Source organism: Helcococcus sp. KG196 (assembly GCF_046035495.1).
Classification (GTDB): domain Bacteria; phylum Bacillota; class Clostridia; order Tissierellales; family Peptoniphilaceae; genus Helcococcus; species Helcococcus ovis.
This window is the reverse complement of the sequence record NZ_JBFNFI010000002.1, coordinates 1-57,671: the sequence shown is the minus strand read 5'-3', so window position 1 is coordinate 57,671 and position 57,671 is coordinate 1. Positions and strand designations below refer to the sequence as shown.

Annotated in this window: 46 protein-coding genes and 15 tRNA genes (1 of these 61 running past the window's edge); 54 read left to right on the top strand and 7 right to left on the bottom strand. The window is 27.6% G+C overall.

Going from position 1 to position 57,671, the window contains the following annotated elements; all coding sequences use genetic code 11:
• The 20 genes from ABGF45_RS01460 to ABGF45_RS01365 form a co-directional block, all read left to right on the top strand.
• Window positions 1-228 carry the end of a WG repeat-containing protein gene (locus ABGF45_RS01460; RefSeq protein WP_134710507.1) on the top strand. The gene continues 1,029 nt to the left of window position 1, outside the view, so 228 of the gene's 1,257 nt are visible here — the last part of the coding sequence; its start codon lies beyond the left edge, outside the window; its stop codon occupies window positions 226-228.
• Complete coding sequence (locus ABGF45_RS01455; protein WP_134710509.1) at window positions 221-850, top strand: DUF6382 domain-containing protein; 630 nt, start codon at window positions 221-223, stop codon at window positions 848-850. The genes ABGF45_RS01460 and ABGF45_RS01455 overlap by 8 nt, the downstream gene beginning before the upstream one ends.
• 198 nt (window positions 851-1,048) lie before the next feature.
• Window positions 1,049-1,123 (top strand) — tRNA-Glu (locus tag ABGF45_RS01450).
• 7 nt (window positions 1,124-1,130) lie between these two features.
• A tRNA-Val gene (locus tag ABGF45_RS01445) sits at window positions 1,131-1,206 on the top strand.
• A gap of 19 nt (window positions 1,207-1,225) precedes the next feature.
• Window positions 1,226-1,302, top strand: a tRNA-Asp gene (locus tag ABGF45_RS01440).
• A 31-nt stretch (window positions 1,303-1,333) separates the two neighbouring features.
• Window positions 1,334-1,409 (top strand) — tRNA-Thr (locus tag ABGF45_RS01435).
• A 5-nt stretch (window positions 1,410-1,414) separates the two neighbouring features.
• Window positions 1,415-1,500 (top strand) — tRNA-Tyr (locus ABGF45_RS01430).
• A 30-nt stretch (window positions 1,501-1,530) separates the two neighbouring features.
• A tRNA-Gly gene (locus ABGF45_RS01425) sits at window positions 1,531-1,604 on the top strand.
• 4 nt (window positions 1,605-1,608) lie between these two features.
• Window positions 1,609-1,685 (top strand) — tRNA-Arg (locus tag ABGF45_RS01420).
• Between the two features lie 3 nt (window positions 1,686-1,688).
• Window positions 1,689-1,765 (top strand) — tRNA-Gln (locus ABGF45_RS01415).
• Between the two features lie 5 nt (window positions 1,766-1,770).
• Window positions 1,771-1,846 (top strand) — tRNA-Lys (locus ABGF45_RS01410).
• Window positions 1,847-1,875: 29 nt separating this feature from the next.
• Window positions 1,876-1,964: transfer RNA gene (locus tag ABGF45_RS01405), tRNA-Ser, on the top strand.
• A 5-nt stretch (window positions 1,965-1,969) separates the two neighbouring features.
• Window positions 1,970-2,060 (top strand) — tRNA-Ser (locus tag ABGF45_RS01400).
• 30 nt (window positions 2,061-2,090) lie between these two features.
• Window positions 2,091-2,166 (top strand) — tRNA-Phe (locus ABGF45_RS01395).
• 22 nt (window positions 2,167-2,188) lie between these two features.
• Window positions 2,189-2,264 (top strand) — tRNA-Trp (locus ABGF45_RS01390).
• 14 nt (window positions 2,265-2,278) lie between these two features.
• Window positions 2,279-2,355 (top strand) — tRNA-Ile (locus ABGF45_RS01385).
• A 13-nt stretch (window positions 2,356-2,368) separates the two neighbouring features.
• A tRNA-Ile gene (locus ABGF45_RS01380) sits at window positions 2,369-2,445 on the top strand.
• A gap of 840 nt (window positions 2,446-3,285) precedes the next feature.
• Window positions 3,286-3,381, top strand: a complete 96-nt coding sequence (locus ABGF45_RS01375; RefSeq protein ID WP_245151509.1) for a helix-turn-helix domain-containing protein — start codon at window positions 3,286-3,288, stop codon at window positions 3,379-3,381.
• Between the two features lie 394 nt (window positions 3,382-3,775).
• Window positions 3,776-4,039: a hypothetical protein gene (locus ABGF45_RS01370; RefSeq protein WP_134710511.1), complete on the top strand. Its 264-nt coding sequence runs from the start codon at window positions 3,776-3,778 to the stop codon at window positions 4,037-4,039.
• A 46-nt stretch (window positions 4,040-4,085) separates the two neighbouring features.
• Window positions 4,086-5,615: an ABC transporter ATP-binding protein gene (locus tag ABGF45_RS01365; protein ID WP_134743999.1), complete on the top strand. Its 1,530-nt coding sequence runs from the start codon at window positions 4,086-4,088 to the stop codon at window positions 5,613-5,615.
• Between the two features lie 99 nt (window positions 5,616-5,714).
• Here the strand turns inward: ABGF45_RS01365 and ABGF45_RS01360 are convergent, their stop codons facing one another.
• Window positions 5,715-6,629 (bottom strand): ribonuclease H-like domain-containing protein, encoded by a 915-nt coding sequence (locus tag ABGF45_RS01360; RefSeq protein ID WP_134710515.1) that lies wholly within the window; start codon window positions 6,627-6,629, stop codon window positions 5,715-5,717.
• Window positions 6,630-6,691: 62 nt separating this feature from the next.
• On the opposite strand from ABGF45_RS01360, the gene ABGF45_RS01355 reads away from it, so the two are divergent.
• The 19 genes from ABGF45_RS01355 to ABGF45_RS01265 all read left to right on the top strand — a co-directional run bounded on the left by ABGF45_RS01355 (window position 6,692) and on the right by ABGF45_RS01265 (window position 29,139).
• Window positions 6,692-7,789, top strand: a complete 1,098-nt coding sequence (locus ABGF45_RS01355) for a cysteine desulfurase family protein (RefSeq protein ID WP_167603978.1) — start codon at window positions 6,692-6,694, stop codon at window positions 7,787-7,789.
• A complete protein-coding gene (gene thiI, locus ABGF45_RS01350; RefSeq protein ID WP_134710519.1) occupies window positions 7,786-8,958 on the top strand; it encodes a tRNA uracil 4-sulfurtransferase ThiI in 1,173 nt (390 codons plus the stop codon). The genes ABGF45_RS01355 and thiI overlap by 4 nt, the downstream gene beginning before the upstream one ends.
• A gap of 85 nt (window positions 8,959-9,043) precedes the next feature.
• On the top strand, window positions 9,044-10,783 hold the full coding sequence (locus ABGF45_RS01345; protein WP_134743997.1) for an ABC transporter ATP-binding protein: 1,740 nt from the start codon (window positions 9,044-9,046) through the stop codon (window positions 10,781-10,783).
• Window positions 10,776-12,560 carry an ABC transporter ATP-binding protein gene (locus ABGF45_RS01340; RefSeq protein WP_408112572.1) on the top strand — a complete coding sequence of 595 codons (1,785 nt, stop codon included), beginning with the start codon at window positions 10,776-10,778 and terminating at the stop codon, window positions 12,558-12,560. The genes ABGF45_RS01345 and ABGF45_RS01340 overlap by 8 nt, the downstream gene beginning before the upstream one ends.
• 207 nt (window positions 12,561-12,767) lie before the next feature.
• Window positions 12,768-13,460, top strand: coding sequence for a ZinT/AdcA family metal-binding protein (locus ABGF45_RS01335; RefSeq protein WP_167554061.1), 693 nt, complete (start codon window positions 12,768-12,770; stop codon window positions 13,458-13,460).
• Window positions 13,461-13,552: 92 nt separating this feature from the next.
• Window positions 13,553-14,824, top strand: a complete 1,272-nt coding sequence (locus tag ABGF45_RS01330) for a metal ABC transporter substrate-binding protein (protein ID WP_408105993.1) — start codon at window positions 13,553-13,555, stop codon at window positions 14,822-14,824.
• Window positions 14,821-15,492: a metal ABC transporter ATP-binding protein gene (locus ABGF45_RS01325; RefSeq protein ID WP_134710529.1), complete on the top strand. Its 672-nt coding sequence runs from the start codon at window positions 14,821-14,823 to the stop codon at window positions 15,490-15,492. Before ABGF45_RS01330 ends, ABGF45_RS01325 begins: the two co-directional genes overlap by 4 nt.
• A gap of 1 nt (window position 15,493) precedes the next feature.
• A complete protein-coding gene (locus ABGF45_RS01320) occupies window positions 15,494-16,294 on the top strand; it encodes a metal ABC transporter permease (RefSeq protein ID WP_134710588.1) in 801 nt (266 codons plus the stop codon).
• A gap of 553 nt (window positions 16,295-16,847) precedes the next feature.
• Window positions 16,848-17,387 (top strand): helix-turn-helix domain-containing protein, encoded by a 540-nt coding sequence (locus ABGF45_RS01315; RefSeq protein ID WP_134710531.1) that lies wholly within the window; start codon window positions 16,848-16,850, stop codon window positions 17,385-17,387.
• An 8-nt stretch (window positions 17,388-17,395) separates the two neighbouring features.
• Window positions 17,396-18,436 carry a spermidine/putrescine ABC transporter ATP-binding protein gene (gene potA / locus ABGF45_RS01310; RefSeq protein ID WP_134710533.1) on the top strand — a complete coding sequence of 347 codons (1,041 nt, stop codon included), beginning with the start codon at window positions 17,396-17,398 and terminating at the stop codon, window positions 18,434-18,436.
• Window positions 18,433-19,242, top strand: coding sequence for an ABC transporter permease (locus tag ABGF45_RS01305; RefSeq protein WP_134743994.1), 810 nt, complete (start codon window positions 18,433-18,435; stop codon window positions 19,240-19,242). Before potA ends, ABGF45_RS01305 begins: the two co-directional genes overlap by 4 nt.
• Complete coding sequence (locus ABGF45_RS01300) at window positions 19,235-20,035, top strand: ABC transporter permease (protein WP_134710537.1); 801 nt, start codon at window positions 19,235-19,237, stop codon at window positions 20,033-20,035. Before ABGF45_RS01305 ends, ABGF45_RS01300 begins: the two co-directional genes overlap by 8 nt.
• The gene (locus ABGF45_RS01295) at window positions 20,032-21,063 is read left to right on the top strand and encodes a PotD/PotF family extracellular solute-binding protein (RefSeq protein ID WP_134743993.1); all 1,032 of its coding nucleotides are present in this window, start codon (window positions 20,032-20,034) and stop codon (window positions 21,061-21,063) included. The genes ABGF45_RS01300 and ABGF45_RS01295 overlap by 4 nt, the downstream gene beginning before the upstream one ends.
• Window positions 21,064-21,135: 72 nt before the next feature.
• Window positions 21,136-21,966, top strand: coding sequence for a bifunctional 5,10-methylenetetrahydrofolate dehydrogenase/5,10-methenyltetrahydrofolate cyclohydrolase (locus tag ABGF45_RS01290; RefSeq protein WP_134710541.1), 831 nt, complete (start codon window positions 21,136-21,138; stop codon window positions 21,964-21,966).
• Entirely contained in the window at window positions 21,956-22,957 is a 1,002-nt protein-coding gene (trpS, locus tag ABGF45_RS01285) for a tryptophan--tRNA ligase (protein WP_134743992.1), read from the top strand. The genes ABGF45_RS01290 and trpS overlap by 11 nt, the downstream gene beginning before the upstream one ends.
• A 130-nt stretch (window positions 22,958-23,087) precedes the next feature.
• Window positions 23,088-23,441 carry a hypothetical protein gene (locus ABGF45_RS01280; protein WP_134710545.1) on the top strand — a complete coding sequence of 118 codons (354 nt, stop codon included), beginning with the start codon at window positions 23,088-23,090 and terminating at the stop codon, window positions 23,439-23,441.
• Between the two features lie 94 nt (window positions 23,442-23,535).
• Window positions 23,536-24,885 (top strand): glycoside hydrolase family 73 protein, encoded by a 1,350-nt coding sequence (locus ABGF45_RS01275; protein WP_134743991.1) that lies wholly within the window; start codon window positions 23,536-23,538, stop codon window positions 24,883-24,885.
• A 943-nt stretch (window positions 24,886-25,828) separates the two neighbouring features.
• On the top strand, window positions 25,829-28,012 hold the full coding sequence (locus ABGF45_RS01270) for an LPXTG cell wall anchor domain-containing protein (RefSeq protein WP_209021661.1): 2,184 nt from the start codon (window positions 25,829-25,831) through the stop codon (window positions 28,010-28,012).
• 491 nt (window positions 28,013-28,503) lie between these two features.
• A complete protein-coding gene (locus ABGF45_RS01265; protein ID WP_134710548.1) occupies window positions 28,504-29,139 on the top strand; it encodes a DUF3267 domain-containing protein in 636 nt (211 codons plus the stop codon).
• Window positions 29,140-29,198: 59 nt separating this feature from the next.
• Here ABGF45_RS01265 and ppdK read toward each other — a convergent pair whose 3' ends face one another.
• Both ppdK and ABGF45_RS01255 read right to left on the bottom strand, forming a co-directional pair.
• Complete coding sequence (gene ppdK / locus ABGF45_RS01260; protein ID WP_134710550.1) at window positions 29,199-31,847, bottom strand: pyruvate, phosphate dikinase; 2,649 nt, start codon at window positions 31,845-31,847, stop codon at window positions 29,199-29,201.
• Window positions 31,844-32,644, bottom strand: a complete 801-nt coding sequence (locus ABGF45_RS01255; RefSeq protein ID WP_134710552.1) for a kinase/pyrophosphorylase — start codon at window positions 32,642-32,644, stop codon at window positions 31,844-31,846. The genes ppdK and ABGF45_RS01255 overlap by 4 nt, the downstream gene beginning before the upstream one ends.
• A gap of 505 nt (window positions 32,645-33,149) precedes the next feature.
• Between ABGF45_RS01255 and ABGF45_RS01250 the strand changes: the two genes are divergently transcribed.
• From ABGF45_RS01250 to ABGF45_RS01225, 6 genes are all read left to right on the top strand, one after another.
• Window positions 33,150-35,777 carry a valine--tRNA ligase gene (locus tag ABGF45_RS01250; protein ID WP_134743990.1) on the top strand — a complete coding sequence of 876 codons (2,628 nt, stop codon included), beginning with the start codon at window positions 33,150-33,152 and terminating at the stop codon, window positions 35,775-35,777.
• Between the two features lie 29 nt (window positions 35,778-35,806).
• Window positions 35,807-36,337, top strand: coding sequence for a hypoxanthine phosphoribosyltransferase (gene hpt, locus ABGF45_RS01245; RefSeq protein WP_134710556.1), 531 nt, complete (start codon window positions 35,807-35,809; stop codon window positions 36,335-36,337).
• The gene (locus tag ABGF45_RS01240; protein WP_134710558.1) at window positions 36,337-37,071 is read left to right on the top strand and encodes a class I SAM-dependent methyltransferase; all 735 of its coding nucleotides are present in this window, start codon (window positions 36,337-36,339) and stop codon (window positions 37,069-37,071) included. Before hpt ends, ABGF45_RS01240 begins: the two co-directional genes overlap by 1 nt.
• 75 nt (window positions 37,072-37,146) lie before the next feature.
• Complete coding sequence (locus ABGF45_RS01235; RefSeq protein ID WP_134710560.1) at window positions 37,147-37,350, top strand: cold-shock protein; 204 nt, start codon at window positions 37,147-37,149, stop codon at window positions 37,348-37,350.
• A 122-nt stretch (window positions 37,351-37,472) separates the two neighbouring features.
• Complete coding sequence (hslO, locus tag ABGF45_RS01230) at window positions 37,473-38,354, top strand: Hsp33 family molecular chaperone HslO (protein ID WP_134743989.1); 882 nt, start codon at window positions 37,473-37,475, stop codon at window positions 38,352-38,354.
• 8 nt (window positions 38,355-38,362) lie between these two features.
• On the top strand, window positions 38,363-39,016 hold the full coding sequence (locus tag ABGF45_RS01225; RefSeq protein ID WP_134710564.1) for a trimeric intracellular cation channel family protein: 654 nt from the start codon (window positions 38,363-38,365) through the stop codon (window positions 39,014-39,016).
• Between the two features lie 154 nt (window positions 39,017-39,170).
• On the opposite strand, the gene uraA is transcribed toward ABGF45_RS01225, so the two are convergent.
• The 3 genes from uraA to ABGF45_RS01210 all read right to left on the bottom strand — a co-directional run bounded on the left by uraA (window position 39,171) and on the right by ABGF45_RS01210 (window position 42,604).
• On the bottom strand, window positions 39,171-40,436 hold the full coding sequence (uraA, locus tag ABGF45_RS01220; protein WP_134710566.1) for a uracil permease: 1,266 nt from the start codon (window positions 40,434-40,436) through the stop codon (window positions 39,171-39,173).
• Between the two features lie 234 nt (window positions 40,437-40,670).
• Window positions 40,671-41,423, bottom strand: a complete 753-nt coding sequence (locus tag ABGF45_RS01215; RefSeq protein ID WP_134743988.1) for an exodeoxyribonuclease III — start codon at window positions 41,421-41,423, stop codon at window positions 40,671-40,673.
• On the bottom strand, window positions 41,420-42,604 hold the full coding sequence (locus ABGF45_RS01210) for a glycosyltransferase (RefSeq protein WP_134743987.1): 1,185 nt from the start codon (window positions 42,602-42,604) through the stop codon (window positions 41,420-41,422). Before ABGF45_RS01210 ends, ABGF45_RS01215 begins: the two co-directional genes overlap by 4 nt.
• A 113-nt stretch (window positions 42,605-42,717) precedes the next feature.
• On the opposite strand from ABGF45_RS01210, the gene ABGF45_RS01205 reads away from it, so the two are divergent.
• Complete coding sequence (locus ABGF45_RS01205; protein WP_134710572.1) at window positions 42,718-43,422, top strand: hypothetical protein; 705 nt, start codon at window positions 42,718-42,720, stop codon at window positions 43,420-43,422.
• Between the two features lie 321 nt (window positions 43,423-43,743).
• Here ABGF45_RS01205 and murC read toward each other — a convergent pair whose 3' ends face one another.
• Window positions 43,744-45,126, bottom strand: a complete 1,383-nt coding sequence (gene murC, locus ABGF45_RS01200; RefSeq protein ID WP_134710574.1) for a UDP-N-acetylmuramate--L-alanine ligase — start codon at window positions 45,124-45,126, stop codon at window positions 43,744-43,746.
• Window positions 45,127-45,266: 140 nt separating this feature from the next.
• Here murC and glmU point away from each other — a divergent pair, with 140 nt between their 5' ends.
• The 8 genes from glmU (at window position 45,267) to ABGF45_RS01160 (ending at window position 57,622) form a co-directional block, all read left to right on the top strand.
• Window positions 45,267-46,640 (top strand): bifunctional UDP-N-acetylglucosamine diphosphorylase/glucosamine-1-phosphate N-acetyltransferase GlmU, encoded by a 1,374-nt coding sequence (glmU, locus tag ABGF45_RS01195; protein ID WP_245151217.1) that lies wholly within the window; start codon window positions 45,267-45,269, stop codon window positions 46,638-46,640.
• A gap of 39 nt (window positions 46,641-46,679) precedes the next feature.
• Window positions 46,680-47,648 (top strand): ribose-phosphate pyrophosphokinase, encoded by a 969-nt coding sequence (locus tag ABGF45_RS01190; protein ID WP_134712027.1) that lies wholly within the window; start codon window positions 46,680-46,682, stop codon window positions 47,646-47,648.
• Complete coding sequence (pth, locus tag ABGF45_RS01185) at window positions 47,648-48,220, top strand: aminoacyl-tRNA hydrolase (RefSeq protein ID WP_134712028.1); 573 nt, start codon at window positions 47,648-47,650, stop codon at window positions 48,218-48,220. Before ABGF45_RS01190 ends, pth begins: the two co-directional genes overlap by 1 nt.
• A gap of 4 nt (window positions 48,221-48,224) precedes the next feature.
• Window positions 48,225-51,701, top strand: a complete 3,477-nt coding sequence (gene mfd, locus ABGF45_RS01180) for a transcription-repair coupling factor (protein WP_134743986.1) — start codon at window positions 48,225-48,227, stop codon at window positions 51,699-51,701.
• Window positions 51,688-52,674 carry a peptidylprolyl isomerase gene (locus ABGF45_RS01175; protein WP_134743985.1) on the top strand — a complete coding sequence of 329 codons (987 nt, stop codon included), beginning with the start codon at window positions 51,688-51,690 and terminating at the stop codon, window positions 52,672-52,674. Before mfd ends, ABGF45_RS01175 begins: the two co-directional genes overlap by 14 nt.
• Before the next feature lie 106 nt (window positions 52,675-52,780).
• Entirely contained in the window at window positions 52,781-53,059 is a 279-nt protein-coding gene (locus tag ABGF45_RS01170) for an HU family DNA-binding protein (RefSeq protein WP_134712031.1), read from the top strand.
• Between the two features lie 109 nt (window positions 53,060-53,168).
• Complete coding sequence (locus ABGF45_RS01165; RefSeq protein ID WP_134743984.1) at window positions 53,169-55,214, top strand: RND family transporter; 2,046 nt, start codon at window positions 53,169-53,171, stop codon at window positions 55,212-55,214.
• 11 nt (window positions 55,215-55,225) lie between these two features.
• Window positions 55,226-57,622 (top strand): hypothetical protein, encoded by a 2,397-nt coding sequence (locus ABGF45_RS01160; protein ID WP_134743983.1) that lies wholly within the window; start codon window positions 55,226-55,228, stop codon window positions 57,620-57,622.
• Window positions 57,623-57,671 lie beyond the last annotated feature (49 nt).

Here is a 57,671-nt window from a genome sequence, read left to right as displayed (position 1 = left end):
TCAGATTTTAATAAGAAAATAGACTTTATTTATGATGATGCAAAATCATTTAGTAATGATGTTGGTATAGTAAAAATAAAAAACGAATATTATCTTGTAAATAAAAAAAATGAAAATATAAAAAAGTTGGATTTTGAAATATTTACGTTTAATAAAGATGGTATAAGTTTTGCTAAAAAACAGGGAAAATATGTAATGGTAAAATTAATGAGGAGAATTAATGATTAAAGAATTAAAAAATGAAAATATAAAAGATAATATAATCCTTAAAATGATTGAGTTAAACGAAATTGAAAATTTATTAAAATTCAAAATATACAAAAATAATATTGAATTTAATATTGATGGGAAAATTTCATTAGAACAAAAATTTAAGGGGCAAGTAAATGATAAATATTTCTTGGAAATATTTTATAAAATATTAGATGCATTATCAAAACTTGAAAAATATATGATTACATCTAACAATATATACTTAAATAGAAAAGAAATATATCTAGATCAGGATAATAATGTTTTTTTTATGGTAGATCTAGTTGGAAAATCAGAAAGTGATATTAAGGACATATACCAATATTTTATGGTAAATGTTAATTTTGATATTAAAAACAATTTAAATGAGTTATTTAGAATAAACACATATTTAAATTCAGAGTATTATACAGTAAATGGATTTAAAAATATATTAGAAGAAATATTAAAAGAAGAAATATTAAAAATAGATGAAGGCATTAGCCATAATAAAAGTGAAAAAGAAAAAGAAGATAAAATAGATAAAAAATTAATCAAGAAAAATAGAATATTTGAAGGCATAAGTAGTTATATCAAAAAATTTGATAAAAAAATTTGACAAAATAAAAAAACTAATGTAATATAAAAAAGTCGCTTGAAGTGATAAAAATATTTTGGAAATATAAAAAAATAATATTAAAAAAATATTGACAAAGTGATAAAAATAATGTATTATTAAATAGTCGCTTGAGAGAGTTTGAAAATAAAAGACTTGACAGGGGAAAATAAATATAGTATATTAAATAAGTCACATAGTGGCCCTATGGTCAAGCGGTTAAGACATCGCCCTTTCACGGCGGTAACCCGGGTTCGAATCCCGGTAGGGTCACCAAATATATGGGCGTTTAGCTCAGTTGGGAGAGCATCTGCCTTACAAGCAGGGGGTCATAGGTTCAAGTCCTATAACGCCCACCATATATACTTTTAATTAATTGGCCCGGTAGTTCAGCTGGTTAGAATGCAAGCCTGTCACGCTTGAGGTCAGGGGTTCGAGCCCCCTTCGGGTCGCCAATTATATTTTTGATAATTAAATAAGTAGTACGCTGGTGTAGCTCAATCGGTAGAGCAATTGATTTGTAATCAATAGGTTGGTGGTTCAAGTCCTCTCACCAGCTCCAAAGATGGAGGAGTTCCCGAGTTGGCCAAAGGGGACGGACTGTAAATCCGTTAGCTTCGCTTTCAGTGGTTCAAATCCACTCTCCTCCACCAATTAAACTTTATAGGTTTATTCAAAAATTTGCGGGTGTAGCTCAGTGGTAGAGCCCCAGCCTTCCAAGCTGGTTGCGAGGGTTCGACTCCCTTCACCCGCTCCAACTTGGACCTATAGCTCAGCAGGATAGAGCAACGGCCTTCTAAGCCGTGTGTCAGAGGTTCGAATCCTCTTAGGTTCGCCATAATGGGGTATAGCCAAGTCGGTAAGGCACAAGACTTTGACTCTTGCATTTCCTAGGTTCGAGTCCTAGTACCCCAGCCAAATATGACCCGTTAGCTCAGTCGGTAGAGCACTTGGCTTTTAACCAAGGTGTCCGGAGTTCGAGCCTCCGACGGGTCACCATTTTTTTATAATTTATGTTCTTAAGGTACGGAGGGGTACCGAAGTGGCCATAACGGGGCGGTCTTGAAAACCGTTTGTGTGAAAGCACGCGTGGGTTCGAATCCCACCTCCTCCGCCAACTTTGGAGAAGTACTCAAGTGGCTGAAGAGGCTCCCCTGCTAAGGGAGTAGGTCCTTTACGGGACGCGAGGGTTCAAATCCCTCTTTCTCCGCCATAAGCACTTCTGTATTTTGTAAGAGAATTAGCCTGGATAGCTCAGTAGGTAGAGCAACGGATTGAAGCTCCGTGTGTCGCTGGTTCAATTCCGGCTCCAGGCACCAATTTAACCAACTTAATAGCCTTAGGGGTATAGTTCAGTTGGTAGAACGTTGGTCTCCAAAACCAAATGCCGAGGGTTCGAGTCCTTCTACCCCTGCCAATTATTTTGTTTATGGACCTGTAGCTCAGGTGGTTAGAGCGCACGCCTGATAAGCGTGAGGTCGATGGTTCGAGTCCATCCAGGTCCACCATCCTAATTTATAGGGGCCATTAGCTCAGTTGGTTAGAGCGGCCGGCTCATAACCGGTAGGTCCTTGGTTCAAGTCCATGATGGCCCACCATATAACTAATCTGTGAGTTTATCACGGATTTTTTATTTTTAATAAGTTTTTATAAGCCTATAATCTAATGATTATATTTTTTTTAGGTTCTTTGTAAAATACCCATAGGGCACAAATAGTGTTGGTGAAGAACTAAAGTAACATATTTAGAGAATTAGAGAGTAAAATTTCTAATTCTCTTTTTAATTTGTTAATATCTTTTTAGGTTTTCTAGTAATTAATATTGGTTATTTGTCAAATAGTGTTGAGTATAAAATTAACTTGCACTATTTGTTGTAGAACCATTTTTATAGATAGATTTTTTATGAAAAAAATATAATACTTATGGTTATTTTTATATTGTTATTAACTACATGTACAGAAAATAAGACTTTTTCAAAAAATATTTCTACAGCTTAAAAAAGTAGTGCTATCGGTTTAAATAAGAGGATTATTTTTAGATTATAATATGTACCATTGCAATTTTAGTATATCATTTCAAAAATACCACTTAAAAATCAATTTTTAAAATTTGAGATGTAAAATTGGTTTAGATTATGGTCAAGTCCTAAAAGTAGTGCTACGGGAAAATTTGAGTCGAAAAATCTTAAAGGCGTGACAGATGCGGATTTACAGTTTGGAAAATTGAGAAACCAAGGAAATAATAATAGTCAAAAAAAAAGAAAACAAAATTGTAAAAGATGTTAGAGTAGGTGTAATTAAGTTTATTGAAGAACAATTTGCTAATGTAAATATAAAAAAATTGATAACAATAACCTTAAATATTATGTAAATAATAAATTTAACAAAAAAAATTATCAGAAAGAAAGGCTTCCTATGAAAACCAGTATAACATAAGAAATGAGATTTCGTCAAAAAGTTGTAGAATATGCGATAAAACACAAAAATAATGCAGAAGCATCAAGAAGATACAAAACTAGCAGACAACAAGTATAAAGATGGCTAAAAAAATATTGTTAGATGGTTTTCTTATCACATATGTTTGACAACTCTAGAATGTAAATGATAAAATGAATTTTAACTTAAATGAAATTTCGGGAATAAGATTAACGGGGAATACAATAAGTTTTATCCTAGAGTTTTAAATATAGAACTTTGTGATTATTGTAATTTTTATTGTGGACACTGTTATAAAAATGCTCATAGAAAAAATAAACAATTTTTAGAATCGTAATAATTTTAAATATAATTTAGGTTTTATGATTAATAGGACATATTTAGAGAAGAGTAAAGAATATAATAAATTTATCAATAGCTTAAATTATAATAAAATAATTTTTCTTTTGCTGAAATTACAGGTAGATTAAAATGTAATGACAATATTTGGATATTGAAAAAATCCGAAAAGAAATATATAGTAGAAGAACTTTTATCAAATATTAATAAATATACTAAAGATGAAGAATATAGTTTTGATAAATATAGAAGATGTACTGCTGGTACTTTAAGTTATAGTATTGACGAACTTGGAAATTTAGGGTTTTGTCAAGTTTTGGGAAGTAAAAATTATATTTTGGGAGATATTTTTACTATAGAAGAAAGAGCAAAAAATAATACTTTTGATATTTTAGATGAAGTTAAAAAAATAAACTAAATAATTCAATAAATCGAATGTGTAGATATTATGGGGTTTAGGTGAGATGAAAAAAAAAGAATTTATATTGAAGAATAAAAAAATATTTTTTTTAATTATGTTTTTCACGTTTTTAAGTACAGCATTTATTTCATTGGTTCCTATATCTACAAAAAATATTATAGAGAATTATTCTAATTTGAATCTGGAAAATGTACTAAGATATGGTTCTATTTATATAATTTCTATTGTTTTATTTTTATACTTTGAATATAAAAAAAAGGTTACTATTGCGTTATTTGGTTATAACTATTTTGTCCAGACAAAACAGGAAGTTTTTAATTCGATTTTGAAAATGACACCTAAGAAATTAAGAGAAAAAAATTTAGGAGATGTAATTAATGCTATTACAAAGGATACTGAATTAGTTTATGAAAACTATATACATAGTTATATTTCATTGTGTATTAGCATTATATCTTTTATTGTTTACGTTAGTTATATGATTTATCTTAATTGGATCTTAACTATAATAATTATTTTGAGCTCAGCTATATCATTCTTTATTCCTAAAATAGTCGGTAATAAAATGAGTTATATGAGAAAAGAATATAGTGATAGTTGCTCTGAATTAATTTATAATTTAGAAAATTTATTGGGTGGAGTGGAAATATTTAATTATAAGACAAATAAATATTTTTCAAGAAAATTTCAAGACTATAACCAAAAGACTGAAGAAAAGGGATTAAATTTACTCAAATATATATCGTTTACGAATATTTTTTCAGGAGCATCTTTATATTTTATTAATATTATGACTTTTGTCATAGGGATGATATTAGTATCAACAAATATGATAAAGATATCAGAATTGATTGCGATAATAGGATTTGTTGATTTGGTTGCTATACCAACTAGAGATATAATTCAACTGATTATAACAATGAAATCCACATCTGACATAATTAAAAAACTAGATTTTTATCTGATTGATGAAAATAAAAATATTCAAAAGATAGATAGTTTTGAAAAAATTGAAATAAAAAACTTAAGCTATAGTGTGAATAATTTTAGAATAGATGATATAAATATTAATTTACAAAAAGGTAAAAAATATGTAGTAATTGGAAAAAATGGAAGTGGCAAATCTACAATTATGAAGTTGCTTTCAAAAAGAATTCAGCCTAATCCTAATCAAATATTTATAGATGGTAAAGATATTATTAATTTAGAAATAAGAGATTTAATACTTTATCTTTCTAAGTTATTTATAATAAATGATACTATAGATCAAAATATAAAAATGTCTAATTCTAATATTAAAATAGATGATAAAATTTTTAGTATTGTAAAGGGTATAGAAAATCAAGAATATAAAAGTTTAAGTATGGGTGAAAGAGCAAAAGTAAATATTGCAAGAGCACTTAATAGTTATCATCCAGTTTTAATATTAGATGAGTTTTTTGCAAATATTGATGAAAAAAGTGAAATAGATCTAACGAAACTTTTAATTAAGTCGGATAAAACAATCATTTGTATAACACATAATTTAGAGAAAGAATATTTGAATATGTTTGATGAGGTAATTCAAATATAAATATTCCAATTAAAAATGAACTGACCCCAAAAAGTTGGACCTAAAAAAACAATTTTTAGGAGGTCAGTTCACTTTTTTTTTGGGGGTATATGTTTATGTTTAATATTTATTAAATTCATATTCCATTATATTTTTTATTATATTTTTTATATTGTTTAGATAATATTTTGTATCAAAAATTACTATAAATTCATCTTGTAAATTATAATTACTTTCATCTTTTATTTTATTTAAAGTATTTATATATACGTAAGCTTTTATATTATCAGAGACATATCCTTCAAGGACTTTAATTTTTATATCTATGCCATTTTTAGTCCAATTGATTGTATAGATTTCATTTTCAAATGCATAATCTATGAAGTTATAAGTAGTTTCAATATTAATTTTTAAGAAGTCTTTTTCAATAATTAAGTTTGAAATTTTTAATAATTTTTCTTCTTTTTTAATATGAATAATTAATTTTTTACTTTCTTCTATTTTTTTTATTAAGTTAAGTAATTTTTCAGTATTGATAACATCATATTGATTATGTAACAAAACTTTACTTATATCTATATTCTCAATTTCCTGATAAAATTTTACATCATCGTCAATTTCAAAATTTTCATGTCTTTCTAGTTCATTAAATTTTTCTATATCTTGAAGAGAAAATTTTCTAAAATCCATAATTAATCTATTTGATATAAAATATCTGTATATATCAAATTGCGATTTTTCTTCAAATACTGATAATCCATAAAATTCATACCTAGCTTTTAAAAAGGGAATATCAAAATTTTTTCCGTTAAATGTGATAATATTCTTATTATCTAAAAATGGAAAAATTTCATTTAATAATTTTTCTTCCTCTTTATCATTTTCAACAGCAAATTGATAGAAGTTTTCTTGATAAATAAAACCAATTACATAAACTTGAGAATGAATCCTTGATACGCCATTAGTTTCTATATCGAGTATTATTGAATTTTCATCTAAATTTTTTATATTTATTGATTTCTTTAGATTATACATTATATATCCTTATTTGTGCTATAATATTCTATAGATTTATGATAACACAAAGAAGGTACTTTATGATATATTTTGATAATGCATCAACTACAAAAATGGATGAAGTTGTTAAGAATGCTGTTGATGAAGCCTATGAAAAATATTGGGCAAATCCATCATCATTACATAGTTTAGGATTTAATGTTGAAAAGGAAATAAAAAAATCAAGAGATATAATTGCGAAAAAATTGAACATTAATCCTAAAAGTTTATTTTTTGTTCCAAGTGGTACAATTGCAAATAATTCTGTTATAAATTCAATAAAAAATAATAAAAAAAATATTGTTATTTCAAGTGTGGAACATGCTTGTGTTTTTAATGCAGCAAAAAATTCTGAAATGGAAGTAAGGATTGTAAATGTTGATAAATTTGGATTCGTTGATGAAGAAGATTTGTATTCAAAAATTGATGACAATACAGTATTAGTTTCTATTATACATGTAAATAATGAACTAGGAACTATTAATAATATAAATAAATTAGCAGAAATAAGCAAAAATAAAAATCCTAAAATCTTATTTCATTCAGATGGAGTGCAGGCGTTTAATAAGATAAATGTAGATTTGAGAAATATTGATTTTTACACTATATCTTCACATAAGATAAACGGACCAAAGGGAATAGCGGCGTTGTATATTAAAAATGCTAAAATTTTTAATAGTTTATATTTTGGTGGTGGGCAAGAATCGAATTTGTTTTCGGGTACTGAAAATGTTCAAGGCATTATTGGATTTGCTAAAGCATCCCAATTAGATAATAATTTTGTTTATATTTCAAATATAAATAAATATTTAAGGCAAGAATTGTCAAGTATGAAAGGTATTGTTATTAATTCACCAATAGATAATGTTTCACCATATATTTTAAATGTATGTTTTGAAAAAATTGGTGCAGAAATTTTACTCCATTATTTAGAAATGGATGATATATATATTTCTACAGGCTCTGCTTGTAGCAAAGATAAGGGAAGTAGAGTTTTGGAAGCTATAAATGTAGAAAAAAATTATAAAGAAGGTTGTATCAGAATTTCTTTATCAAAAAATTCTACAATGGATGAAGCAAAGCTATTTGTAAAAAAATTAGAGGAAAAAGTTGAAATAATAAGGGGAATATTAGGATGAGATGGTTATTAGGTGTTAGCTTTGGTGAGCTAATGTTAAAAGGTAAAAATAGAAAGAAATTTATAAAAAATTCAATTAAACAGGTATTAAAAGCATTGCATGGATTTAACATTGGTGAACATTTTTTGGATCATGAAAAATTATTTATAGAAGTTTTAGATACAACGGAATTTACAAAAATTATTGAAAAATCAACAATGGTATTTGGGTTATCATATGTTTATCCATGTATTCAATGTGGGAAAAATTTTGAAGATATTGAAAAATCAATAGTAGAACTAATAAAAAATAAAAACTATGATGAAAAAAAATCATTTAAGGCATTTGCCGTTAGGGCTGATAAGTCATTTGAAATGAATTCAATGCAGATAGCGGCAAAAGTCGGGGGTATGGTTTTAAGAAATTTTGATAATTTTTATGTAGATATTAAAAAACCTGAAGTGCATGTTCATGTTGATATTAGGCAAAAATGTTATGCTTATTTAGAAAAATATTCAACGATAGGTGGTTTACCAATAGGTACCGGAGGTAGAGCATTATTACTTCTATCAGGAGGAATTGATTCGCCGGTAGCAGGATTTGAAATGGCGAGAAGAGGTGTTGAAATTGGAGCTATACATTTCCATTCTTACCCATTTACTAGTGAAAGAGCTAAAGATAAGGCTCGTAGATTAGCAAAACAAATGTCTATATATGTGGGTGAAGTGAGATATTTTGAAATCAATATGTTAAATATTTATACTGCGATAAATAAAAATTGTAGAGAGAGATTTACAACAATTCTTTCTAGAAGATTTATGATGAGAATTGCTGAAAAACTTGCTGAAAAATATAGATTTGATGGATTTGTTACAGGTGAAGCACTGGGCCAAGTTGCAAGTCAAACAATTCAATCTATTTCAGTTGTAAACGATGCAACAAGATTGCCTATATTTAGACCACTTATAAATATGGATAAATCTGAAATAATTGAAAAAGCAAAATGGATAGATACATATGATATTTCTATCGAACCATATGATGATTGTTGTTCATTTTTTGCTCCGGAACGTCCAGTAACAAAACCAAGATTGTATGATATTGAAGCAGAAGAAAATAAATTAAATATAGATGAATTAGTTGAAAAAGCACTTGAAACATTAGAAATCTTTGATATTATAGTAGAGTAACATATAAAAAAGTAAGGAGAGAACAATGTAAAATATAGATAAAAATAGAGAAAAAAGTTTTATTAAAAATATACTAGGAGGCTAGATGAGTAATTTAAAATATATATTTTGGTATTTTAAGAAATACAAAAAAAGATATGCCATAGGTATTGCTTCTCTACTTTTATGCTATTTATTTATTCCTATACCTAATTGGATGATTGGAAAATTTGTTGATTTAGTTAAAAATAAGCAATTAACTCAGCAAACATTGATTTCTCATTCATTAATTTTATTTGGTTCAATAATAATATTATATATTGTAGAGTATATTTGGCATTATTACATTTTTGGATATAGTTTTCAATCTGCTACAGATTTTAGAAAACGATTAGTGACAAAGATTATAAAACAATCACCAACATTTTTTTATCATAATTCAACAGGTTCATTGATGAGTAAGGCAACTCAAGATGTTGGGGCAGTTCAAACATTAACGGGATATGGAATACTTGCATTTTTTGATTCTACAGTATATCCATTGAGCATTATTATGATAATGGGATTTACAATTTCATGGCCAATGACTATTGCATCAATTATATTTTTACCATTATTAATTATAGTTACAAAAGTTTTAGGAAGTAAGTTGCATGTAGGTTTTCTAAAAATTCAAAAATCTTTTGAAAAAATGAGTGAATCAGTGATGGAAAACATCACAAGTATTAGAGTAATCAAAGGATTTTCAACCCAAGAAGTTTCAAAAAATAGATTTGAAAAAAGCGCACAGGAGATGTATGATTCACAAATAGCTCAAGATAGATTGCATGCCATTTTTATTCCTACCGGAAAATTAATACCTTCCATTGCATTTGTTGTAGCATTACTATTTGGACAAAATTTAATGGGACAAGGGAAATTAACATTAGGGGAAATGACATCATTCTTTCTATATTTAAATATGTTAATTTGGCCTATGTATGCTTTTGGTGATTTAATCAATGTAATTCAAGAATCAACAGCATCATTAAAAAGGTTGGAAGAAATTAATTCATATAAAGAAGATTTGATTGATAGAAAAAATGTTGAAGAGTTTAATTGTGAAAAATCATTGGAATTTAAAAACTTTAGCTTTAAGTATCCAGGCGAAAAAGCTTATTCATTAAAAAATGTTAATTTGAAAATAAATAAAGGGGAGACTCTTGGAATTGTCGGTAAAATCGGTTCGGGGAAAACTACACTATTAAAGCAATTACTGAGATTTTATCCTGTAGAGGAAGGGTTAATCTTATTAGATGGAAAACCCGTAGAACAATATTCTATAAAGAGTATTAGAGATAAGTTGGGGTATGTACCACAGCAACACCTATTATTTTCGAAATCTGTATATGATAATATTGCATTTGGAAAAATAAACCCAAGTGAAAAAGATATAATGGATGCAATTGAATTTGCTGATTTTACTAAAGATCTTGGTACTTTGCCGAATGGACTTGAAACTATGATTGGAGAAAAAGGTATATCTATATCAGGTGGGCAAAAACAAAGAATTTCAATTTCCAGGGCGATAATAAAAGACCCGGAAATATTGATATTGGATGATTCTTTATCAGCTGTTGACTCTATTACAGAAAAGAAAATTATAGAAAATATTATTAATCACAGACAAGGAAAGACAACTATTATCGTAGCACATAGATTATCAGGACTTAGACATGCTGATAATATTATTGTTTTAGAAGATGGTAAGATTGTTGAAGCTGGAAATCATAAAGAGTTAATAGAAAGAAAAGGTTGGTATTATAGCCAATATGAATCTCAAAAGTCAGGAGGTTCAGATGAATAATAAAAATATTGAAGAAAAGGGAAGTTTCATAAAGGAAGACTATAAGCAAAAAGCAAAATTTAGAAATAAAAAACTTTTAGAATATCTACTTAAATTAAAGGGATTATTTTTTGTAAGTATGATATTTACTGTAATTGCCATTTTTATGGAATTAATAGGTCCATATATTTTAGGTAAATTATTAGATGGAGAATTAATAGAGGGTATAGGAGCAAGGGATATAAATAAATTTTATCTCCTAGTATTACTTTATTTCGGCACAATAGTTTTAGCAGCGGTAGTTTCATATTTTGGTTCACTTGCTTTTTCTAAATTGGCAAATAGATTAGCTAAAAATATTAGAACGGATGCATTTAATCATGTATTATCTTTACCTGTTCAATTTTTTGATAAATACGCAATAGGAAAAATTGTCAACAGAATTACAAACGATACAAGAGACATAAGAATGCTTTTTAATTTAATATTTGCTCAGATTTTAACAACATTTGTAAGAACTATAGGGCTTATAATTGCCTTATTCTTTATAAATTGGAAATTAGGTATGTTGAGTATTATTGCAACTCCAATTATTTATTTTATTTTTAGGGATTATTTTAATAAATCCACTGAAACGGAAAAAAATTTGAAAAAATACAGATCTGACTTAAATGGTAATTTGGCAGAAACAATTCAAACTATGGAAGTTATCCAAGCATTTAATAAAGAAGATGAGATTTACAATGAATTTGGGAAAATTAATGATAGTATAAATAAACAAGGATGGAATTTAGCAACGCTTTGGGCTTATTCAGGATTTAATGGAACAAATACATTAGGTAATATTATAATAGCTATAGCAGTTGTAGCGTTTGGATATTTTTTCCTAAAAGGAGAATCATTTATTACAGTTGGCGGATTATTTGTATTTATCGACTATAATAGAAGGGTATATCAAAATATAAACGCTTTAATGGATCAATCAGGTAGACTACAAAGCTCTAAATCAGCGGCAGATCAATTATTTGAGCTTATGAGAGTTGGAAGTTTTGAAGAAGGCACAGAAGAAATTGAAAATATGGAAGGAAATATTAAGTTTGAAGATGTTTCATTTGCATATAATCAAGGCGAATATGTAATTCATAATTTAGATTTAGATATTCCTAAAGGAACATCTGCTGCATTTGTTGGACATACTGGATCCGGTAAATCAACAGTAATGAATTTGATATATAAATTTTATAATATAAATAAAGGAAAAATAAAAATTGACGGACATGATATAAATAAACTTAACATGGAAAAAATTAGAAACAATATGGCAATTGTTTTTCAAAATCCATATATTTTTGAAGGGACGGTTTATGAAAATATATCATTATTCGATTCTTCTATAAGTAAGAATGATGCTGAATTGGCATTGATTTCTGTTGGGGGAGAAAAAATTCTTCAAAGAGAAAGAGGTATTGATACTACTGTAAGAGAATCCGGAGCAGGCTTCTCATCTGGAGAAAGACAAATTATTTCATTTGCTAGAGCTATGGTAAGAGATCCAAAGATTTTAGTTTTAGATGAAGCAACAGCAAATGTTGATTCTGAAACAGAAGAATTAATTCAATTTGGATTAAATAGATTAAAAAAAGGAAGAACTACATTAATAATAGCACATAGACTTTCAACTATTAAAGATGTTGACAAGATTTATTTATTAGAAAAAGGTAAATTAATTGAATCGGGAAGTCATGATGAGCTAATAAAATTAAATGGAATTTATGCACAGATGTATAAAAACAGTTAAAATTATTAATAAAATGTTGATATGATAAATTTTTATAAGTATATAGTTAGTACTGGTAAAATATTTAGAGAGTTAGGAAGTAAAATTCCTAATTCTCTTTATTATATTTAAATAAATTTTAATCTTGACTAAAATAGTTGACTTTAATATGTAAAAATGATAAATTATTGTATATAGAATTAGGGGAACCTAAAAATGGAGGTAAAAATGAAAAAAAGTAAATTGGTTTCAGTTGTTTCAATTTTAGCATTAGCTGTTGTATTATCAGCTTGTGGAAATAAAAAAGATAATAAAAAGCCGGTAGAAACTAAAGTTGAACAAAAAGTAGAAAAAAAAGATGATAAAAAGGTAGATAAAAAAGAAACAAATAAATCTATCAATCTGGATAAATGGGCTGGAAAATGGGTAAACTATGCTTCATTTGCAGATACAAAAGAGGTTAAAGATGCATTTGCTTCATTGGAAAATGGTGATAAAGAATATGAAAACTTTAAAAAGAGAAATGAAGTTGGATTTAATGCATTAGAAGCTCAAGGAAATAAATTAAAATTTTATGATATGGCTAAAGATGGTAAAGTTATATCAGAATCAGAATATGAATACATAAAAGACCATAAAACAAAACATGGTAAGAGAGAAGCTAAATGGCATGAATTTAAGGCTAAAGATCCAAACGCAAAATTTCCTGTTATACTTTTAATGCAACCTCATGGTGAAGAAGTAATGCTACACTATCATTTTAAGGTGGGAAAAGATGGAGAAACAATCTTAAAGGATAAATCTATTAACTTTGGTACATTTGTAAAGGAAGACATAAAACCATCACAAATAGCAAATGCTATTAAAATAAGATTTGAAAGACAAAAAGCTCAAAAACAAAAAGAGGAAAAGAAAAATTAATCACAATATTTTGAAATCTTAATATAAACAATATGAAAGGTGAAATCGTGAAATTAAAAAATAAAATTTTATGTATATTTTTTGCAGTTTCTATGATTTTCATTTTATCGTCTTGTATAAGCAGTAAGACTACCGGTCCTAAAAAGCCTGTAGTCTATACTTCTTTTTATCCTATTGCAGAATTAACTAAGGAAATAGCAGGAGATACAGTGGAAGTTAGGACATTTATGCCCGAAAATAAAGATCCACATTTGTGGGAGCCAAGTCCTAGAAATATGAGAAAATTATTAAAATCAGATATGCTTATAGTAAATGGAGCCAATATGGAAAACTGGTTACCTCAAATAAAAGACGTTGCTCCGGATTTGAAAATAGTTACACTTTCAGATTCTGTTGATTTGATAACATATAAAGGAGCTGCTGCTATCGGAGATTTTCAATATATGGCTCAGCAAAAATCCAAACAGGGTGAAACATATAAATTTGACTTTGGTCATACACATGAAGATGTAATGAGAGTATCATTTATAAATAATAATGATAAGAAAAGTAAAGATGAATTAATTAAAATTGGTAAAAATAATATGAAATCAAAGGGGCAATTAGTTCCCCAAGATTCAACAATAGATGTCGAAGAAAATAAAGTTTATGCATTAGAAATGGGACATGAATCGGGACAAATTTTCTATAAATTTCCTAAATCGGGAAATTGGGTTTTAGTTTCAGATAGGATTTCAGAAGATCTATTACCATATAATTTAACCGATAAAAACGGAGAATTATTGGAAATCGAAAAAATTTTAGAGGGTTCGACCTCCGGGTTAGATAAAATAACATATGATCCTCATTCTTGGATGTCAATTGTAAATGCTAAAAAGTATCTTAATGTTATTATGAATGAATTGTCAGATAAATATCCTCAATATTCAGACAAATATAGAGAAAATAAGATTAAAATTGTAAGTGCTCTTAGTGAATTACAATTTGAGTATAAAGAAAAATTTGATAAATTAGATTTTAAACATTTTGTTGTAACACATAATGCTTATGCTTATCTAGCAAGAGATTTTGGATTAAAACAGTATCCATTGCAAGGCTTAGTAAGTACGGAAACACCTAGTTTAAAAACAATAAAAAAAGCTATTGATTTTTGTGAATTTTATGGAGTCAAGACAATTTTTTATGAATTTAACGGACAACAAAAAGGAGCTGATACAGTTGCAAGTGAAATAGGAGGAAAAAGTAAACCTCTTGCTTCTATGGAATACAATTTTTCACTTAAAGAATCAGGACTTGATTCATATAAAAAAATTATTAAAATGAATTTAGATAACTTATATGAGTCTATGAAGGAGGTAAAATGAGCTATGTAGAGGTTAAGAACTTATATTTTGGATATTCCGGGGAATATGTATTAAAAAATTTGAATCTTAAAATTGAAAAAGGTTCTTTGATTGCAATTACAGGTGAAAACGGATCTGGAAAATCAACATTATTAAAATTGATTTTGGGAGAAATAAAACCTGATAAGGGAACTATTTTATTTGATAATCAAGATATATCTAAAATAAAGTCTTTTAAGCAAATAGGCTATGTGCCTCAAGTACAAAATTTTGAAAAAATAGCATTTCCTATTACTTGTTTAGAACTGGTAACTCTTAATCAATATGAGGATTTTGGATTTATAAAAATCGCAAGAAGAAAACACAAAGAAAAGGCAAAGCATTCATTAATAAATTTGGGCTTGGAAAATTATATAAATACACCATTTAATGAATTATCAGGCGGATTACAGCAACGTGTAATTATTGCCAGAGCTATGATTAATAACCCGCAACTTTTGATTCTTGATGAACCAACAGCCGGAGTTGATAAAAACAGTAAAAAAGATTTTTTACACTTAATAGAAAAAATTAACAAGGAATCTAAAGTTACAGTTTTGATAGTTACACATGAATTAGAATTAATAAATAAGACACTAAATCCAAGTAAAATATATAAAATTGAAGATGGAGGTATATCCTATGTTTGAAATTTTTGAGTTTGATTTTATGAGAAGAGCTCTTTTAGCCGGTCTTATGCTATCTATTATGATTCCACTTATAGGAGTTGTAATGGTTAATAGAAAGACATCAATGATAGGAGATGCATTATCACATACTTCATTAATGGGTGTTGCCTTAGGCTTAATATTAAGTATAAATCCTGCATTAGGAGCAGTTGTAATAGCTGTTATTTCCGCATTTGCAATAGAAATTATCAGAAAGAAATTTCCGCAATATGGAGATATGGCAACAGCTGTAATAATGAGTTTAGGCTTAGGATTGGCTGCCATTTTATCAGATTTTGCACCCGGTGGAAATACATTTGAATCATATTTATTCGGCTCAATTTCTGCTGTAACGAAAAATGATTTAATTTTTCTTTCAATAATTTTTATAGGTATTTTGTTTATTTCAATTATATACTATGGAGGATTACTTGATATATCTATAAATCCCAATTTAGCTAGATTATCCGGCGTAAATGTAAAATTTATTAATTTTCTGTTTACATTGTTTTCTGCAATAACAATCGCCTTAGCGGCTAAAGTTATAGGAGCTCTTATGGTTGCATCATTAATTGTATTACCGGTAGCTACGGCATTATTTATTGCAAGAAGTTATAAGCAATCATTATTTATTTCTGTTTTTTTAGGCGTAATTTACATGCTTTTTGGATTAGTTATTTCATTTTATTACGATATTAGACCCGGTGGGTCAATAGTTGTAATTGCAATATTAGGCATGTTAATAGTAGGAATTATATCTAAATTTAGAAAATTAAAAAAATAATTATTTAAGTTAATTAATTAAGAGGACTGTTGCAAAATAACTAAAAATCTTATTTTGCAATAGTCTTTTCTTTTTAATTGAATTGTCAATTTTTCTTGTGGATTTAATCCCTTCTGAATAACAATAGATTAAAATCTGAAATATTGAAATTGGAGCTATTACTGGTTTTCTCCCTTTTTTAGAGCAAGCATTTTCTATTAGATCTAAATTTAATTCCTTTACTAAATTTTTCAAAATCTAAAATTTGCGATAATTTTGATAATTTTATTGAAAATAGTGTGAAATTAATATTTTTTATTTTGTAATGAAATTAAATATTTACTAAAAATCTGATTAATTTGAGTATTAATCTTATTGTTAGAAGAACTTCTATAAAACAACTAAAAAATTTATTTTACAACATTCTTTTATTATTAAAAAATTAATAATTTTATATAAAAAACACAAAAAATTAAACTTTTAGGTATTGTATTTTATGTTTTTTTTGTTATAATTATATTTGTGTTTAATATATTAAGTTTTTTACTTAAAAAAATATTAGAGAGGAGATAAGATGGAAATAGGGGATAAAATAAAAAAACTTAGGAAAAAGATGGATTTGACCCAAGAAGAATTAGCAGAAAGATCTGAGTTGACAAAGGGATTTATATCTCAACTTGAAAGAAATCTTAATTCTCCTTCTGTTGATACTTTAGCTGATGTTTTAGAAGCTTTAGGTACTAATTTAGGGGATTTTTTTACAAATAAAGAAGAAGAGCAAATTGTTTTCAAAGAAGAAGATTTTTTTGTTGGTACAAATGATAAATTAGGTCATAAAATGGAATGGATTGTTCCAAATTCTGTAAAAAATAATATGGAGCCTGTGATGTTTACACTAGATAAAGATGGTTGTAGCAAGATATATACTCCAAATGAAGGTGAAGAGTTTGGATATGTTGTAAAGGGTGAAATTAAATTAGTTTTTGGTGAAAAAGAATATAGATTAAAGAAGGGTGAAACATTTTATTTCTTTTCTGATGAGGAAAGATATATAAAAAATGTACATAAAGGGCAATCAAAAGTATTGTGGATATCAAATCCACCAAATTTCTAGGAGGTCAAATGAATATTATAGAATTAAAAGGATTAAATAAATCCTTTGGAGATAATAAAGTATTGGATGATATAAACTTAAATATAAAAGAAGATGAATTTCTTACATTATTAGGACCTTCTGGGTGTGGTAAAACTACGACTTTGAGAATTATTGGAGGATTTGAAAGTTCAGATTCAGGGGAAGTATTGTTTGATGGTAAAGAAATTCAGTCAATCCCGGCATATAAAAGAAATATAAATACGGTATTTCAAAAATATTCCTTATTTAAGCATTTAAGCATTTTTGACAATATTGCATTTGGACTTAAATTAAAAAAAATTCCAAAAGATGAGATAGAAAAAAGTGTAAAGGAAATGTTAAGACTTGTAAATTTGGAAGGGTTTGAAAATAGATCCGTAGATTCTCTTTCAGGTGGACAACAACAAAGAGTTGCGATTGCTAGAGCGTTAGTAAACAGACCAAAAGTTTTATTGCTGGATGAGCCTCTTGGAGCTTTAGATTTAAAACTTAGAAAATCAATGCAAGATGAACTAAAAAGAATTCAAAGACAAGTAGGTATTACTTTCATTTATGTTACTCATGATCAGGAAGAAGCATTAACTATGAGTGATACAATCGTTGTTATGAATAATGGTAAAATTCAGCAAATAGGCTCACCTATAGATATCTATAATGAACCGGAAAATAAATTTGTTGCAAGGTTTATCGGTGAGTCAAATATTTTAGATGGTATAGCTATAAGAGATAAAAAAGTTAAATTTTCAAATACAGAGTTTGATTCAGTAGATGTGGGATTTGATGAAAATGAAGAAGTAGATATTGTAATCAGACCGGAAGATATTGAACTTACATCTCCTGAAAATGGTATGATTCAAGGCGAAGTTGTAGAACTTACTTTCAAGGGAGTTCATTGGGAAATTATTGTTGATGTTGACGGATTCATGTATAAGATTCATTCTACATGGGATAAACCGGTTGGAGCGAAAGTTGGTTTAGTAATTATTCCTGACCATATTCATGTTATGGAAAAAGGAGGAGAAAATTGAAAAAAATAAAGCAACTTGCATTTCCGTATTTTTTATGGTGTGCAATATTTATAATCGTTCCTTTATTTATGATATTTTATTTTGCTTTTACCAAGAATGGAAACATTTCTTTTGAAAATTTTATAAAAATTTTCGACATTTCCACACTAAAAATGATTTATACGTCTATTAAGATAGCATTTGTAACATCCGCTATTTGTTTAATAGTAGGGTATCCCTTTGCATATATAATGTCTAAACTTAATGTAAAATATAGAACTGTAGCCATGTTATTAATTATGATACCAATGTGGATGAATTTTTTATTAAGATCCTATGCATGGGTGTCTATTTTATCTCAAAACGGTGTATTAGATAATTTATTAAAAATTTTTGGCATAAACTATGATAGTTTCTTATATACAGAAGCATCCGTAATTTTAGGTATGGTATATAACTTTTTACCATTTATGATACTTCCAATTTACACATCACTTGAAAAAATAGATAACAGTTTGATAGAAGCGGCTCATGATTTAGGAGCTAATGACAATAAGACATTTTGGAAAGTTATTTTTCCAATGTCCTTACCCGGAGTATTTTCAGGATTAACTATGGTATTTGTTCCTGTGATTTCTACTTTTGAGGTTTCATTGTTACTTGGTGGTGGAAAAGTAAATATGATTGGTAATGTTATTGAAAGACAATTTACAAAAACTCAAAATTGGGGATATGGCTCAGCTTTAGCGACATTTTTAATGATTATAATTTTATTGAGTTTAATTTTTGATAAAGAATCAGTTGAAAAGGGAGGTATAAATGAATAAAAAAACTAACTTTTTAGAAAAATTTTATTTAGTATTTGTTTTTATATTTCTATATGCTCCTATCGCTGTTTTAATATTTTACTCATTTAATCAATCGAGAATTTTAGGCGTTTGGTCAGGTTTTTCACTAAAATGGTATCAAAGACTATTTGAAGATAGAGCTATATTAAGTGCAGTTAATACAACACTTTTAGTTGGGGTGGTGGCTACTATAGTTTCAACAATTGTGGGGACTTTTGCTGCGGTAGGAATATCTGAATTCAGTAAAAATAAAAGAAGAATAATTTTAGGTATTAACGATATTCCGGTATTAAATCCCGACATTGTTATCGCTATATCACTTATGGTTTTATATGGTATGCTACAAATTCCAAAAGGACTTTTGACCTTGATATTATCACATATTGCATTTACGATTCCATATGTTGTATTATCCGTATTACCTAAAATAAAACAAATGGATAAGAATCTTATAGATGCGGCTTTAGACTTAGGAGCTACACCATTACAAGCTTTAGTTAAGGTTGTAATTCCTGAGATAAAACCGGGGATTATTGCTGGAGCAATGATGGCATTTACATTATCAATAGATGATTTTGTAATATCATTCTTTACAGTGTCTCCCGGACTTAATACTATTGCTACAACTGTGTTTTCAATGACTAAAAGAGGCATAGAGCCGACAATTAATGCATTGTCTACATTAATGTTTGTTGCAGTTTTAATTTTATTAATTATTGTAAATATTTTACAAAATAAAAATATGAAAAATAAGGAGAAAATTGATATATGAAAAAGAAAATTATGACTTTAATGATGGCGTTATTTGTCTTTATTTTAGTTGCATGTGGTGGGCAAAAGAAACAAAAAGTTTCATTTTATAATTGGGGTGGAACAATTAATAAACAAGTTTTGAAAGATTTTGAAAAAGAAACAGGAATAGAAGTTGTATATTCTGAGTTTGATGAAAATGAAAGAATGTACACAAATGTTAAAAATTCTATGAAAGATTATGATGTGATTGTCCCTTCAGAATATATGGTTGAGAAAATGATTAAAGAAAATTTATTAAATGAAATTGATTTATCAAAAGTACCTAATTTTAAAGAAATTGCAAATGTTTTCAAGAACAAAGGATTTGATCCTAATAATAAGCATTCAATTCCTATGTATTATGGAACATTAGGTATTTTATATAATAAAAAAATGGTAGATCCTAAAGATTTAAATGAATGGGATATAATATTTAATCCTAAATACAAAGGGAAAATATATATGTTGGATTCATCAAGAGATACTTTAGGACCGGGTTTCTGGAAGTTGGGGTATAGTTCAAATTCAAAAGATGCAAAACAATTAGAAGAAGTTAAAAAATTAATGACGGATCAAAAGAAATTAGTTACAGCATATTTACACGATGAAATTAAGCAACAAATGGTTAACAAAAATGGTGCATTAGCTGTAGTTTATTCCGGAGAGGCTTCTGAAGCAATCTCTGAAAATTCAGATTTAGACTATTATTTACCAAAACATTCAAATTTATGGTTAGATAACTTTGCAATTGTAAAAAATGCTACAAACCTTGAAAATGCATATAAATTAATTAATTATTTATGTGATCCTAAAGTAGCGGCTAAAAGTGGAAATAATCAAGCTACACCTGTTACAAAAGCAAGAGAAATTGAACCGACAAAGTCCGTGAAGTCAAATAAAGTTTTATATCCAAATCTGGATGATTTGAGAGAACAAGAAGTGTTTAAGGATTTAGGAGATTTCGTAGAAAAATTTGAACAGGCTTGGGAAGATGTAAAAGCAAATTAATAATTCAAAAAAAACCATCTAAATGTTATAATTATATTTAAGATGGTTTTTTTATATTAAAAAGAGGTGTAAATGATATTAAATACTAAAGATTATATACATGAAATTAATGAAAAATTAAAAAATAAGCTTTCTGAGATTAATAAAAATATTAAATTAACTTTAATAAGAATCGGAAGTAACAAGTCAGCTATTTCTTTTGAAAAATCTATAATAAAAGAGGCTGAAAAAATTGGCATAGAAGTTATTAGTAAAGTTTTTGATTCTAAAGTATCCGAAAATGAAGTCTTATCATATATAAATAAAAACAATGATGATGAATATGTTCAAGGAATTTTAGTGTTTGTTCCGATTGATTCTGATTTAAATCAAAAGAAAATATTGAATTCTATTTCTATCCATAAGGATGTTGATGGATTAAATTCATTGAGTAAATTGAAGCTGTTTTCATCTAATGATTATGTAAATACACCAACTACAGCTTTATCAACTTTTGAATATTTAAGATCATTAACAGATTTAGAGGGTAAAGATGTTTTAATAATAAACAGATCGGAAATTATTGGAAAACCATTAGCATTGATGTTGATTAATGAGGGAGCAACAGTTCAAATTGCTCATTCAAAAACTAAAAATTTATATGAAAAAATTTCTAAATCGGATATTGTAATTTCAGCGATAGGAAAAGCTAAGATTATTGATACAAATAATTTTAAGGAAAATGCAATTGTCATAGATTTAGGATATGATGTTAAAGAAAATAAAATATTTGGAGATTTTAATTCTGAATTTTATGATGAAATTAATATTAAGTTTTTACCATCTATAGGTGGTATTGGTAGAATTAATGCTAATATGATATTAAGAAATGTAATAAGAAATGGAGAAAATAATGGAAAATAAAAAGACGGTTTTAAGTTTAGTTCAACCATCAGGAGAATTGACGATTGGGAATTACTTAGGGGCTATTCAAAATTTTATTAAATTACAAGATGAATATGATTGCTATATTGGAGTAGCAGATTTACATTCTATTACAGTTCCACAAGTACCGGCAGATTTAAGAAGAAGATCAAGAGAAGTTGTAGCTACTTATATGGCTTTAGGATTAGACCCTGAGAAGGTTACACTATTTATACAGTCACATAATGTTGATCACTTAAAACTTTATTGGGTATTAAACTCTATTTCATATATGGGTCAATTATCAAGAATGACACAATTTAAGGAAAAATCAGAAAAAAGCGAAGAAAATAAAAATGCTGCATTATTTACATACCCAACATTGATGGCAGCTGATATTTTAGTATATAATGCTGATTTTGTACCTGTTGGACAAGATCAAAAGCAGCACATGGAATTAACAAGAGATTTAGCTATTAGATTTAATAGTAGATATTCAGAAACATTTAAGATACCGCAACCGCTAATAAATGAATCCACAAGAAAAATTATGTCACTTAGAAATCCGGAAAAGAAGATGAGTAAATCTGATGATGATAAAAATGCTTCGATATTTTTACAAGATGATTTAAATGCTGCTAGAAAAAAAATAATGTCAGCTGTTACTGATTCCCTTGCAAATTTTGATTACAATGATGAGCAACCCGGATTAAAAAATTTAATTGATATTTATTGTGCCCTTACAGGAAAAGAAACAAGAGAAGTTGTTGAAAAATATAAGGGACAGGGATATGGTGAGTTTAAAAAAGATTTAGCTGATGTTGTAGTTTTCAAACTTGAAGATTTCCAAAATAAATTTAATGAAATTATGAAGGATAAAGATAAACTTGATGAAATTTTAGCTAAAGGTGCTGAAAAATCAAGATATAAGACAAGAAGATTAATGGATAAAATTTATAGAAAAGTAGGTTTTTTACAATTAGATAGATAACCGAAGAAGAATATCTCTTGCCTCTTCTACAATTTTGTTGGATTTTTACAATTAGATAGATAATCGAAGAGAGCTGTTGCTAAATGGTTAAAAATGTTATTTTGCAACAGACTTTTTTTTAGGAGAATATATGCTAACATATAAAATAATTAACAAAAATGATAATGTTTATAGATACATCTACTTTCCACTTGGTAAAGACTATAAGATAAAAGGTGGAGAGATTGATATAAATATCGACACTAAAAATTTTAATATAATATCAATTGCACAACTAGATGAAAAAAACACTCTATCAGATGATGAAATTGTAACCATTTTGACACATTTAAATGCTGAAAGAGAAAAAATAGGAGTTGAAAAATTATCATTTGAAGGTTTTAAACAAAATTTAATAAATTACAAATATGCTGAAAAGCTTATATATAGTATATTTGAGCAAATTGATAAAAATAATGTACTAGATAAGGGGATTATATTTTAGCACTCAAATAAATGTAACCGTTTTGAAACTTTTTTGTTGCATTTTATTAATTAATGATGTAATATAGATATATAAAAATATCAGGAGTGTTAAAATGAATCTAAAAAAAATAATTAAAATTGGGGGACTTGCTACATTTGCTACGGCAATAGCCTTTGCGGGAAGTTTTGCATCAAAAGCCGGAAATACATACAAATTGGTAAATACCGTTGATGGTTATTATACATCATATAATGCAAAATATAAGACTGAAGCAAAATTAAAATATTCAGCAGGTGACTACTATGTTTATAATGAATATGATGGGATGATAAATATAACTAAAAATCCAAATTATCCAGGAGCGTGGATAAATCCAAAAGATAATAAAACCGTAGTAGCGAAAGAAGAAGTAGCATATGCTGAATCAGGTGAAAGTTCAGAAAATACAGATTCTATAGGATATATAAATGATGATAATATGTTTGTACTTAACAAAAATGTAAAAGTTTATTATTCTGATTATGAAGCTAAACATAAATTAAATCCAAGAATGACATTTAGTGAGGGCACATATTATATATTCTCAAGAAGTAGAGGCATGATTAATATAACCCAATACAAAGGAGTCCCGGGAGGTTGGATTGATCCAAGTGAGGTTGGTAGTGTAAAGAAAGATAAAACTTCAAAAGTAAAAGAAAATGTAAAAAATGAAAGATCTTCAACAAATGCTAATTCAGAAATTCCATTTGAAACAACATTTTCAAAATATTCTTCATACCCTGTAAAAGTAAATTTAGAAGGATATGATACTGTGGAAGCTGCAAAAAATTATGGACAATCTACTGTAACATTTGAACCAGGTGATTATTATATTATAGGAACCAGTCAAAATATGATAAAATTAGGTTTTGATTATTCCGGAGAAGGATATTGGGTAAATCCAAATTCAAATAATGTAAGAGATACAAATTATCAAACATCAAGACCACAAGAGTTTATAGATAAAATAGCCAGTTATGCAGTAAAAGCAACTAAGGGAAGAGATGTTTATACATCAGTAATGATGGCTCAAACAATTTTAGAAACAGGATATGGTAAATCTACATTATCATCAGTTCCATATCATAATATGTTTGGTATAAAAGGAACATATGATGGAGCATCAGTTGTTATACCTACATTTGAATACGATTCAAATGGAAAATCATATAATGTTTTATCTGAATTTAGAAAATATCCATCATATTTAGAATCATTCCAAGATTATGTAAACTTAATAACAGGATATGAAGATTCTTCAAATTGGAGTTATAGTTATTACTATGGAGCAAGAAAATCACAAACAAATTCATATAAAGATGCTACAAGATATTTATCTAGAACATATGCTACATCACCAATTTATGCTGAAACATTAAATAATATAATTGAGTTATATGATTTAACACAATATGATAACTAGAATTAAAAAATAAAAGTTATAAATATTTTACTTATAATATATATTGAAAAGTCCGATATAAAGGAAATACCTCTATATCGGACTTTTTTGGTATATTTATAGAATATCTAACCTGACTTTTTGATTTAGATATAAAAATATGGTGCTAAAACCTATGGATTATTAATCCATACTTAAAGTGTTTATGCGGTGTAACTAGTTTTTGTTTTTCTTCGAATAATTAGTTATAAATGTAGTCAATATTGTTATTAGATATAAATTTGTAATTCCTAGTTTATAAATTTATGGCAGAAATGTGATAAAATGTTAATGCCAATATTGTTACATTTTTTTTATAATTAAAAGCAGACAGATTTCAAAATTTTCCAGGTTTTGTCCGTAAAATTTTGAATATTTTGAAGAAAATAGCAGACAAAAAGCCTTTATTCGGCATTTTTGTCCGTAAATTTTAAGTTGGAATGTGAATTGCTTCGATAAAAGCAGATGAAATTAATGAAATTGAACATTTCATCCGTAAAATATGCTGATAAGAGCAGATTAAAATGTTAAAAATAGAGATTTCATCTGTAAAATAGTCAAATATCTATAAGTTCGTGAATATAACCAATAGGTTTATATGATTTATGAGCAGTATAGCCACGTTTTAGATCATAAAACTTGAATAGATTTGTAAATAATTTCCTTTTTTATATTTATATGATATCAAAAAAATAATTGAAAAATAAAAAAATATAATTAAAATACAAATAATTGCAAAAAAAGTAGACTTTAATTTACAATGAAAAACTCATGAATTAAGCATAACCAAAAGTAGACTAAAGGCAGTTAATTCCTTGGTTAATCATATAACGAATGTATTTTTATTATTGTATCATAAATTGTAAATTAAAGTCTACTTTTTTTAACATTTGATGATAAATATATAAAAATTAGGAGGAGAAAAATGAAGAAAAAAGGACAAAAGAAAAAATTGTATTATGGTAGTGCGATAGCCTTATCGTCAGCTTTTATTTTGAATGGTTTAACGCCACTTAGTTTATTTGTACAAAAGCCCTCAACAGTATTAGCACAAGCTCAAGAAGAAAATGGCTGGATTAATTTTAATTTTGAAAAATGTAAAGAAAAACAAGACTTTAATGTAAAAGCTAAAGTGGATGAAACTGAAAAAACTGTAACCTTTGAATTTGACTTCTCGCATTGGAGTGACAAAAACGGATTAAAAGGAGCTAAGTTAATAGGGGTTAATGGTCAATGGAACCCAGATGAGGGAAAAAAATTAGAAAAAAAAACATACACCATAACCTTAACATTTGAAGAAGTAAAAAGTATGTGTAATGGCGATGATAATTGTAAAAAAGGATTTAAGATATATTTACCTGCGTTAGAAAAAAACGGCGATAAGAGTAATTGTTGGAGACCATGTGATAAAAGTGGTAAGCTTGGAAGTGGCAACGCACAAATACCAGAGTGTTTAATTGATAAAATTAATGAAGTAGAAGAAAAAATGAAACCGGTTCCAAAAGATTCGGAATTGGAAGCTAAGAAAAAGGAACTGGAAAAGTTAATAGAGGAAGTTCGAGGTATTAATGGAAAGGGATATAAAGTAGAGGGAGAAATCAATCAATATTCTGAGTTAAGTAAAGATATAAGAAGAAAATTAGGTGAGGCTGAACAATTTAAAAATGATAAAATTGATAAAATTGATTCAATAATAAAAGAATTAAAAGAACTAAAAGAAAAATATGAAGCATTAGTCAAATCCAAAGAAGAAAAAGAAAAGTCTGAAAAAGAAGTGAAACCGGTTCCAACACCAACACCAACACCGGAAGAAAAAACTGACAAAACTAATAATGTAAACAGAAAAGAACTAAGTGACTTAATAGATAAAGTTCTAACTCTTCCATGGGATAAAATTATTGATAGTGAAGAACTAAAAGAAGCATTGGGTAAGGCTCGAATGGCTAATGAAAAATTAGATCCAACAAAAGAAGAAATTGATAAAGCAAAAAAAGGATTAGAAGAAGCATATAACAAGATAGTTAAACCGGTAGAACCAGAAAAACCTGTTCAAAGAAAATATGATTTAAGAATAAAAGAAGTAGACGAAAAAGGAAATTCAATTCAATTTTTAGATGTTTTTGAAAACATAACACTTGAAGATGTAAATAGCAAAACAGACGAGGTAATCGGAAAAGACTATAAAGTAGTTAAAACGGATATATCGGATGATGTAAAAACAATAACGGTAAGTGTAGTAAAAATTACTTCTGAAAAACCTGTTGAACCTAAAAAACCTATAGAACCAGAAAAACCAAAAGAAGAAAAACCTGCTCAAAGAAAATATGAATTAAGAATAAAAGAAGTAGACGAAAAAGGAAATTCAATTCAATTTTTAGATGTTTTTGAAAACCTAACACTTGAAGATGTAAATAGCAAAACAGACGAGGTAATCGGAAAAGACTACAAAGTTGTTAAAACGGATATATCGGATGATGTAAAAATAATAACAGTAAGTGTAGTAAAAATTGTTGTTGAAAAGCCAGAGGAACCAAAGAAACCTGTGGAACCAAAGAAACCGGAGGAACCAAAGAAACCGGAGGAACCAAAGAAACCGGAGGAACCAAAGAAACCGGAGGAACCAAAGAAACCGGAGGAACCAAATAAACCGGAAGAACCAAAGAAACCTGTGGAACCAAAGAAACCGGAGGAACCAAAGAAACCTGTGGAACCAAAGAAACCTGTGGAACCAAAGAAACCTGTGGAACCAAAGAAACCAGAGGAACCAAAGAAACCGGAGGAACCAAAGAAACCGGAAGAACCAAATAAACCGGAAGAACCAAAGAAACCTGTGGAACCAAAGAAACCTGTGGAACCAAAGAAACCGGAGGAACCAAAGAAACCGGGAGAACCAAAGAAACCGGGAGAACCAAATAAACCGGAAGAACCAAATAAACCGGAAGAACCAAAGAAACCTGTGGAACCAAAGAAACCAGAGGAACCAAAAAAACCACATGTAGACAATCCTGAAACAGGAGATGCATTTAATCCAAGCGTATATGCAGGTATTATGTCCGTTGTGGGAGGTTTATTAACATTCCTTGGAATAAAAAAAAGAAAAGAAGATTAAAAAATAAGTAAGAAAAATTTTTAATCACAATATGAGATTAAAAATAGGTTAACTAAAAAAATAACGATATTTTATTTATACATCAAATGATTAAAAAGTAAGAATTTAATTAATATTATTAAAAAAATATTATTCTATAAATATAGATACATATATAATTAAGAGGTATTTAATTTAGTTTTTTAGTCAAATACTAACAATACAAGTAGTATTGGCAAAGAATTAAAGTAACACATAGAGAGAATTAGAGTGTAAAATTTCTAATTCTCTTTTAATTTGTTAAATACTTATAATCTCATTTATTTGATGCTAGAATTAGGATAACAATTAACATTAGATAACTGAAAAATGTTTTAAGGGTTTGTCATTTACTTGACACAGTGGGTGACTTGTGGCATACTTATTTGTAATATAAATAGTGATTGTTATTTTAATGGTTACAAGTTTTATTGCATTTTTAATATATAATTAGCAAAAATAAAGGTATGGATATGGGTAAAAAAGAAAGAAAATTAACTCCAAAAGAACAAAAAAGAAAAGAAAAATTTGAAGAGCTTTCTAGTGAGATGATTAAAATGGGATATAAAAAAACAGATTTGACATTGGGTACACTCACAGCTAATCTATTAGCCATACCAATAATGCTTCCTTTTATGGCATTAGGATTATTGATTTTTAAATTAACGCAAGCGAATGTTAAAATTATAATTATGATTGAAATTTTTGATTTAATTATATTATTTGGTATTTTATTAGTCCTAATTGTGATTCATGAATTAATTCATGGTTTGACATGGGGGGCATTTGCAAAAAATCATTTTAAGTCCATTGATTTTGGCTTTATTTGGTCAACACTTACACCATATTGTACATGTAATGAAACTTTGAAAAAATGGCAGTATATATTAGGCGGCTTGATGCCTACATTAGTTTTAGGTTTTGGAATTTTGGCAGCTGCTTGCATATTGCATAATATATTTTTATTTATGATCGCTGAATTAATGATTGTTTCAGGAGGAGGGGATTTCTTGATTGTATTTAAAATATTATTATATAAATCAAAAGGAAATGATGTGTATTATTATGACCATCCTTATGAATGTGGAGTGGTTGTTTTTGAAAAGTAAAATCATACTCAAAAAGGAAGGTTTGGAAATCCCAAAACCTTCCTTTTAACTTATTGATATTAGAATGCATCCATGATTCTAGTCATTTTTAGTTGTTTGTCTTTTAATGTTTTTTGTGCTGCTGCCAATCTTGAAATTGGAACTCTAAATGGAGAACAAGAAACATAATCTAAACCTAATTCATCAAAGAATGCTACGGATGATGGTTCACCACCATGTTCACCACAAACACCAAGTTTGATTCCCGGTCTTGTTTGTCTTCCTAATTTTACTGCATTCTTCATTAATTTACCAACACCTTTTTGGTCAACTACTTGGAATGGATCTTTTTCAAAAATACCATCATCTAAGTATTGTGATAAGAATTTTCCGGCATCATCTCTTGAGAATCCATATGTCATTTGTGTTAAGTCGTTTGTACCAAATGAGAAGAATTCTGCTACGTTTGCAATTTCATCAGCTAATAATGTAGCTCTTGGAATTTCAATCATTGTACCAACATGGTATTCAATTGTTTTGCCTTTTTCAGCAAAAATCTTTTCGACTTCATCTTTAATAGAATCAGCTACAACTGATAATTCTTTTGCATCCCCTGCTAGAGGAATCATTATTTCGGGAATTAAATTTACCCCTTCATCATGCAATCTTAAAGCAGCCCTTATAATTGCTCTTGCTTGCATTTGGTAGATTTCAGGGAATGTAATAGCTAATCTTAAACCTCTGTGACCTAACATTGGGTTTACTTCATGTAAATCATCAATAGCTTTCTTTTGTTCTAAAATTGTTACACCTAGTTCTTTAGCAACTATGGCAATATCTTCATCTGTATGAGGAACAAATTCGTGTAGAGGTGGATCTAATAGACGAATTGTAACTGATCTACCGTCTGCCACTTTGTAGATTTGATAGAAGTCTTCTTCTTGGATTGGTTCAATTTTAGCTAATGCTTTCTTTCTTTGTTCTAATGTTTTTGAAAGAATCATTTCACGTACGGCATTAATTCTATCTTCTGCGAAGAACATATGCTCTGTACGACATAAACCTACACCCTCTGCTCCTAAATCTAAAGCTTGTTTTACATCATGAGGAGTGTCAGCATTTGCTCTAACTTGTAATCTTCTTACTTCGTCAGCCCAACCCATAAATTTAGCAAATTTTCCTGACAATTCAGGATCTTTTGTTTCTAATTTTCCTTCATAAACTATACCTGTTGAACCGTCTAGTGAGATAATATCTCCTTCTCCAAGAACTTTATCTCCAATTGTAACTGTTTTTTCTTTTTCGTTTACTTTTACTTCATGTGCACCTGCGATACAGCATTTACCCATACCACGAGCAACTACAGCTGCGTGAGACGTCATACCACCACGAGATGTTAAAATACCTTTTGCAGAATCCATACCTTGTAAATCTTCTGGTGATGTTTCTGTTCTAACTAAAATTACAGATTCTTTTTTAGCATTTCTTAGCATAGCATCTGTTGCACTAAATGAAATGTAACCTGATGCTGCACCCGGTGATGCTGCTAAACCTTTTGTTAATACTGGAGCTTTATCCATAGCTTTTTTGTCAAAAGTAGGGTGTAGTAATTGATCTAATTGATTTGGTTCAATCATCATCAATGCTTCATCTTTTGTTCTTAAACCTTCTTCAACTAAATCTACTGCAATGTTTATAGCTGCTTCAGCAGTTCTCTTACCATTTCTTGTTTGTAATATGAACAATTTACCATTTTCAATAGTAAACTCTAAGTCTTGCATATCTCTATAGTGTTTTTCTAAGATTTGACCTGTTTCAAAGAATTGTCTATATACTTCAGGCATTTGAGTTTCCAATTCAGAGATATGGCTTGGTGTTCTTATACCTGCAACAACGTCTTCACCTTGAGCATTCATTAAATATTCACCAAATAATGCTTTTTCACCTGTTGCAGGATTTCTTGTAAATGCTACCCCTGTACCTGATGTATCTCCACCATTACCAAATACCATTGATTGTACGTTTACAGCCGTACCTAAATCATGAGGAATACTATTTAATTTTCTATATAGAATGGCTCTTTCATTATTCCATGATGCAAATACTGCTGCTACGGCATCAAGTAATTGTCTTTCAGGTTGTTGTGGGAATTCTTCTCCCATTTCTTTTTTATAAATTTCTTTATATCTTCTTACAACTTCTTTTAAGCTTTCAGCTGAAAGATCTTTATCTAATTCTACTCCGGCTTTTTCTTTTTCATCTTCTAAAACTTCTTCAAATAATTCTTTATTGATTCCTTTTGAAACATCTGAGAACATTTGAATAAATCTTCTATATGAGTCATATGCAAATCTAGGATTTTCAGTATGTTTTGCTAATCCTTCTACTGAGATGTCATTTAATCCTAAATTTAAAACTGTATCCATCATACCAGGCATTGATATTACAGCACCGGATCTAACTGAGAATAATAATGGATTTTCATTATCTCCAAATTTTTTGCCTAATTTTTCTTCTGTTTTTCTAACATTTTTTTCGATTTCCTTTACAAGATCTTCCCATAATGTCTTATTTTCTTGATAGTATCTTGTACATGCTTCAGTAGTAACTGTGAAACCAAATGGTACATTTATACCAAGTCTTGTCATTTCTGCTAAGTTTGCACCTTTACCGCCTAGAAGGCTTCTCATTTCTTTTTTACCTTCATCGAAACTGTATACATATTTCATTTTTGTTGCTCCCTTCGTATATCAATAAGTTTTTTTATTCTTTCTGATGTCTCTTCTATTGAGATATGAGTGACATCAATGGACTGGCAATTTAATTTTTGGATTACTTTTTGAGAATAATCAAGTTCTATATTTACTCTTTCCAGAGTAGCATATCCTGAATCGACCGGAATACCTAAAGATTTGATTCTTTCTTTTCTTATTTCAATCAATCTGCTAGGGTCCATAGTCAATGCGATGATTTTATTTGGTTCAATTTTAAATAGTTCATCAGGTAAATCTATTTCCGGAACCAATGGAATGTTAGTTACTTTATATCCTAAATTAGACATATATATGGATAGGGGAGTTTTAGATGTCCTTGAAACTCCTATTATCACAATATCAGATTCATAAATAGACTGAGGATTTATACCATCATCATTTAATAAAGCGAAGTCAACATGATTGTTTCTCAAACTTTGCTCTAAGATTGATGGGATATTTCCGCCTTTAGAAATTTTAGAAAAAATACTACCCAGGAAGTTGTATACAACTGCATATACATCAAAGTATTTAATATTTAATTGTTTACATTTGTCTTTGATAAACTCAGACATTATTTTGTTTTCAAATGCATAATAAACGATTTGGTCATCCTCATAAATATTAAAATTATGAAGTTGGCCTAATTCATTTAAGTCATCATATATTTTTATGTCAATTTGTAATTCTTGCATAAAATAATTTCTGACTAATATATGAGTTAATGTCTTTGAATTTTTGTCTGATAATATCCAAACCTTTTCATTCTGCATTTCAATCTCCAAAATTAACTTACTATGTTTTTATTATACCAAAAAAAATAAAAAAGTCCATAAAAATACAAAAGGCATACATTTGCATGATTTTATGTGCATATATGCTAAAAAATACTATATTTTACTTAGTTACATTTTGAAAAAGATTACAAAATATATCATTTTTTCTGGAAAAAGTTGGTTTTGTAATATGTTTTTCACTCAATTATTTTGTAACTTTATATATTAATGTTTTTTATATTACAATTATTTATAGGTTTAAATTATCTAAAAAAGATTTGTCATATATAAGTGTTTTTATGGTGGAGTTTTATTGCGTATGTAAATTATGTAAATACAGAAAATTGATCATATATAGGTAAAAATTTAATAAAGAGATATCTGAAAGTTAAAAAAACATCTGTAGATTTGGAGAAAATATTGTAAACTTGACTATAATTAAGTTAAATACTATAATTAAAGAATATAAAAAGGAAAAATTATAATAATCTAGGAGAGTAAGATGAAAAATCTTGAAAAAAATTATAATCCTAAGTCCTTTGAAGATAGAATCTACAAGGATTGGGAAAATGGGGGGTATTTTACCGCTCAAGTTGATAAGTCTAAAGAGCCATTTACAATAGTCATGCCGCCACCAAATGTAACAGGAAATTTACACATGGGGCATGCATTGGTCTCAACTCTTCAAGATATAGTTATAAGATGGAAGAGAATGTCAGGTTATTCAACACTTTGGTTACCTGGTACTGACCATGCAAGTATTGCGACAGAAGCAAAAGTTGTAGAAAAAATTAGAAATGAAGGTCATACAAAATTTGAACTAGGAAGAGAAAAATTTTTAGAAGAAGCATGGGATTGGACTCACAAATATGGTGGAAATATAAAGAAACAACTTAGAAAAATAGGAGTTTCTGCTGATTGGTCAAGAGAAGCATTTACACTAGATAAAAATCTATCAAGTGCTGTTGAAGAAGTTTTTGTAAAAATGTACAATGACAGACTAATTTATAGAGGTGAAAGAATTGTAAATTATTGTCCATATTGTGATACTGCAATATCAGATGCAGAAGTTGATCACAAAGACGAAAAAGGTAATTTATGGTATTTTGATTATCCATTAAAAAATTTAGATAGAAAAATTACAATTGCTACAACTAGACCGGAAACAATGCTAGGAGACTTGGCTGTTGCAGTAGATCCAACTGATGAAAGATATCAAGATTTAATAGGGGAAATGGTAATTTTACCTATAGTTAATAGAGAAATACCTATTATTTCAGATGACTATGTTGATAAAGAATATGGTACAGGTGTGGTAAAAATTACACCATCACATGATCCTAATGACTTTGAAGTTGGACAAAGACATGATTTAGGTCAATGTGTTGTTATAGAACATGATGGTACAATATCTGATGGTTATGGTGAATTCTCAGGATTAGATAGATATGAAGCAAGAAAAAAAATAGTTGCAAAAATGGATGAATTAGGTCTATTAGGCAAAATAGAAGAATTAGAACATGCTGTAGGACATTGTTCAAGATGTGGGACAATAATTGAACCACTTGTTTCAAAACAATGGTTTGTTGCAATGAAAGAATTAGTAAAACCAGCTTTAGAAGCATATACTAGTGGAGAACTTAAAATCATTCCTGAAAGATTTGGAAAAATTTATGTAAACTGGTTGGAAAATCTAAGAGATTGGAATATTTCAAGACAGTTATGGTGGGGGCACAGATTACCTGTTTACTACACTGAAAATGGAGAAATCATTGTTTCCAAAGAACAACCGGATGAAAGTGTTTATGGAAAAGTTACAAGAGATAGTGATACACTTGATACATGGTTTTCATCTGCGTTGTGGCCATTTTCAACATTAGGTTGGCCAAATGAAAATGCTGAAGATTATAAATATTTCTTCCCAACAAATACGCTTATAACAGGTTATGATATTATTTTCTTCTGGGTAATAAGAATGGTATTTTCATCATTATATAATACTGGAAAACTACCATTTAACACAGTATATCTAAACGGAATTGTTAGAGATAGTCAAGGTAGAAAAATGTCTAAATCATTAAATAATGGTATTGACCCACTTGATGAAATCGATAAATATGGTGCAGATGCTATAAGATTTAATTTAGTAAGTGGAAATTCACCAGGAAATGATATGAGATATATCGACGATGAAGTTAAAGATAAGAGAAATTTTGCTAATAAGATTTGGAATGCATCAAGATTTATATTCATGAATATGGAAGATGAAAAAGAATATAAATTAGATAGAGGTAAATTAACAATCGAAGATAAATGGATAATTTCTAGAATTAATACATTATCAAAAGATATTGATAGATTATTAAATCAATATGAAATTGGTATTGTTGCAGTAAACTTATATGAATTTATATGGTTTGAATTCTGTGATTGGTATATCGAATTTGTGAAAACAAGATTACATGATGAAGGAGAAGTAAAAGATAATGCTTTAGCAGTATTATTATATTCTTTAGAAAATATCTTGAAATTATTACATCCATTTATGCCATATATCACTGAAGAAATTTATTCTTATTTGCCAAATAAAGAAGATTTAATAATAGTTGCAAATTATCCAAAATATGAAGAATTAAATCATTATGAATGGGAAGAAAAAGCAGTTTCTAAACTTATCGATGCAATTACATCATTGAGAGCTCAAAGATTAGAATTGAACGTACCAAATAAGAATAAGTCAAAATTATATATATTTACTGAATCTGATGAAACAGCAGGAATTTTCTCTAAATTATCAAATAATTTAATTTCATTAGCAAACCTGAGTGAAGTTGAAATTATTAGAGAAGATAAAGAAATAGATAATGTTGCTGTAACAGTAAAAGATGATTATAAATTATATCTTTCATTAGATGGTCTTATTGATTTAAAAAAAGAATTAAGTAGATTAGAAAATGAAAAAGATAAGATAATTGCAGAGTTAAATAGAGCTAAAGGGAAATTATCAAATGAGAAATTCATACAAAAAGCTCCTAAAAATTTAGTTGATGCTGAAAAAGAAAAAGTTGAAAAATACACTAATATGCTTAATGAAGTAGAAAAAAGTATTGAAGATATTAAAAATAAATAATTATATTAAACTTTAATGGAAGGTAATTTATGAATAGAAAAAAAGTTGTATTATTTAGTGAAGAGCAAATTCAAGAAACTGTAAAAAGAATGGGAAAAGAAATTACAGAAGCTTACGGCAATGAACCAATTTATGCAATTTCTTTATTAAGAGGGAGTTTTGTATTTGCAGCTGATTTAGTTAGAAAAATAGAAACTCCAACAGTTGTAGAATTTATGACTACATCAAGTTATGGTGACAATGAAGAAACTTCAGGTAGAGTAGATATTATTAATGATGTAAGATTTGATTTGGAAGGAAAAAATGTTTTAATAATTGATGATATATGTGATTCGGGTATAACACTTAATGCTATAGTAAATCATATTAAAGAAAAAAATCCAAAATCTATTAAAACAGCCGTATTTTTAGATAAACCTGAAAGAAGAAGAGTTGAAATTTATCCCGACTTTATTGGGCAAGAAATTGAAGACTTATTTGTAGTAGGGTACGGACTAAATTATGGTGACTTCTATAGAAATTGCCCATATATTTTTGCATTTGTAAATAGTGAAGAATAATGTATAATAGATTTTCAGATTTTTATGATGAATTAGTATTTGATATTGATTATGAAAAATATGCAAACAATATTTTTGAAATATTAAATAAATATAATGTAAATAAAGGAAATATCCTAGAAATAGGATGTGGAACGGGAAATTTAACTCAAGAATTATCAAAAAATAAAGATTATAATATCTTAGCATTTGATAATTCTATTGAGATGTTAAACCACTCTTTTGTAAAATTATCGGACAAAGAGAATGTAACGATAATTTTACAAGATATGTACAAATTTGATTATAAATCATTTAAGCATGATGCGATTATAACTCTTCTAGATGTAATAAATTATATTACTGATGAAGCTAAGTTAGAAAAACTTTTTAAAAATATTTATGATGGGTTAAATGAAAATGGTGTATTTATTTTTGATTTAAATAGTAGGTATAAACTATTGGAAGTGTTGGGAAATAATCAATATATCTATGAAAGAAAAAATATTTTCTATACTTGGGAAAATAGACTCGTAGGAGATAAAGTTAATTTTTATTTAAACTTTTTTGTTAAAAATAAAGATGGACTTTATGAGAGAGTTGAAGAAATGCAAGTTGAGAAGTATTATTCAATTGAATTTATTGTAGAAAAATTAAAGACTGTTGGATTTCGTGAAATTGATTACATAGATGAAGATGGAGGAGTGTTTAAGGAAAATAATACTCAAAGAATTTTATTCTCTGCGAAAAAATAATTTGAATATATATTATTTTGTGATATTATATAGGCATAGTGAAAATAATTTCACTATAAATTTGGGAGGATAAAAATGGTAAAAGGTACAGTTAAATGGTTTAACGCTAAAAAAGGATATGGATATATTACTACAGAAGAAGGAAATGATGTATTTGTGCACTTTACAGCTTTAGAAGATAATGGTGAATTCAGAACATTAAAAGATGGACAAGAAGTTGAATTTGAAGTTATTGAAGGTGAAAAAGGACCTCAAGCTGCAAATGTAGTTAAACTATAGTAGTAAACAATTCTTAAATAATATTTGAATTGAACATTTTAGAGATTGAAATTAATTTCAATCTCTTTTTTATATTTTTAAAATTAGGTATAATATATGTATTAAGTAACGTGAGGTATTTTATGAAAAATTATTTAATTAGGGCTATAGATAAAAATAAATCAGTGAGAATTTTTATTGCTGATACAACTGAAATTGTTAGAGAAATAAGAAGGGTTCATCAAAGTTCAGCAACAGGAAGTGCAGCATTGGGTAGATTAGCAACCATTTCTCTTATAATGGGAGTTACTACAAAAAATGATAATGAAAAATTAACTATAAGATTTGATGGTGGTGGAGTAGGTGGTAAACTTATTGCCGTTTCAAATACAAAAGGTGAAGTTAAAGTAACAGCTACAAATCCTGAAGCGGATGCACCTTCAAAATATCCCGGGAAGCTTGATGTAAGTGCTTTTGTAGGTAAAGATGGTAATTTAGCTGTAATTAGAGATTATGGATTAAAAGAACCATATACCGGATTGTCAAATATTGTTACTGGAGAAATTGCAGAAGATATTGCTAATTATTATTTTTATTCCGAACAAACACCTTCAATTGTTTCGTTGGGAGTTTTAGTGGATACGGATTTATCTATTAGAGCTGCCGGTGGTATTTTTGTACAAGTATTACCGGGAATTAAAGATGAGGAATTAACTATTTTAGAAAAAATTGCTTCAAATCTGGATCCGGTTTCTAAAATGATAGATAACGGCTTAACACCGGAAGAAATTTTAGAAAAGTATTTTTCAGAAATAAAACCTGAAATTATCGAAAAACAAAAATTAACATATAATTGTGACTGCTCGAGAGAGCGAATTGAGAAAGGATTGATATCAATTGGAAAAAAAGACCTACAACACTTATTGGATGAAGATGGACAAGCTGAAGTAATATGTGATTTTTGTAAAACTAAATATGTATTTGATAGAGAAAATTTAGAAAATTTAATTAAAGAAAGTAAATAGGAAAATAAATGCAAAATTATATTTTTTATATTGAATTGATAGGGATAGTAGCTTTTGCTATTTCAGGTGCTCTAGAGGGCATTAAAAACAGGATGGACTTTTTGGGTGTTGTTATATTAGGTATTGTAACAGCAACAGGTGGAGGAGTTATTAGAGATTTGATACTGGGAATAAATCCTCCCTTATCATTTAGAAGTGGATTAAATATATATATTTCAATAATTACATCAGTTATAGTATTTGTTGTTGCTTTATTTAATGATAAGGTTAATAAAAGAACAGTTCATAAAGTTTTTGAAGATGCATTAGTGTATACAGATGCTGTAGGATTAGGAGTATTCACTGTTACAGGTATGCAAATAGCTTATTCTGTTAGTTATGAATATAGTGCAATTCTTTATATTTTTGTTGGACTTATATCAGGTGTAGGTGGAGGGGTAATAAGAGATTTACTTACAGATAATGTTCCATATATTATGGATAGACATGTCTATGCTTCCGCAAGTATTGCCGGCGGTTTTGTATTTCATCAACTACAATGGCAAACAATAATTCACGATGTTATTTCAATTCCTGTATGTATAATTATCATTGTTATTATTAGAGTATTTGCATATAAGAAAAAATGGAATCTTCCAAAAGCTACAAGAATAATAGATTAAATTAAAAAAATTGCCGACGCCATTAGTCCTTGCTCATTTAAGAGCTGTGGATATGCCCAAGCAATTTTTTTATTTTAACTTAATCTGTGAATATTTAATTTTTTTTATTTCTTTATTGATATTCAAAAACATCTAATAATTTATTTGATTATTTTTAGTTATTTGTCAATTTTAATTTTTTTAATACTGCAAAAAATCCACTTAAAACAACTGCTGATACTGATGCTAATACCATCCCGCTTAATTTTATTGAACCGAATTGTACTGATAATCCGGATAAGCCTGAAATAAATACAACTGATGTAAGTACAAGATTTAAGCTTTTTGAGTAGTCAATCTTTTGATCTACTAACAATCTTATTCCTGATGTACCTATCATTCCATATAGTAAGAATGTTACCCCACCAATTACATTTCCGGGGATGGTTTTTATTAGTGCTGCTAATGGACCGAAAAATGCCATTAAAATTGAAATTACAGCTGCTCCTGCGATTACTTGTACTGAATAAACTCCTGTGATAGCCATAACACCGATATTTTCACCATATGTTGTAGTCGGTACACCTCCAACTAAACCGGACAATGCTGATGAAAAGTTGTCGGCAAAAATTGACCTATGTAAACCGGGTTCTTTAACTAAATCTTTTCCAACAATATTTGAAGTTACAACTTGATGTGAAATGTGTTCAGAAGTTATAACTAAAAGTACCGGAATCATTGCAACTATTGATTCCCATGAAAATTTAGCTAATTGGAAGTTTGGTATTGTAAATAATTTTGCTTCTAAAACTGGTGTAAAATCAACCATATTGAAAAATATAGCTGTGATATAACCGACAATTATTGATATTAAGATAGGAATAGTTGAGAAAAATCCTCTAAATACTACCGAGCCTATTATCGCAGTCAAAAGTGTAACTAAAAATACAATCCAATCAGCGTGTTTTGCCGTTTCAGTCATTAGATTTGCTCCGATAGCACCACCTGTAACAGTGTTTCCGGCAAGCTCAAATCCTATTAAAGCTACAACAGCTCCCATTGCAGCAGGGGGTAGGACTATGTCTATCCATTTTGTCCCGAATTTATATATAACAAATGCTAATAAACAGCCCAAAAGTCCAACTACAATAAAAGCACCTTGAGCATATTCAAATCCTTGTTTAGCAATAATAGCAGTACCGGGTGCTAAAAATGCAAAACTTGAACCTAAATAAGCAGGTGCTTTTTTCTTTGTTATTAAAATAAATAATAAAGTACCAATCCCATTCATCAATAAAACAATACCTGGATTAATACCAAAAATAATAGGAACTAAAATAGACGCTCCAAACATTGCAAATGTATGTTGTAATGAAAGTGGTAATAATAATTTTCCAGGAACTTTTTCTTCGATTTGATAAATGTGTTTCTTGTTTTTCATATATCCTCCTAAAATTTCACTGTGAATAACTTTACTATAGATTAAAATAAATGTCAATATATTTTTGAACGGTCTCTTAAATTTATATTTTAGTAATAAGAATTGGTGGTATTGTCATATTTTTCATTTCTTTTTATGATTTTCACTTTTTGAAGGGTATATCTGAAATTTCAATGTAAAAAAGCTATTACAAAATAATATTATTAATTATTTTGCAATAGCTCGTAAATTAAATTATTTTAAATATAAGACAACAGGGCAGTGGTCTGATCCTAATTGCTCCATATGAATACTTGCATCTAGTAGTCTATCTTCAAAATCCTTACTTACTACAAAGTAGTCAATTCTCCAACCGATATTTCTCTCTCTTGCCTTTGTGATATATGACCACCATGTGTACATATCAGTAATATCAGGATAAAAATATCTATATGTGTCGATGAATCCTGCATTTAACAATTCGGTAAATTTATTTCTTTCCTCATCTGTAAAACCGGCATTTTTACGATTAGATTTTGGATTTGCAAGGTCGATTTCTTTATGAGCAACATTTAAATCACCGCATAAAATAACGGGTTTAGTTTTGTTAAGATTTAATAAATATTCCCTAAAATCATCTTCCCATTTTTGTCTGTAATCTAATCTGAGTAATCCTCTTTTTGAATTTGGTGTGTAACAGGTTACCATATAAAAATCCTCAAATTCTAAAGTGATAACTCTACCCTCTTTATCGTGTTCTTCGATACCTATACCATATGATTCACTTAAAGGTTTTTCTTTTGTGAATATTGCTGTACCGGAATATCCTTTTTTTTCTGCATAGTTGTAGTATTCAAAATATTCTGGTAGGTCCAGTTTTAATTTACCTTCAGACATTTTTATTTCCTGCAAACAAAGAATATCTGGATTTTCTTGATTTACATAATCCATAAATCCTTTGTTCATAACAGCTCTCAGTCCATTAACATTCCATGAAATTAACTTCATTTATTCTCCTTACGTTTTTTTTCAATAGCTTTTTGATATATATCTAATAATATCTTAGCCTGATTTAAATGATCATTTTCTATAGAATATTTTAACACATTTTGTTTTAATTTTTCAGCTTCTTCATTACTTAAACTTAAAATTTTGTTAAAAATTTTATTGAAATCTTCATAGCTATCCCATTGATACCCATTAATACCTTTTTTTATTTGATCTTTATTAGGTTTATCAAGTTTAATAATTGCAGGTAGTCCACAGGCCATTGCCTCAAGCATTGAAATTGAGTGCATCTCTGAAAGTGAAGCTGTTGTATAGTAATCCATTGCATGCAAATATTTAGAAATTTCAGTATTTGGCACCGAACCAACTAAAATAATTTTATTTTCAAAATTATTTTTTATAATTTGTTTTTGTATTTCTTCAAATTGTGGTCCATTACCAATGATAAATAATTTAGCTTTTTCTTCCGGGAAATCAGATTTTATCCAATTATTTATTAATTCCTTAATATTTTTTTCATCACCAATTCTACCTACAAATACAAATGCTTTTGCATCATCATTTAGATTATATTTTTCTCTAAATTTTACTCTAAAATTCTTTGTTTCTTCAGTTTCCCTAAAATTCTCAAACTCTACTGCATTATCAATAACTACTACTTTTTTGTTAATACCTTGTCTATCCATATAGCATTGAGCTTTAGGAGATGGACTCGTAACAACGTCAGCTTTTTTATAAAATTTTCTAAAATACTTATCAGATATTTTTTTTGAAAATTCTTCAAAATATTTTAATCCAACGTAGAATAAAAATCTGTCATATTCTGTATGTAAAGTATAAATTGCAGGAATATTGAGCTTTTCTGCAACTCTTAAACCAGTAGCTCCAATTGCGAATTCATTTTGAATATGGACTACATCCGGCTTAAATTCTTTAGCTATTTTTATTCTTGAAAAATGTATAGGTAATGCAATTCTATAATTATATATTTTCTTTAGCATAATACCTGGTACATAAACAACATTATCCTTAAATTCAATTTTAGTTTGTTTTTCTGAACCTACGGTAATTACCATTACTTCGTGCCCCAATTTTTCGTATGTGTCTTTTAAGATTTTCGTTTGTGTTGCCACACCGTTTATATACGGTGGATAAGTTTCTGTGAAAATTGCTATTTTCATACATACCTCCATGTTTAATTTAGATTATATCACATAATTGCAATTAGCGAATTATATTTCTATTTTGTAACATTGTAGTATATAATAAAATAAAAACATTTAGGAGAAATAATATGATTTTAGAAATCAAAAATAACTTTAATATTGCTGAAATTGACACGTTTGGTTCATATCTAAATCTATTAAAATTTGATGAAATAGATATCATATTTCCAAAGCAAGAAATTTTGGAAGGAAATGATAAAAAAATTAGAGGCGGGTCACACGTTTGTTTACCACATTTTGGAGCAAGTGATAAAGTAGGAATGGATAGACATGGTTTTGGAAGAAGCTCGGAATGGGAAGTAGTAGAATTAAGAGAAAATTATTTAAAACTTCAATTGGTAAAAAATATAAAACAATGGGAAAATTTAATTTCTACAATGGAGTATATACTTTTGGATAATTTTTTAGAAATCAGATTAGTAGTTAAAAATATCGGAAAAGAATCCTTATTTGTAAGTCCTGCATTTCATCCATATTTTAAGTATGAATCCGAAAATGAAATTTACATTAACGGGGAAAAATTTGATTTTAATTTAGAAAAATTACAAAACACTATATTTTATGGTAAAGTTAATACCTTAAAAACATCAAATTATGAAATAGTATTTGAAGATAAAAAACTTTCAAAATATGTTTTATGGACAAATGGAACTGATAAATACTTATGTGTAGAACCAACATTTAATTTTCAAGCTTTAGCAGACGATAAAGAATTATGTGAAATTAAACCTGAATCCGAAACTGAATTTTTATTTAAGATAATTAAACGATAATAAGATATTTTCTATTATACTTATTTTGTATAAACGAAAAATTGATTGCTTTTAAAATGAAAATTCAATTATTGTAACTCATTTTGCTTAAACGAAAAATTGATTGCTTTTGACTGTATAATTTTGGGTATAACCATTTAATATATGCTGTTAAAATGTAATTTTATGTGTCAAGCTTATAGGGAGTAGTTTATATAAAAAAATAAAGAGCAGCACTTAGATATATCTTTAAACCAAAAAGGTGCCCGAGAATACTTGTTCTAAGTGAGTGTCTCTTTATTTTTTATTAATATTTGTATATGTTCAGTAATATAAATATGTTTATTTTACTAACATCTTTGCTAAAACGTGAGGATTACCACAACCTGTTGTTAAAACTAAATCATTATCAGTTATTTCTGATTGTAAATATTCTTTCGCAGATTCAAAATCCGGAATATATTTTGCGTTAACACCATTTTTCAATAATTTTTCGACTAAATCTTTTGAATGTATTGTTGGGTCAAATTCTTCTCTAGCCGGGAATATATCTGTGACGATTACTTCTTTTGAATTATAGAATGAATCGGCAAATTCATCTAATAGTGCTTTAGTTCTTGAAAAAGTATGCGGTTGAAAAACTGTAATTATATTTTTTTCAGAGAATGCATCTATTGTTTTTAGTGTTGTTTGGATTTCGACCGGATGGTGACCGTAATCAGTCATGATAATAGCTCCATTGTATGTCCCAATGGTTTCCATTCTTCTATGAAGTGATTTATATTTTTTTATACCATCTTTAACGTCTGAAAGTTTTACATTGTTTTCATATGAAGCTATTATGGCGGCGATTGCGTTGTAAATATTATGAATCCCGGAAACATTAAGTTCAAATTCTTCAATTGAACCATCTTTCATATTTAGTTTAAATTTGGAATGACCAATCTCATTGTATTCAACGTGTTCTAAATAATAATCAGCTGATTTATTGTGTAGACCAAAAGTAATTACCTGTCCTTTCACGTGTTCTAGAAGTCTATGTGTATTTTCATCATCTATATTTATAATTGCTTTAGAATTTTCGTCTAGGTTTTTCATATATCCGATAAATGTTTCTACAATATGATTTAAATCTTTATAGTAGTCCAAATGGTCTTCATCTATATTTAAAATTACAACAGTTGATGGGTAATAATTTAAAATATTTCCTTTAAATTCACACGCTTCTGAAAGTAAAATATCACTATTTCCAATTTTTACATTTCCTTCAATTTCATCTAGTATGCCACCCAACAAAATTGACGCATCGTTATCTGAATTTACAAGGATTTTTGCAATCATAGATGTTGTTGTAGATTTTCCATGAGATCCTGAAATTGCAATTGATCTTTTATAGTTACGCATCAACGCACCTAAAAATACACCTCTGGAAATGACTTCTTTACCGGTATTTTTTGCAGCGATAAGTTCTTCATTATATTGAGGAATTGCATCAGTATATATGAATAAATCTTGGTTAGTTATATTTTCTTTTTTTTGTCCAATGAAAATTTTAATATTATTTTCTCTTAAAGTCTTTAAATAATCGGAATTATCTCTATCAGAACCACTTATATCATAACCTTTTATTTTTAGAAGTAGAGCTATACCACTCATACTTACTCCACCAATTCCGATAAAATGTATTTTTTTATATTTTTTTTCTTCTAAATTAAAATTAAACATAATATCCCTTCTTTCAATTATTTAATTATAGCATATTTGTTATTTATTTAAAAATTTTATGTATATTTAATTTTAATTATGATAAATATTGTGTATAATAGAGTTATTAGAAATTGCAAAAAAAATTTAAGAGGAGTATTATGGATAAAGTCATAATAATGGCAGCTGGTGAAGGTACGAGAATGAAATCAAATATTTCAAAAGTGCTTCATAAGTTATGCAATAAAACATTATTATCTTATGTTATTGAGTCGTCTCAAGAAGCAGGGATAGACGATATAATAGTTATTGTAGGAAATAATGAAGATGCTGCTAAAGAAATTTTTGGAGATAGTGTAAAATATGTAAGACAATACATTGGAGAAAACTATCCATATGGTACGGGATATGCAGTTAAATTAGCAGAGCAATATATCAATGAAGGAGATAATATATTAGTTCTTTCAGGTGATGCACCTTTGATTAAATCGGAAACTATACGAAATTTAATTGATTTTCATAATGAATCAAAAAATGATGCGACAGTTTTAACTGCTATTTTTGAAAATCCATTTGGATATGGTAGAATAGTTACTGATAAAAATGGTAAATTATTGAAAATTGTAGAACATAAAGATGCTAACGATAATGAAATTTTAATTAATGAAATTAATTCGGGAATTTATTTATTTAATGGAGATAAGCTAAGATACGCATTAAATAAACTAGATACAAATAATTCTCAAAAAGAATTATATTTAACTGATGTTTTTGAGATTCTAAAAAAAGAAAAATTAAATATTTCAACATTTAAGGTAAAGGATACTGAAGAAATAAAAGGTATAAATACTAAAATCCAATTATCTGAAGTAGAAAAGATAATGAGAAGGCGTATAAATGAAGAATATATGTTAAATGGAGTTATTTTAGAAAATCCTGAAACAATTACAATTCAGAAAGGTATTAGAATTGGACGAGATACGGTTATTGAATCAAATGTTAAAATTTTAGGTGACACAATAATTGGAGAAAATTGTTTAATAGGAATGAATTCCAGAATTGAAGACTCAAAAATAGCTGATGATGTAAAAATTTTATCTTCAGTTATTGAAAAAGCCATTGTAGAAAAAGGTGCTGATGTAGGACCATTTTCAAGATTAAGACCAAAAGCACACTTAAAAGAAAGAGTTCATATCGGAAACTTTGTTGAAGTGAAAAATGCTGTTGTTGGAGAGGGGACAAAAGCTGGACATTTAACTTATATAGGGGATGCTGATTTAGGTAAAAATATAAATGTGAGTTGTGGAGTTATTTTTGCAAATTATGATGGCAAAAACAAATTTAGATCAACTGTTGGAGATAGTGCATTTATTGGATCAAATGTAAATATAGTTTCTCCGGTTAACATTGAAGAAAAAGCATTTTTAGCTGCAGGATCAACAATAACAAGAGAAGTAAAAGCAGGACAATTATCAATAGAAAGAGCTGAACAAAAAAATATAGATGGATATTATAAAAGAAAATTTGAAAAATAAAAAATTTAAGAATTATTAATGAAATATATTGGAGGAAAAATGCTTATTTCAGAAAATGAAGTTAAATTATTTAGTGGTACATCAAATAGACCACTTGCAGAAAAAATTTCTAAAGAATTAGGGTTACCTTTAGGAAATTTACATATCAGTCATTTTGCTGATGGTGAAATTGCTGTTAAAATAAATGAAATTGTAAGAGGTAGGGATGTATTTCTAATTCAGCCAACTTCAAAACCTGTAAACGATAATTTGATGGAAGCATTAATAATTATTGATGCATTGAAAAGAGCTTCAGCTCATAAAATAAACTTAGTTATGCCATATTATGGTTATGCCAGACAAGATAGAAAATCATCAGGAAGAGAGCCTATAACAGCTAAATTAGTTACAGATTTAATTCAAGCTGCCGGAGCAGATAGAGTTGTATGTGTTGACTTACATGCTGATCAAATTCAAGGATTTTTTAATATCCCTCTTGATCATTTAACAGCTAGACCGGTTATTGCTGAATATTTTGAAAAAGTAATAGCAGAAAGTGGAAAAGATAATTGGACAGTTGTTTCTCCTGATTTAGGTGGAGTTACAAGAGCTCGTAGATTAGCTGATGTACTTGGGTTACCAATTGCTATTATTGAAAAATCAAGACCAAGACCAAATGAATCAGAAATCTTAAATGTAATAGGTGAGTTTAAGGGAAAAAATTGTATTATAGTTGATGATATGATTGATACAGCCGGTACAATTGTTAACGCATCTGAAACATTGAAAAAAGAAGGAGCTGAGGAAGTATATATCACAGCATCACATGGTGTATTATCAGGACCCGCAATTGATAGAATTAAAAATTCATGTGTAAAGCAATGTGTTATTACTGATACAATAGATCATCCCGAACTTGAAGATATCGAAAATATAACTATTTTATCAATGGCACCTATGTTAACAGAAACAATTAAAGCAATTGCTACATACAAATCTGTTTCTGATATTATGAAAGAAAAGAAGTAATGTATTTAATTGTTGGATTAGGAAATCCCGGAAGAAAATATGATGGTACAAGACACAATGTGGGATATGCTGTTATAGATTCTTTAGCAAAATATTTGGGGGTTGAATTAGATAAGTTAAAATTTAAGGGAATTTTCACAAAGACTAATTATAAAAATGAAAAAATAATTTTACTGAAACCAGAGACGTATATGAATGCCTCTGGTGATTCAGTTCAACCGTTCATAGATTATTTTGGAATTGATATAAAAAATGTAATAGTCATTGTTGATGATATTGATATAAAATTTGGTACAGTAAGAATAAGAAAGAATGGTTCGGCAGGTACTCATAATGGTCTAAAATCTATAGTTCAAAGAACTGGAAAAACAGATTTTCCAAGGATAAAAGTGGCTGTAAATCAAAAACCTTCATATATGGATTTGGCTGATTTTATTTTATCTAAATTTAGTACATCTGAGCAAAAAGTTATTTCTAAAGAGATTGAAATTGCAAGAGATGCTATATTAGAAATAATTGAAAAAGATATAGATTCATCTATGAATAAGTACAATCCAATTATAGTGGAATAAAAGTATGATAGAAAAAGCTTATGATAGCCTATTTAAGGCTATTAATGAAAATTACAATTTAATATATTCTTATGGAATAATAGAACAATCTACAGGTCATTTTATTTATGAGTTAAGTAATAACTCAAATAGACCTGTTTTTGTGCTGTGTGAAAATGATGTAATCGCTAGAAAACTTTTTGAAAATTTGCAAAACAACAATCTTAAAGTAGACTATTTTCCTGATATAGAATTAAATTATCAAAATATTGAAGATTTGGATTATACAAATAAAGCATTTAGGCTTAAAACGATTATAAATTTAGTTAATGGAGAAAAAAAAATTATCGTTTCAAGCATATCAGCTGTGACTAGAAAAGTATATTCTAAAGAGAATTTTATAAAAAATAGTTTTGAAATAACTATTAATTCTGAAGTTGATATTAATGAATTATCAAAAAGATTAATTAAATTAGGATATAAAAGAAGAAATATTATTCAGTCAAAAGGCGAATTTGCAATTAGAGGGGATATAATAGATATATTTCAAATTTCTGATGAATATCCAACAAGATTAGAATTATTTGATGTTGATGTTGATTCTATTAGAAAATTTAATGTAAATACTCAAATGTCTATAAAAGATATTGAAAATTTTACAATATATCCTATTCAGGAAAATTACTTTGATATTGATGATATAGATAAAATTATAAAAGAAATAGATAAAGATCTTCAAAAAACAAATAAGAACTTTGACATTGAAATTTCACAAAAAGTAAATGCTAAATTTGAAAAAATAAAGGAACAACTTGAATACCAACATGATATAGATAATATTGATTTAATTATACCGTATATGAATGATAAAAGTGGCGATCTTTTTGATTATATATCAGACAATTATTTAATTTTATTGAATGATTACACTTATATTAATAATAATTTTAGGAAATCAGAAAAGTTTAGAATTGAAGATATTCAGTCAAGAATTGAAAGGGGTGAACTTTTATATAAACACCAAAATATTTTCTATACCTTATCTTATATTGAAAATAAATTAAAAAATTATAAAATTATAAATATTTCAGGTTTATTAAAAAATATCGGAAATCTTCAACCTGATAAAATAATAGAATTTAAGGTAAGACAAAATCAGTCATATCATGGGCATTTTGATGATTTTATTCATGACTTAAAATTTTCATTATCAAATGGATATACAATAAAAATATTTACACCAAATATTGATGATGCTAATAGTTTAAAGATTAAATTATCTGAATTTGACTTGAATTCAGATATTATTGAAAATATAAAAATATCAAATAAAAAAATTAAAATAATTATTGGTTATTTAGAAAGTGGATTTGATTATTTTGAAGAAAAAGAAAAATTTATAGCGTATTCACAAATTTTCAGGAAAGTAAAAAAACAAAAATCAAAGACTGTAAAAAACAAGGATATTATAAACTATTCCGATTTAGTCCATGGAGATTTATTAGTTCATGATAATTATGGTATTGGTAAATTTGTTGGGATAAAAAATATAGAGATAAATAATATAAGAAGTGATTATATCGAATTGCATTTTAAGGATGATGCAAAATTATTTATTCCAACTACAGATATGAGTATGGTTTCTAAATTTGTTGGTAATGGTGATAAAAAGCCGGCACTTTCAAAATTGGGAGGAACAGATTGGAAAAAAGCTAAAAATAAAGCAAAAAAAGCTATTGAAGCAATTGCGGAAGATTTAGTAAAATTGTATGCGAAAAGAGCTGAAATTAAGGGCTTTGAATACTCTAAAGATACTCCATGGCAAAGAGAGTTTGAGGATTCCTTTCCATATCAAGAAACTGATGCACAATTAAGATCAATTTCAGAGATTAAAGAAGATATGGAATCTGATAAAGTAATGGATAGATTATTATGTGGTGATGTAGGGTATGGTAAAACAGAGGTTGCATTAAGAGCTGCATTTAAGGCTGTTATGGATGGTAAGCAAGTTGTAATGCTTGCACCGACAACAATTCTTGTAAATCAACATTTTCATACAATGAAGTCCAGATTTGAAGATTTTCCTGTAAATATAGATTATTTATCTAGATTTAAGACACCGGCACAAAAGAAAAAAGTGCTTGAAGATTTAAGAAAGGGAAATATCGATTTTATAGTTGGTACACATGCCATACTTTCTGATAATGTAGAGTTTAAAAATTTAGGATTATTGATTGTAGATGAGGAGCAAAGATTTGGTGTAAAGCATAAAGAAAAAATAAAAAAAATAAGTGAAAATATTGATGTTTTAACTTTGTCAGCTACACCTATTCCTAGAACACTTCAAATGTCTTTGTCCGGTATTAGAGATTTATCATTATTAGATGAATATCCGGCAAATAGATTACCTGTAAATACTTATGTAATTGAATATGATGAAGAGTATATCAGAGAAGCTATTTTAAGAGAAATGGCGAGAAATGGACAAGTGTATTTTGTATATAATGAAGTTAAAACTATACATAAAATGTATGAAAAGCTTAAAGAAATTGTACCTGAGGCTAGTATTGTGATTTCTCATGGACAAATGAGTACAAGAGAACTTGAAAATATTTTGGATGATTTTACAAATAATAAATATGATATTTTACTTACGACTACTATTATTGAAACCGGTATGGATATACATAATGTAAACACAATTATAATATATAATGCTGACAAGATGGGTTTGTCACAGTTATATCAATTGAAAGGTAGAGTTGGTAGATCTGATAGAAATTCATTTGCCTATTTTACTTATAAGCAAGGTAAAATAATGACTGAAATAGCAGAAAAAAGACTTAAAGCTATAAAGGATTTTTCTGAATTGGGTTGCGGTTATAAAGTTGCAATGAGAGATCTTGAACTTAGAGGAGCAGGCAATTTACTTGGAGAAAGTCAAAGTGGGCACATAGAATCCGTAGGTTATGACTTATATGTAAGAATGCTTAAGGAAACAATTGACGAAATAAAGGGTATTGAAGTTAAAAATATTGATAGACAAATAAAAATTGATTTAAATATTGATGTATATATTCCGTCTGAATACATAAAAGATGAAAATGAAAAAATTAATATATATAAGAAAATTTCATTTATTGAAACATCCCAAGATCACTATAATATAATTGATGAGTTAACTGATAGATTTGGGGATATTCCTCAGCCTGTTCAAAACATTGTTGACATATCGTATATTAGATCATTAATGTTATCTAATAATATTGATGAATTAATAGAGGTTGATTCTGAAGTAATGATGAGGTATACTGAGTTAGATGTTTTTGATTTTGAAAAATTAAAAATTTTGTCACAAGCATACAAAGGCACTATGAGATTTAGTTTAATAAATAGTCCAAGCATATATATACCTAAAGAAAAGGGATATATGATAAAATTAATAGAACTATTTGAATTAATAAATAATATAAATAAAGGAGAAAATTATGAAAAAAATTAAATTATTAAGTATAATTTTAGCAGCAACTGTGTTTATTGCGGGATGTCAAGCAAAAACGGGGAAAAATGGAAGTGAAAAATCTGATGTATCAAAAACTAAAGATGTAAAAAGCTCAGATTTAAGTAAAGTAAAAATAACAAATTTAAGAGAAAATAAAAATGTTTTTATGGATATAAATGGTCAAAAGGTTACTTTTGATAATTTTTATAAATATTATGATTTGTATTCAGGAATTTTGGCAATGCAAAGAAATTTAACTGGAGAATTATCAAATTTATTGGTAAGAGATAAAATTATTAAAGATGAATTAAAAGCGAAAAATATTACTGTTTCAGATGATGAAGTAAAAAAAGAAATAGATCTATATGTTAAAAATTTAGGTGGTGAAAAAGAATTTGGTAAATATTTGAGTGTTTTGGGTATTAAATTGGATACTTTTATAGAAAATATAAAAAATAGTTTATCAAATAAAAAGCATTTAGAAAATTTTAAGAAAGAAAATAAAGCGACAGATGATGAAATAAAAAAATATTATGAAGCAAATAAAAATTCTTTAGATAATGTAGATGCTAAACATATTTTAGTAGATGATGAAAAAAAAGCTAACGAAATTTCTAAAAAACTAAAAAAAGGTGAAGATTTTGAGAAATTATCAAATGAAAATTCAAAAGATAAAGCAGCTAATGCAAAAGGCGGACAGTTGGGAAAAGTTACTAAAGCAGCGTTCGAAGCTGATTTTGTAGAAGCAGCATTTAAGCTTAAAGATAATGAAGTATCTGCACCGGTAAAAACTAAATATGGTTATCATGTAATAGTAGTAAATAAAAATAATGTAGGTTTAGATAAAAACAAAGAAAAAATAAATGATATTTTAAGTGGTCAAAAGTATAATAAATATGTAGAACAAAAAGTGAAATCTACAAAAATAGATTTCTATGATTTTAATGGTAAAAAAATTGAAAATAAAAACTAAAAAATTACAAAAAAAGTAATAAAAGTATTGAAAACACTTGATATTGTAGTTTTATATGTTATAATTAAAGTACAGTTTTATATGACTGAAATATTAGGAGGAAAAAATGAATAAATCAGATTTAGTAGCAAAAATTGCTGAAAAAAGTGGATTAACAAAAGTTGATTCAACAAAAGCATTAGACGCATTTTTAGAAACAGTAACAGAATCATTAAAGAAACAAGAAAAAGTACAATTAGTTGGTTTTGGTACATTTGAAGTTAGAGAAAGAAAAGAAAGAGAAGGAAGAAATCCAAGAAATCCTGAAGAAAAAATTCATATTCCAGCTTCAAAAGCTCCAGTATTCAAAGCTGGTAAAACATTAAAAGAAGTTGTAAATAAATAATTTATTTATATATTAATTGACATTGGTTTATCCAATGTCTTTTTTTATATTTAATAAAGGGTATAATATAGATATAGGGGTGAAAAAATTTTAATTTTTAGGAGTTTATATGAAAAAAATAACTAAAATTTTAATAAAAAAAAATAAAATTGTTATATTAATTTTTTCTGTTATTACAATTGTAATGGCAATTATGGCTTTGGGAGTTAAAATAAATTTTTCACTATCAAAATATTTACCAAATAACTCAAATTCTGTTATATCAATGAATGAAATGACTAAAGAATATGTTGAGCCTATACCAAACCTAAGAGTTATGTTAAAAAATGTAACTGTAAAGGAAGTTTTAGAATATAAAAATAAGTTAATTAATTTACCGGAAGTAAAATTAGTTATTTGGTTGGATAAATTTGAAAATACATCTAAGCCAATTGAGTTAATGGATAAAAATTTATTGGATAAATACTATAAAGATGGTAATGCATTGTTACAAGTTTCAGTGAAATCAAACAACTCTAAAGAATCTCTTGATAAAATTAAATCGTTATTAAAATTCGACACATCATATGATGGAGAATTAGTTTCTGAGTCAGCAGCACAAAACTCAACAAAAGATGAAATTTCAAAGATTACACTTTTTGTGTTACCAGCATCACTTTTAATATTATTGTTAGCAGTTAAATCTTGGTTTGAGCCAATTATTATCATGATAGCAATTGGTGTAGCTATTATAATAAATATGGGAACAAATATATTTTTAAGAGAGGTTTCATTTATAACTCAAGCAGTTAGTGGAATACTGCAATTTGCTGTTTCTTTAGATTACGGTGTATTTTTATTACATGAATTTAAGCATCAAAAAACTTTAGTTAAAGATGCTGATATTGCTTTAGAAAATGCAGTAGTAAAATCTTCATCAGCTGTTATTTCATCTGCACTTACAACAATTTTTGGATTTATTGTTTTAGTATTTATGAAGTTTGGAATAGGTATAGATTTAGGTTTAGTTTTAGCTAAGGGTGTAATTTTTAGTCTAATTTCTGTAATATTCTTACTTCCAGCATTAATAAAACTATTTAGTAAATTAATTGACAAAACTCAACATAGAGATTTTTTACCAAATTTCAAAGGTTTATCAAAATTTGTACTAAATTTAAAATGGATTATTATTTTTATTATTTTAATTGTGCCAATAGCATTTGTAGGACAACAAAAAAATGATTTTACATATGGTATGGGTGAATATAGAGAAGATTCTATTGAGGGAAAAGATCAAAAAAGTATAGAAAAATATTTTGGAAAAGATGTACCTATAGTATTGTTAGTTCCTAATGGTGAAATTTCTAAAGAATTAAAAATGATTGATGAATTAAAAGAATTGAAATTAATAAAGAATGTACAATCATATACTGAATATGTTGGTAATGCTATTCCGTTAAAAATACCACCTGAAGTACAAATAAAATCTTTGATAAGCAAAAACTATTCAAGAATTATACTTAATACAACAAGTGAAAATGAAGGTGAAAAAGCATTTAATTTTATCGATAAGATTAAAAAAATTGCAAATAAATATTATTCAAATTATGAAATTCTAGGAAAGAGTGTTGTTTTGCAAGATATGAGTAAAATAATAAAAAAAGATAATTCTTTAGTAAATTTGCTCGCAATAGTTTCAGTTGCAATGGTAATATTAATAAATTTTAAATCTTTAATTTTGCCAATTATACTGGTGTTTACTATAGAAGCATCAATATGGATAAATTTATCAATTCCATATTTTACAAATACAAAGTTAAGTTTTATAGGTTATCTGGTTATTTCATCTATACAATTAGGAGCTACTGTTGATTATGCTATATTATATACAAATAACTATCTTGAAAATAGAAAAAAAATGAATAAGAAAGAATCATTAATTAAAGCTGGACAAAAGGTATACGGTTCAATAATTCCACCGGCATTAATACTTATTACCTCAGGATATGTATTATCATTGATATCATCAATTGGACTTGTAAGTGAACTTGGAAAAGTTTTAGGAAGAGGAGGAATATTTTCACTGACATTAGTAATATTTTTACTACCGATATTATTATATTTTTTTGATTTTATTATTGAAAAAACAACATTAAATGCTAATTTTAGGAAATGAGGAGGAGTAAAATGAATTTTAAAAAAATTATATCAGTAATTTTATCATTTGTTGTATTTTTTTCTGTACCATTAAATTTGTATGCAGCAAATAACACGAAAAAAGATGAAATAGTTTATATATCAGTTTCTCCTAATGGTGAAAAAAAGGGGGTATATGTTGTAAATGGATTTAGTTTAGAAAAAGACGGGATAATAACGGATTTTGGTAAATATGAAAACATTAAAAATCTTTCAACACTTGATGAAGTCAAAAATGTAGGGGATCAAATAACAGTTACTACAAAAAAGGGAAAATTTTTCTATCAAGGAGATAATCCTAATAAGGAAATACCGTGGAATGTGCAATTAAAATACTATTTAGATAACAAAGAATTATCAACAAAAGATATATTAGGAAAAAAGGGTTTAATAACTATAAAAGGTAGCATATTGAAAAATCTAAAAGCTGATAAATTTTATTCTAGTTACTATATTGGACAATTACAACTAAGTATTGATTCAAAACATACAATAGTAAAAGAGGCTAAAGATGCAACATTTGCATTTAATGGTGGAATACAGCTGTTAAATTATACAGTTTTGCCGGAAAAAGAATTAAATTTTGAAGTAAAACTTGAGAGTACTGATTTTCAAATGAATTCATTTACATTTTCAGCTGTACCTTTTAATATGAATTTTGATATGCCTGATATTAATCAATTTACTGATAATTTATATCAATTAGAAAGAGCTATATCTCAAATTGGAAATGGTTCAACTAGACTATTAAGTGGGGCAAATCAATTAAATAATAACAGTAAATTATTATTTAATTCTCTTTATGGAATATATAAAGGGATTGATAATACTAAAATTGGACAAAATCAATTAAAAGATGGAGTCTTTCAATTTAATGGAGGATTACAAAAATATTCACAGGGAATAGATGAATTAGTCACAAAAATAGGACAATTAGGTTTTGGTATGGACCAATTGAAATTTGGGCTAGGTGAAGTGTACAAAGGCACAAATCAATTAAATGAAGGCTTAAAGAAATATTCTGATGGTATTACTAAATATACTAATGGGGTTTCAAAGTTAGATTTAGGATTTGAAAAATATATTATGGGAATAGAAACTATGGGTTTAGAATCTAAAAAATTAATTGATGGAGGGAAAAAACTTGTAGATGGTTCTTCTCAAATTTTAGATGGGTTGTCATTTTTTGATAAATTACAGTTTTTAAATGAATTATCGGAAAATGATATGAAAAATTTAAAAAATATTATAAATGAAATACTTAATTTTTGGACGGATATTCAATCTAAAATTGAAAATTTATCATCTGAAGATTTGAAAAAATCATTAAACAAAATAAAAGATGATATTAATAATTTGATTATAGAATTTGATGCACAAAATATTTCTACTGATAAAGAACATTTAATTAAAAAGTTAGACATAAAAGATAAGGAAAATGAAGATGTAAAAAAACTTTTAGATGAAGCAATAAGACTGGGAAATATTATTAAAAAGCTTAAGGAAAAATTTAGTATAATAAGTAATTCAATAAATAATATTATAATCACTGACGATCAGATTTATAAATTAGTAATGCTTATAAAAGAATATAATTTTGAATTAAATAAAAAATTATTACCTTTGAAAAAAGCACTTATAGAATTTGATGAAGTAAAGTCATTAGAAAAACTTAAAAAATTAGCTGGTTTTAAGACACAATATCAAAAATTTCATAATGGTTTAGTTGAATATACTAATGGAACAAATGAATTAGTTAATGGAATAAACGACAAATTAATTCCTGGAGGTAAAGAAATTGGTGATGGAATTAATAAATTAAATTCAAATGGTTTAGAACTTTTAAGTGGAATAATAGGGTTAAAAGATGGATCTTCAAAATTAAATGATGTAATTAAAAGTATACTAGATAGATTAAATTTTGGAGAAGATTTATCACAAGTTAGTCAATTAAAGACTGGTATGGATTTATTAGTTGAAAATCATAATAAAATTTTACAAGGTGAGACAGATTTATCATTAGGATTAAATAGGCTTTCTTCAGGAGTGCTTCAATATTACAATGGTTTTGGACAGTACAATAACGGTTTTAGTCAATTTATAGATGGACTTAGCGAATTTGAAAATGGCACATCAAAATTAAAAAATATGACTGATGGTATGACTGAAAAAGCTAAAAAAGAGATTGATGAGAAATTAAAACTGTTTAGTAAAGAAGGTTTTAAGCTAAAAAGTTTTGTAAATGACAAAAATGAAAACTTAAGATTGGTACAATTTGTTTATGTATCTAATGCTATTGAAAAGACATTAAAAAATGAAGAAAAAATAATTGAAAAGACTCCTACATTTTTTGAAAAACTTTGGGATATAATTACATTTTGGAAGTAAAAATATGGGCTGCTACGAAATACGTAGCAGCCCATATTTTTAGTTTCCG

Bases quoted from the DNA above. Each gene is read 5' to 3' on its own strand.
- ABGF45_RS01455 (WP_134710509.1), top strand. From the start codon at position 221: ATGATTAAAGAATTAAAAAATGAAAATATAAAAGATAATATAATCCTT.
- ABGF45_RS01375 (WP_245151509.1), top strand. From the start codon at position 3,286: ATGAGATTTCGTCAAAAAGTTGTAGAATATGCGATAAAACACAAAAAT.
- ABGF45_RS01365 (WP_134743999.1), top strand. From the start codon at position 4,086: ATGAAAAAAAAAGAATTTATATTGAAGAATAAAAAAATATTTTTTTTA.
- ABGF45_RS01360 (WP_134710515.1), bottom strand. From the start codon at position 6,629: ATGTATAATCTAAAGAAATCAATAAATATAAAAAATTTAGATGAAAAT.
- ABGF45_RS01355 (WP_167603978.1), top strand. From the start codon at position 6,692: ATGATATATTTTGATAATGCATCAACTACAAAAATGGATGAAGTTGTT.
- thiI (WP_134710519.1), top strand. From the start codon at position 7,786: ATGAGATGGTTATTAGGTGTTAGCTTTGGTGAGCTAATGTTAAAAGGT.
- ABGF45_RS01345 (WP_134743997.1), top strand. From the start codon at position 9,044: ATGAGTAATTTAAAATATATATTTTGGTATTTTAAGAAATACAAAAAA.
- ABGF45_RS01340 (WP_408112572.1), top strand. From the start codon at position 10,776: ATGAATAATAAAAATATTGAAGAAAAGGGAAGTTTCATAAAGGAAGAC.
- ABGF45_RS01335 (WP_167554061.1), top strand. From the start codon at position 12,768: ATGAAAAAAAGTAAATTGGTTTCAGTTGTTTCAATTTTAGCATTAGCT.
- ABGF45_RS01330 (WP_408105993.1), top strand. From the start codon at position 13,553: ATGATTTTCATTTTATCGTCTTGTATAAGCAGTAAGACTACCGGTCCT.
- ABGF45_RS01325 (WP_134710529.1), top strand. From the start codon at position 14,821: ATGAGCTATGTAGAGGTTAAGAACTTATATTTTGGATATTCCGGGGAA.
- ABGF45_RS01315 (WP_134710531.1), top strand. From the start codon at position 16,848: ATGGAAATAGGGGATAAAATAAAAAAACTTAGGAAAAAGATGGATTTG.
- potA (WP_134710533.1), top strand. From the start codon at position 17,396: ATGAATATTATAGAATTAAAAGGATTAAATAAATCCTTTGGAGATAAT.
- ABGF45_RS01300 (WP_134710537.1), top strand. From the start codon at position 19,235: ATGAATAAAAAAACTAACTTTTTAGAAAAATTTTATTTAGTATTTGTT.
- ABGF45_RS01295 (WP_134743993.1), top strand. From the start codon at position 20,032: ATGAAAAAGAAAATTATGACTTTAATGATGGCGTTATTTGTCTTTATT.
- ABGF45_RS01290 (WP_134710541.1), top strand. From the start codon at position 21,136: ATGATATTAAATACTAAAGATTATATACATGAAATTAATGAAAAATTA.
- trpS (WP_134743992.1), top strand. From the start codon at position 21,956: ATGGAAAATAAAAAGACGGTTTTAAGTTTAGTTCAACCATCAGGAGAA.
- ABGF45_RS01280 (WP_134710545.1), top strand. From the start codon at position 23,088: ATGCTAACATATAAAATAATTAACAAAAATGATAATGTTTATAGATAC.
- ABGF45_RS01275 (WP_134743991.1), top strand. From the start codon at position 23,536: ATGAATCTAAAAAAAATAATTAAAATTGGGGGACTTGCTACATTTGCT.
- ABGF45_RS01270 (WP_209021661.1), top strand. From the start codon at position 25,829: ATGAAGAAAAAAGGACAAAAGAAAAAATTGTATTATGGTAGTGCGATA.
- ABGF45_RS01265 (WP_134710548.1), top strand. From the start codon at position 28,504: ATGGGTAAAAAAGAAAGAAAATTAACTCCAAAAGAACAAAAAAGAAAA.
- ppdK (WP_134710550.1), bottom strand. From the start codon at position 31,847: ATGAAATATGTATACAGTTTCGATGAAGGTAAAAAAGAAATGAGAAGC.
- ABGF45_RS01255 (WP_134710552.1), bottom strand. From the start codon at position 32,644: ATGCAGAATGAAAAGGTTTGGATATTATCAGACAAAAATTCAAAGACA.
- ABGF45_RS01250 (WP_134743990.1), top strand. From the start codon at position 33,150: ATGAAAAATCTTGAAAAAAATTATAATCCTAAGTCCTTTGAAGATAGA.
- hpt (WP_134710556.1), top strand. From the start codon at position 35,807: ATGAATAGAAAAAAAGTTGTATTATTTAGTGAAGAGCAAATTCAAGAA.
- ABGF45_RS01240 (WP_134710558.1), top strand. From the start codon at position 36,337: ATGTATAATAGATTTTCAGATTTTTATGATGAATTAGTATTTGATATT.
- ABGF45_RS01235 (WP_134710560.1), top strand. From the start codon at position 37,147: ATGGTAAAAGGTACAGTTAAATGGTTTAACGCTAAAAAAGGATATGGA.
- hslO (WP_134743989.1), top strand. From the start codon at position 37,473: ATGAAAAATTATTTAATTAGGGCTATAGATAAAAATAAATCAGTGAGA.
- ABGF45_RS01225 (WP_134710564.1), top strand. From the start codon at position 38,363: ATGCAAAATTATATTTTTTATATTGAATTGATAGGGATAGTAGCTTTT.
- uraA (WP_134710566.1), bottom strand. From the start codon at position 40,436: ATGAAAAACAAGAAACACATTTATCAAATCGAAGAAAAAGTTCCTGGA.
- ABGF45_RS01215 (WP_134743988.1), bottom strand. From the start codon at position 41,423: ATGAAGTTAATTTCATGGAATGTTAATGGACTGAGAGCTGTTATGAAC.
- ABGF45_RS01210 (WP_134743987.1), bottom strand. From the start codon at position 42,604: ATGAAAATAGCAATTTTCACAGAAACTTATCCACCGTATATAAACGGT.
- ABGF45_RS01205 (WP_134710572.1), top strand. From the start codon at position 42,718: ATGATTTTAGAAATCAAAAATAACTTTAATATTGCTGAAATTGACACG.
- murC (WP_134710574.1), bottom strand. From the start codon at position 45,126: ATGTTTAATTTTAATTTAGAAGAAAAAAAATATAAAAAAATACATTTT.
- glmU (WP_245151217.1), top strand. From the start codon at position 45,267: ATGGATAAAGTCATAATAATGGCAGCTGGTGAAGGTACGAGAATGAAA.
- ABGF45_RS01190 (WP_134712027.1), top strand. From the start codon at position 46,680: ATGCTTATTTCAGAAAATGAAGTTAAATTATTTAGTGGTACATCAAAT.
- pth (WP_134712028.1), top strand. From the start codon at position 47,648: ATGTATTTAATTGTTGGATTAGGAAATCCCGGAAGAAAATATGATGGT.
- mfd (WP_134743986.1), top strand. From the start codon at position 48,225: ATGATAGAAAAAGCTTATGATAGCCTATTTAAGGCTATTAATGAAAAT.
- ABGF45_RS01175 (WP_134743985.1), top strand. From the start codon at position 51,688: ATGAAAAAAATTAAATTATTAAGTATAATTTTAGCAGCAACTGTGTTT.
- ABGF45_RS01170 (WP_134712031.1), top strand. From the start codon at position 52,781: ATGAATAAATCAGATTTAGTAGCAAAAATTGCTGAAAAAAGTGGATTA.
- ABGF45_RS01165 (WP_134743984.1), top strand. From the start codon at position 53,169: ATGAAAAAAATAACTAAAATTTTAATAAAAAAAAATAAAATTGTTATA.
- ABGF45_RS01160 (WP_134743983.1), top strand. From the start codon at position 55,226: ATGAATTTTAAAAAAATTATATCAGTAATTTTATCATTTGTTGTATTT.